The sequence below is a fragment of the Pseudomonas sp. PD9R genome (genome assembly GCF_019200975.1).
Classification (GTDB): Bacteria; Pseudomonadota; Gammaproteobacteria; order Pseudomonadales; family Pseudomonadaceae; genus Aquipseudomonas.
Genome location: NZ_JAHTMR010000005.1, coordinates 253,330 through 309,287 on the forward strand (window position 1 = coordinate 253,330; position 55,958 = coordinate 309,287).

General features: G+C 58.9%; 55 protein-coding genes, 1 pseudogene and 1 riboswitch (2 of these 57 only partly in view). Of the genes and pseudogenes, 28 read left to right on the forward strand and 28 right to left on the reverse strand.

Annotation, left to right across the window (positions count from 1 at the left end; translation table 11 throughout):
• The 5 genes from prfA to KUF73_RS13190 all read left to right on the forward strand — a co-directional run.
• A protein-coding gene (gene prfA / locus KUF73_RS13170) for a peptide chain release factor 1 (RefSeq protein ID WP_218438461.1) crosses the window boundary here: on the forward strand, positions 1–617 show its 3' portion. It extends 466 nt beyond the left edge of the window; only the last 617 of its 1,083 coding nucleotides appear in the window; its start codon lies beyond the left edge, outside the window; its stop codon occupies positions 615–617.
• On the forward strand, positions 618–1,448 hold the full coding sequence (prmC, locus tag KUF73_RS13175; protein WP_218438462.1) for a peptide chain release factor N(5)-glutamine methyltransferase: 831 nt from the start codon (positions 618–620) through the stop codon (positions 1,446–1,448).
• Complete coding sequence (locus tag KUF73_RS13180) at positions 1,442–2,197, forward strand: molybdopterin-synthase adenylyltransferase MoeB (RefSeq protein ID WP_218438463.1); 756 nt, start codon at positions 1,442–1,444, stop codon at positions 2,195–2,197. Before prmC ends, KUF73_RS13180 begins: the two co-directional genes overlap by 7 nt.
• Positions 2,190–2,981, forward strand: a complete 792-nt coding sequence (murI, locus tag KUF73_RS13185; protein WP_218438464.1) for a glutamate racemase — start codon at positions 2,190–2,192, stop codon at positions 2,979–2,981. Before KUF73_RS13180 ends, murI begins: the two co-directional genes overlap by 8 nt.
• 120 nt (positions 2,982–3,101) lie before the next feature.
• Positions 3,102–3,620, forward strand: a complete 519-nt coding sequence (locus KUF73_RS13190) for an acyloxyacyl hydrolase (protein WP_218438465.1) — start codon at positions 3,102–3,104, stop codon at positions 3,618–3,620.
• Positions 3,621–3,740: 120 nt separating this feature from the next.
• On the opposite strand, the gene KUF73_RS13195 is transcribed toward KUF73_RS13190, so the two are convergent.
• The 10 genes from KUF73_RS13195 to KUF73_RS13240 all read right to left on the reverse strand — a co-directional run bounded on the left by KUF73_RS13195 (position 3,741) and on the right by KUF73_RS13240 (position 13,275).
• Positions 3,741–4,046, reverse strand: coding sequence for a YkgJ family cysteine cluster protein (locus tag KUF73_RS13195; RefSeq protein WP_218438555.1), 306 nt, complete (start codon positions 4,044–4,046; stop codon positions 3,741–3,743).
• 98 nt (positions 4,047–4,144) lie between these two features.
• A complete protein-coding gene (locus KUF73_RS13200; protein ID WP_218438466.1) occupies positions 4,145–5,416 on the reverse strand; it encodes a cyclopropane-fatty-acyl-phospholipid synthase family protein in 1,272 nt (423 codons plus the stop codon).
• Entirely contained in the window at positions 5,403–6,218 is an 816-nt protein-coding gene (locus tag KUF73_RS13205) for a DUF1365 domain-containing protein (protein ID WP_218438467.1), read from the reverse strand. The genes KUF73_RS13200 and KUF73_RS13205 overlap by 14 nt, the downstream gene beginning before the upstream one ends.
• Positions 6,215–7,462 carry an NAD(P)/FAD-dependent oxidoreductase gene (locus KUF73_RS13210; protein WP_218438468.1) on the reverse strand — a complete coding sequence of 416 codons (1,248 nt, stop codon included), beginning with the start codon at positions 7,460–7,462 and terminating at the stop codon, positions 6,215–6,217. Before KUF73_RS13210 ends, KUF73_RS13205 begins: the two co-directional genes overlap by 4 nt.
• Complete coding sequence (locus KUF73_RS13215; RefSeq protein ID WP_218438469.1) at positions 7,459–8,241, reverse strand: SDR family oxidoreductase; 783 nt, start codon at positions 8,239–8,241, stop codon at positions 7,459–7,461. Before KUF73_RS13215 ends, KUF73_RS13210 begins: the two co-directional genes overlap by 4 nt.
• A complete protein-coding gene (locus tag KUF73_RS13220) occupies positions 8,238–8,660 on the reverse strand; it encodes a nuclear transport factor 2 family protein (RefSeq protein WP_218438470.1) in 423 nt (140 codons plus the stop codon). Before KUF73_RS13220 ends, KUF73_RS13215 begins: the two co-directional genes overlap by 4 nt.
• Positions 8,653–10,098, reverse strand: a complete 1,446-nt coding sequence (gene phrB, locus KUF73_RS13225; RefSeq protein WP_218438471.1) for a deoxyribodipyrimidine photo-lyase — start codon at positions 10,096–10,098, stop codon at positions 8,653–8,655. Before phrB ends, KUF73_RS13220 begins: the two co-directional genes overlap by 8 nt.
• 13 nt (positions 10,099–10,111) lie before the next feature.
• A complete protein-coding gene (locus KUF73_RS13230; protein WP_218438472.1) occupies positions 10,112–11,053 on the reverse strand; it encodes a MerR family transcriptional regulator in 942 nt (313 codons plus the stop codon).
• Positions 11,053–12,012 (reverse strand): DUF523 and DUF1722 domain-containing protein, encoded by a 960-nt coding sequence (locus KUF73_RS13235; protein WP_218438473.1) that lies wholly within the window; start codon positions 12,010–12,012, stop codon positions 11,053–11,055. The genes KUF73_RS13230 and KUF73_RS13235 overlap by 1 nt, the downstream gene beginning before the upstream one ends.
• Positions 12,013–12,288: 276 nt before the next feature.
• Positions 12,289–13,275 carry an NAD(P)/FAD-dependent oxidoreductase gene (locus KUF73_RS13240; RefSeq protein WP_218438474.1) on the reverse strand — a complete coding sequence of 329 codons (987 nt, stop codon included), beginning with the start codon at positions 13,273–13,275 and terminating at the stop codon, positions 12,289–12,291.
• A gap of 198 nt (positions 13,276–13,473) precedes the next feature.
• Here KUF73_RS13240 and KUF73_RS13245 point away from each other — a divergent pair, with 198 nt between their 5' ends.
• Together KUF73_RS13245 and hemH are read left to right on the forward strand one after the other, a co-directional pair.
• A complete protein-coding gene (locus KUF73_RS13245; RefSeq protein WP_218438475.1) occupies positions 13,474–14,376 on the forward strand; it encodes a TIGR01777 family oxidoreductase in 903 nt (300 codons plus the stop codon).
• 13 nt (positions 14,377–14,389) lie between these two features.
• A complete protein-coding gene (gene hemH / locus KUF73_RS13250) occupies positions 14,390–15,415 on the forward strand; it encodes a ferrochelatase (RefSeq protein WP_218438476.1) in 1,026 nt (341 codons plus the stop codon).
• Between the two features lie 105 nt (positions 15,416–15,520).
• Here the strand turns inward: hemH and KUF73_RS13255 are convergent, their stop codons facing one another.
• The gene (locus KUF73_RS13255; RefSeq protein ID WP_217873473.1) at positions 15,521–16,795 is read right to left on the reverse strand and encodes a uracil-xanthine permease family protein; all 1,275 of its coding nucleotides are present in this window, start codon (positions 16,793–16,795) and stop codon (positions 15,521–15,523) included.
• 2 nt (positions 16,796–16,797) lie between these two features.
• Positions 16,798–17,436: a uracil phosphoribosyltransferase gene (gene upp / locus KUF73_RS13260; protein ID WP_218438477.1), complete on the reverse strand. Its 639-nt coding sequence runs from the start codon at positions 17,434–17,436 to the stop codon at positions 16,798–16,800.
• Between the two features lie 176 nt (positions 17,437–17,612).
• Between upp and KUF73_RS13265 the strand changes: the two genes are divergently transcribed.
• The 4 genes from KUF73_RS13265 to KUF73_RS13280 all read left to right on the forward strand — a co-directional run bounded on the left by KUF73_RS13265 (position 17,613) and on the right by KUF73_RS13280 (position 19,627).
• Positions 17,613–18,170, forward strand: a complete 558-nt coding sequence (locus tag KUF73_RS13265) for a hypoxanthine-guanine phosphoribosyltransferase (RefSeq protein ID WP_008045996.1) — start codon at positions 17,613–17,615, stop codon at positions 18,168–18,170.
• A 3-nt stretch (positions 18,171–18,173) separates the two neighbouring features.
• The gene (locus KUF73_RS13270; protein WP_218438478.1) at positions 18,174–18,647 is read left to right on the forward strand and encodes a WbuC family cupin fold metalloprotein; all 474 of its coding nucleotides are present in this window, start codon (positions 18,174–18,176) and stop codon (positions 18,645–18,647) included.
• Positions 18,648–18,790: 143 nt separating this feature from the next.
• Entirely contained in the window at positions 18,791–19,276 is a 486-nt protein-coding gene (locus tag KUF73_RS13275) for a hypothetical protein (RefSeq protein ID WP_218438479.1), read from the forward strand.
• Positions 19,277–19,339: 63 nt separating this feature from the next.
• On the forward strand, positions 19,340–19,627 hold the full coding sequence (locus KUF73_RS13280; protein WP_218438480.1) for a PA4642 family protein: 288 nt from the start codon (positions 19,340–19,342) through the stop codon (positions 19,625–19,627).
• 154 nt (positions 19,628–19,781) lie between these two features.
• On the opposite strand, the gene mqo is transcribed toward KUF73_RS13280, so the two are convergent.
• Positions 19,782–21,290: a malate dehydrogenase (quinone) gene (gene mqo / locus KUF73_RS13285; protein WP_218438481.1), complete on the reverse strand. Its 1,509-nt coding sequence runs from the start codon at positions 21,288–21,290 to the stop codon at positions 19,782–19,784.
• 739 nt (positions 21,291–22,029) lie between these two features.
• Positions 22,030–22,263 (reverse strand): hypothetical protein, encoded by a 234-nt coding sequence (locus KUF73_RS13290; RefSeq protein WP_218438482.1) that lies wholly within the window; start codon positions 22,261–22,263, stop codon positions 22,030–22,032.
• Positions 22,264–22,467: 204 nt separating this feature from the next.
• Between KUF73_RS13290 and KUF73_RS13295 the strand changes: the two genes are divergently transcribed.
• Positions 22,468–23,052: a YajG family lipoprotein gene (locus KUF73_RS13295; protein WP_218438483.1), complete on the forward strand. Its 585-nt coding sequence runs from the start codon at positions 22,468–22,470 to the stop codon at positions 23,050–23,052.
• 175 nt (positions 23,053–23,227) lie between these two features.
• On the opposite strand, the gene KUF73_RS13300 is transcribed toward KUF73_RS13295, so the two are convergent.
• The gene (locus tag KUF73_RS13300; RefSeq protein WP_218438556.1) at positions 23,228–23,434 is read right to left on the reverse strand and encodes a hypothetical protein; all 207 of its coding nucleotides are present in this window, start codon (positions 23,432–23,434) and stop codon (positions 23,228–23,230) included.
• Positions 23,435–23,628: 194 nt separating this feature from the next.
• Here KUF73_RS13300 and KUF73_RS13305 point away from each other — a divergent pair, with 194 nt between their 5' ends.
• Positions 23,629–23,913, forward strand: coding sequence for a hypothetical protein (locus KUF73_RS13305; protein WP_218438484.1), 285 nt, complete (start codon positions 23,629–23,631; stop codon positions 23,911–23,913).
• A 148-nt stretch (positions 23,914–24,061) separates the two neighbouring features.
• Here KUF73_RS13305 and KUF73_RS13310 read toward each other — a convergent pair whose 3' ends face one another.
• Positions 24,062–25,228 (reverse strand): 1-acyl-sn-glycerol-3-phosphate acyltransferase, encoded by a 1,167-nt coding sequence (locus tag KUF73_RS13310; protein ID WP_218438485.1) that lies wholly within the window; start codon positions 25,226–25,228, stop codon positions 24,062–24,064.
• Between the two features lie 139 nt (positions 25,229–25,367).
• Between KUF73_RS13310 and KUF73_RS13315 the strand changes: the two genes are divergently transcribed.
• Genes KUF73_RS13315 through KUF73_RS13325 form a run of 3 tightly spaced genes read left to right on the forward strand, consistent with a single transcriptional unit; the run spans position 25,368 to position 26,479 of the window.
• Complete coding sequence (locus tag KUF73_RS13315) at positions 25,368–25,550, forward strand: CPXCG motif-containing cysteine-rich protein (protein ID WP_218438486.1); 183 nt, start codon at positions 25,368–25,370, stop codon at positions 25,548–25,550.
• Positions 25,551–25,559: 9 nt separating this feature from the next.
• Positions 25,560–25,820: a putative signal transducing protein gene (locus KUF73_RS13320; RefSeq protein WP_218438487.1), complete on the forward strand. Its 261-nt coding sequence runs from the start codon at positions 25,560–25,562 to the stop codon at positions 25,818–25,820.
• Positions 25,821–25,855: 35 nt separating this feature from the next.
• Entirely contained in the window at positions 25,856–26,479 is a 624-nt protein-coding gene (locus KUF73_RS13325; protein ID WP_218438488.1) for an SOS response-associated peptidase, read from the forward strand.
• A 62-nt stretch (positions 26,480–26,541) separates the two neighbouring features.
• Here KUF73_RS13325 and KUF73_RS31710 read toward each other — a convergent pair whose 3' ends face one another.
• Entirely contained in the window at positions 26,542–27,384 is an 843-nt protein-coding gene (locus tag KUF73_RS31710) for a methyl-accepting chemotaxis protein (protein WP_371135469.1), read from the reverse strand.
• Positions 27,385–27,399: 15 nt separating this feature from the next.
• Positions 27,400–28,743, reverse strand: a pseudogene (locus KUF73_RS31715) (HAMP domain-containing protein); the annotation flags it as partial.
• 213 nt (positions 28,744–28,956) lie between these two features.
• On the opposite strand from KUF73_RS31715, the gene KUF73_RS13335 reads away from it, so the two are divergent.
• Entirely contained in the window at positions 28,957–29,775 is an 819-nt protein-coding gene (locus KUF73_RS13335) for a M48 family metallopeptidase (protein ID WP_218438490.1), read from the forward strand.
• Positions 29,776–29,896: 121 nt separating this feature from the next.
• Here KUF73_RS13335 and KUF73_RS13340 read toward each other — a convergent pair whose 3' ends face one another.
• The 3 genes from KUF73_RS13340 to KUF73_RS13350 all read right to left on the reverse strand — a co-directional run bounded on the left by KUF73_RS13340 (position 29,897) and on the right by KUF73_RS13350 (position 32,743).
• Positions 29,897–30,481: a TMEM165/GDT1 family protein gene (locus KUF73_RS13340; protein WP_218438491.1), complete on the reverse strand. Its 585-nt coding sequence runs from the start codon at positions 30,479–30,481 to the stop codon at positions 29,897–29,899.
• 89 nt (positions 30,482–30,570) lie between these two features.
• A riboswitch (yybP-ykoY riboswitch) is annotated at positions 30,571–30,693 on the reverse strand.
• Positions 30,694–30,745: 52 nt separating this feature from the next.
• Positions 30,746–31,744 carry a class I SAM-dependent methyltransferase gene (locus KUF73_RS13345; protein WP_218438492.1) on the reverse strand — a complete coding sequence of 333 codons (999 nt, stop codon included), beginning with the start codon at positions 31,742–31,744 and terminating at the stop codon, positions 30,746–30,748.
• A 33-nt stretch (positions 31,745–31,777) separates the two neighbouring features.
• The gene (locus KUF73_RS13350) at positions 31,778–32,743 is read right to left on the reverse strand and encodes a 2-hydroxyacid dehydrogenase (protein WP_218438493.1); all 966 of its coding nucleotides are present in this window, start codon (positions 32,741–32,743) and stop codon (positions 31,778–31,780) included.
• 91 nt (positions 32,744–32,834) lie between these two features.
• Here KUF73_RS13350 and KUF73_RS13355 point away from each other — a divergent pair, with 91 nt between their 5' ends.
• From KUF73_RS13355 to KUF73_RS13385, 7 genes are all read left to right on the forward strand, one after another.
• Entirely contained in the window at positions 32,835–33,464 is a 630-nt protein-coding gene (locus KUF73_RS13355) for a LysE family translocator (protein ID WP_218438494.1), read from the forward strand.
• 296 nt (positions 33,465–33,760) lie between these two features.
• Positions 33,761–35,443: a fatty acid--CoA ligase gene (locus KUF73_RS13360; RefSeq protein ID WP_218438495.1), complete on the forward strand. Its 1,683-nt coding sequence runs from the start codon at positions 33,761–33,763 to the stop codon at positions 35,441–35,443.
• A 337-nt stretch (positions 35,444–35,780) separates the two neighbouring features.
• On the forward strand, positions 35,781–37,667 hold the full coding sequence (locus tag KUF73_RS13365; RefSeq protein ID WP_218438496.1) for a DUF1302 domain-containing protein: 1,887 nt from the start codon (positions 35,781–35,783) through the stop codon (positions 37,665–37,667).
• Between the two features lie 28 nt (positions 37,668–37,695).
• Entirely contained in the window at positions 37,696–39,060 is a 1,365-nt protein-coding gene (locus KUF73_RS13370; RefSeq protein ID WP_218438497.1) for a DUF1329 domain-containing protein, read from the forward strand.
• 309 nt (positions 39,061–39,369) lie between these two features.
• Complete coding sequence (locus KUF73_RS13375; RefSeq protein ID WP_218438498.1) at positions 39,370–42,108, forward strand: LuxR C-terminal-related transcriptional regulator; 2,739 nt, start codon at positions 39,370–39,372, stop codon at positions 42,106–42,108.
• Between the two features lie 89 nt (positions 42,109–42,197).
• Positions 42,198–42,839, forward strand: a complete 642-nt coding sequence (locus tag KUF73_RS13380) for an MBL fold metallo-hydrolase (RefSeq protein WP_096509133.1) — start codon at positions 42,198–42,200, stop codon at positions 42,837–42,839.
• A 116-nt stretch (positions 42,840–42,955) separates the two neighbouring features.
• Positions 42,956–43,666 (forward strand): OmpA family protein, encoded by a 711-nt coding sequence (locus KUF73_RS13385; protein ID WP_218438499.1) that lies wholly within the window; start codon positions 42,956–42,958, stop codon positions 43,664–43,666.
• A gap of 264 nt (positions 43,667–43,930) precedes the next feature.
• Here the strand turns inward: KUF73_RS13385 and KUF73_RS13390 are convergent, their stop codons facing one another.
• Positions 43,931–44,365 (reverse strand): YhcB family protein, encoded by a 435-nt coding sequence (locus tag KUF73_RS13390; RefSeq protein ID WP_218438500.1) that lies wholly within the window; start codon positions 44,363–44,365, stop codon positions 43,931–43,933.
• Between the two features lie 144 nt (positions 44,366–44,509).
• Between KUF73_RS13390 and KUF73_RS13395 the strand changes: the two genes are divergently transcribed.
• The 3 genes from KUF73_RS13395 (at position 44,510) to zapE (ending at position 47,704) form a co-directional block, all read left to right on the forward strand.
• A complete protein-coding gene (locus KUF73_RS13395) occupies positions 44,510–45,139 on the forward strand; it encodes an alpha/beta hydrolase (protein ID WP_218438557.1) in 630 nt (209 codons plus the stop codon).
• Positions 45,140–45,163: 24 nt separating this feature from the next.
• Positions 45,164–46,519 (forward strand): tryptophan--tRNA ligase, encoded by a 1,356-nt coding sequence (locus KUF73_RS13400; protein ID WP_218438501.1) that lies wholly within the window; start codon positions 45,164–45,166, stop codon positions 46,517–46,519.
• A gap of 90 nt (positions 46,520–46,609) precedes the next feature.
• Positions 46,610–47,704 (forward strand): cell division protein ZapE, encoded by a 1,095-nt coding sequence (gene zapE / locus KUF73_RS13405; protein WP_218438502.1) that lies wholly within the window; start codon positions 46,610–46,612, stop codon positions 47,702–47,704.
• 117 nt (positions 47,705–47,821) lie between these two features.
• Here the strand turns inward: zapE and KUF73_RS13410 are convergent, their stop codons facing one another.
• From KUF73_RS13410 to KUF73_RS13430, 5 genes are all read right to left on the reverse strand, one after another.
• A complete protein-coding gene (locus KUF73_RS13410; RefSeq protein WP_218438503.1) occupies positions 47,822–48,859 on the reverse strand; it encodes an asparaginase in 1,038 nt (345 codons plus the stop codon).
• Between the two features lie 78 nt (positions 48,860–48,937).
• Positions 48,938–50,140, reverse strand: coding sequence for a hypothetical protein (locus KUF73_RS13415; RefSeq protein WP_218438504.1), 1,203 nt, complete (start codon positions 50,138–50,140; stop codon positions 48,938–48,940).
• An 18-nt stretch (positions 50,141–50,158) separates the two neighbouring features.
• The gene (locus KUF73_RS13420; RefSeq protein WP_218438505.1) at positions 50,159–51,046 is read right to left on the reverse strand and encodes a nitrilase family protein; all 888 of its coding nucleotides are present in this window, start codon (positions 51,044–51,046) and stop codon (positions 50,159–50,161) included.
• A gap of 204 nt (positions 51,047–51,250) precedes the next feature.
• Positions 51,251–53,197, reverse strand: a complete 1,947-nt coding sequence (locus KUF73_RS13425; RefSeq protein WP_218438506.1) for an FAD-dependent oxidoreductase — start codon at positions 53,195–53,197, stop codon at positions 51,251–51,253.
• A gap of 235 nt (positions 53,198–53,432) precedes the next feature.
• Positions 53,433–54,353 carry a GlxA family transcriptional regulator gene (locus tag KUF73_RS13430; RefSeq protein ID WP_218438558.1) on the reverse strand — a complete coding sequence of 307 codons (921 nt, stop codon included), beginning with the start codon at positions 54,351–54,353 and terminating at the stop codon, positions 53,433–53,435.
• 220 nt (positions 54,354–54,573) lie between these two features.
• Here KUF73_RS13430 and KUF73_RS13435 point away from each other — a divergent pair, with 220 nt between their 5' ends.
• Positions 54,574–55,710 carry an acyl-CoA dehydrogenase family protein gene (locus KUF73_RS13435; RefSeq protein WP_218438507.1) on the forward strand — a complete coding sequence of 379 codons (1,137 nt, stop codon included), beginning with the start codon at positions 54,574–54,576 and terminating at the stop codon, positions 55,708–55,710.
• Positions 55,711–55,819: 109 nt separating this feature from the next.
• On the opposite strand, the gene KUF73_RS13440 is transcribed toward KUF73_RS13435, so the two are convergent.
• Positions 55,820–55,958, reverse strand: partial view of an NADP(H)-dependent aldo-keto reductase gene (locus KUF73_RS13440; RefSeq protein ID WP_218438508.1) — the final stretch only. 902 nt of this gene lie beyond the right edge of the window; the window shows 139 of its 1,041 coding nt (coding positions 903–1,041); its start codon lies beyond the right edge, outside the window; it ends in the stop codon at positions 55,820–55,822.

A 55,958-nucleotide genomic window follows, 5' to 3' on the forward strand; every position in this document is an offset into this window, starting at 1 on the left:
GCGAACACGGCGGCTATAAAGAAGTCATTGCCCGGGTTGAAGGCGATAACGTGTACGGCAAGCTGAAATTCGAATCCGGTGCCCACCGTGTACAGCGGGTTCCGGCGACCGAATCCCAAGGGCGCATTCACACCTCGGCCTGCACCGTGGCGGTATTGCCCGAGCCGGATGAACAAGAAGCGATCGAGATCAACCCGGCGGATCTGCGGGTCGATACTTACCGCTCTTCCGGTGCCGGTGGCCAGCACGTCAACAAGACCGACTCGGCGATCCGCATCACGCACTTGCCGTCCGGTATCGTTGTCGAGTGTCAGGAAGAGCGTTCGCAGCACAAGAACCGTGCGCGGGCGATGTCCTGGCTGTCGGCCAAGCTCAACGACCAGCAGACCAGCGCCGCCGCCAATGCCATCGCCAGCGAGCGTAAATTGCTGGTGGGCTCGGGTGATCGCTCTGAGCGTATTCGCACCTACAACTTTGCCCAGGGCCGGGTCACGGACCATCGGGTCAACCTGACGCTGTATTCCCTCGACGAAATCCTCGCCGGTGGCGTCGATGCGGTGATTGAACCGTTACTGGCCGAATATCAGGCCGATCAACTGGCAGCGATAGGTGAGTAAATGACGATCATTGCCAGTTTGTTGCGCGCCGCTGAATTGCCCGACTCGCCCACCGCGCGTCTGGATGCCGAATTGTTGCTGGCGGCCGCGTTGGGCAAGTCCCGCAGCTTCCTGCACACCTGGCCGGAACGTATTGTTCCCAGCGAGGCGGCGTTGACCTTTGCCGAGTACTTGCAGCGTCGTCGCAGCGGTGAGCCGGTGGCTTACATTCTGGGGCAGCAGGGTTTCTGGAAGCTGGATCTGGAAGTCGCGCCGCACACGCTGATTCCGCGCCCGGACACCGAGTTGCTGGTGGAGGCGGCTCTGGAACTGTTGCCGGCCACACCCGCCACCGTCCTCGACCTTGGCACCGGCACCGGTGCAATTGCCCTGGCCCTGGCCAGCGAACGCCCGGCGTGGAAGGTCACCGCCGTCGACCGCGTGCTGGAGGCCGTGGCCCTGGCCGAACGCAATCGCCAGCGCCTGCACCTGAACAACGCCACAGTGCTGAGCAGCCATTGGTTCAGCGCTCTGGAAGGTCAGCGTTTCCAACTGATCATCAGCAACCCGCCCTACATTGCGTCGTCCGATCCGCATTTGGTGGAAGGCGATGTGCGCTTCGAGCCGGCCAGCGCATTGGTGGCGGGTGTCGACGGCCTCGACGATCTGCGCTTGATCGTGGCCCAGGCGCCGGATCATCTGGAGGCGGGTGGCTGGCTGATGCTCGAACACGGTTACGATCAAGCCGAGGCCGTGCGTGATTTGTTGCTGACCCGCGGCTTTGAAGACGTCCACAGCCGCACCGATCTGGGCGGTCATCAACGCATCAGTCTGGGGCGCCTGCCATGCTGAATGATCAGGAATTGCTGCGCTACAGCCGGCAAATTCTGTTGCAGCACATCGACATCGACGGGCAATTGCGCTTGAAAGAAAGTCGCGTGCTGATCGTCGGGCTTGGTGGTCTCGGCGCGCCGGTGGCGCTGTACCTCGCTGCCGCAGGCATCGGCGAGTTGCATCTGGCGGACTTTGATACGGTCGACCTGACCAACCTGCAACGCCAGATCATTCATGACACCGACAGTGTCGGCATGAGCAAAGTCGATTCGGCGATCAAACGCCTGAGCGCGATCAACCCCGAGATTCAACTGGTCGCCCATCGCAATGCGCTGGATGAAGACTCTTTGGCCGCCGCCGTGGCGGGGGTGGATCTGGTACTCGACTGTTCCGACAATTTCTCAACTCGCGAAGCCGTCAACGCCGCTTGCGTGGCCGCCGCCAAACCTTTGGTCAGCGGCGCGGCCATTCGCCTCGAAGGGCAATTGTCGGTGTTCGACCCGCGTCGGCCGGAGAGCCCGTGCTACCACTGTTTATACGGGCATGGCAGCGAGGCTGAATTGACCTGCAGCGAAGCGGGTGTGGTCGGTCCGCTGGTGGGGTTGGTCGGCAGCCTGCAAGCACTCGAAGCGCTAAAGCTGCTGGCAGGTTTCGGTGAGCCGCTGGTGGGGCGCCTGTTGTTGATCGATGCCTTGGGCTCGCGCTTTCGAGAGTTGCGAGTCAAGCGTGATCCGGGTTGTAGCGTTTGCGGGCCGAAGCATGCGTGAAGCGCCAATTGGCGTGTTCGACTCCGGCGTCGGTGGGCTTTCGGTGCTGGCCGAGATCCAGCAGTTATTGCCCAACGAGTCTCTGCTGTATGTTGCCGATTGCGGCAATATTCCCTACGGCGAGAAAACGCCGGAATTTATCCAGCAGCGTTGCAGTGTCATGGCCAGGTTTTTTCAACAGCAGGGCGCCAAAGCCCTGGTGCTGGCCTGCAACACCGCCACCGTCGCGGGCGTTGCCGATCTGCGACGCGACTACCCCACGTGGCCCATCGTCGGCATGGAGCCCGCGGTCAAACCGGCCGCTGCCGCGACCCGCAGTGGCGTGGTTGGAGTGCTGGCTACGACCGGCACGTTGCAGAGCGCCAAGTTCGCCGCGTTGCTCGACCGTTTCGCCACCGATGTGCAAGTGATCACCCAGCCTTGTCCCGGGTTGGTGGAATTGATTGAAAACGGTGATCTGCACAGCCCCGTCCTGCGTCAATTACTTGAGCGCTACGTCCAGCCGCTGCTCGCAGCAGGCGCGGACACCATCATTCTCGGCTGCACCCATTACCCTTTCCTCAAGCCACTGCTCAAGCAGATGATCCCCGACGACATCAGCCTGATCGACACCGGCGCCGCTGTTGCACGACAACTTCAACGTCTTTTGGCCGAGCGTGATTTGCTCGCCGATGGTCCTGCGCGTGCGGCGCAATTCTGGACCAGCGCCGATCCCCTGCATTTCAGAAATATATTGCCGATACTGTGGAATAACGCTGGCGTTGTGCAAAGCTTCAAAGGGTAAGCAGGTCTCGGGGGCATACGAAAAATCGGGGTGAACTTCTGATAAATCGCCGACTTCTATAGCAGTGAGTGTCGAGCAACAAAAAAACCAAACGAAATCGTTCGGAAAAGGAAGTTTCTAATGAAGCGACTGTTCTGCTTGGCTGCGATTGCGGCCGCACTGATGGGGCACAGTTTTACCGCGCAGGCGGCAGGCGTAGAGTTCAGCGTCGGCCAGACCAGCGATTCGACCATGACGTATCGATTGGGTATGCAATTCGATTGGGACAAGAGTTGGTGGCAGACCGATGTCGGCCGCCTGACTGGTTACTGGAGCGGCGCTTACACCTATTGGGAAGGTGACGAGGCGTCCAGCAATAACAGCCTCTCTTTTTCGCCCGTGTTTGTTTACGAGTTTTCCGGCCAGAACGTCAAACCTTACGTCGAAGCAGGAGTGGGTGTGGCGGTGTTCTCGCATACTCAAGTTGAAGACAACCACCTCGGCACAGCCTTTCAGTTTGAAGACCGCCTCGGTTTTGGTCTGCGCTTTGCTGGCGGACATGAAGTCGGGATTCGAGCGACACACTATTCAAACGCCGGCATCAGCAACCCGAACGACGGTATAGAAAGCTACGCGCTGCATTACACGATGCCGTTGTAAGCACATCACTCTGTGGGAGCGAGCCTGCTCGCGATTGCGGTCTGACATTCAATATTGAGTTGGCAGATATACCGCCATCGCGAGCTGGCTCGCTCCCACAGTGGGCAAATTGATTCACTTTCAGCGATACGCCGTCGAAATCCCCTGGCGCTCTTCGATGCACTCCGGCGCACCCATCTCGAACTCTCGGCAAATCAGCGGGCGTTTTTCGTAGATGGTGCACATCATCGTGTTGCGATCCAGCGCGGCGCACCAGCCGTCATCCAGCCGCAGCATGACTTCCCCGCCCCAGTCATCGGTGTCGATAAACCGCTCGGGCACGCCGGTGTCGGTGATCAGCATCACTTCGAGCTGGCAGCAGCAGGCTGCGCAAGTCGAGCAGGTGACCACTGGCTCGGCGATTTGTGTATGGGGAATGGTTTTCATGGCGCGCAGTGTAAGGCAGTCGCTCGGCACTGTGTGAAAGCTCTGACGGACGCTCATGTGACGCCAGGTTTCAGCCGGGTAGATGACCCGTGCTGCGTTCAGGCATCGAAACGGCCGAGCAGCGGCGCGGTGATCGCCGAGGGTTTTGCCAACAGCAACTGCGCGGTGCCAATGGTGCGCTCCAGGAAACCACCCTCGCAGTAACACAGGTAGAACTCCCACAACCGCAGGAAATAGTCGTCGTAGCCCAATTCACTCAAGCGGCCATGGGCTCGGCGAAAATTCTCGTGCCACAGGCGCAAGGTTCGCGCGTAGTGCAGGCCAAAATCTTCCATGTGCAGCAAGTTCATATCGGTGTCACGGCTGACGATCTCCAGCATCTTCTGCACACAGGGCAGGGCACCGCCCGGGAAGATGTAGCGCTGAATAAAATCGACGCTGTCCTTGGCCTGTTCGTAGCGCTGCTCGCGGATGGTGATTGCCTGCAACAACATCAGGCCGTTGCTCTTGAGCAGGTGTGCACACTGCTTGAAGTAGGTCGGCAGGAAGCGGTGGCCGACGGCCTCGATCATCTCGATCGACACCAGTTTGTCGTATTGGCCGGTGAGGTCGCGGTAGTCCTTGAGCAACAAGGTGATCTGGTCTTGCAGGCCGAGGTCGATGATCCTTCGTGCGGTAAACGCGTACTGTTCTTTGGACAACGTGGTGGTCGTGACTTGGCAGCCGTAACGCTGCGCCGCATACAGCGCCATGCTGCCCCAACCGGTGCCGATTTCCAGCAGGTGATCCGTCGGCTTCAGGGCCAGCTTCTGGCAGATCCGCTCCAGTTTATTCAGCTGCGCCTGTTCCAGGCTGTCCTCGTCGGTCAAAAACTGCGCCGCCGAATACATCATGGTCGGATCGAGAAATTGTTCGAAGAGGTCGTTGCCCAGGTCGTAGTGGGCGGCGATGTTTTTCTGTGAGCCCTTGCGCGTGTTGCGGTTCAGCCAGTGCAGCGCTTGAACCAGAGGCCGACCCAGTTTCGCCAGGCCGCCTTCCATGCCGTCGAGTACGTCCAGGTTGCTGACGAACACCCTGACCACCGAGGTCAGGTCCGGTGAACTCCAGTAACCCTGGATGAACCCTTCCCCCGCGCCTATCGAACCGTTGCTTGCGACCAGCCCCCAGGCGGCGGCATCGAGGATATGAATTTCCCCCAGCAATCGACTGCCGGCGCTGCCGAAGACGTGGCGTTCACCGTCTTCAATCAGCACCAATTGCCCATGTTTGAGCTGCGCCAGTTGACGCAACACGCCACGCCGCAGGAGCGATCCAGTCAGGCCGTGGGGGCTGAACAGGTTGCCTTTGACCGTGACGCTAGAGGATTTCATGGCGGCGATCCTTGGTCAGGACGGTGGCGGTTTGAAAGCTGCCGTCGGCGTCACGATGAGCAAACAACGGCACGCGCTTGAGCAGCAGGCGCAGGGCTTGCCAATAGATCGCCAGCGCGGTTTTTGCGGTCATCCACGGAAAGCGTCGCAAGTAACGGTGCAGACTGGCGCGATCCAGGGCTTCACGTTTGAGCGTGAGCGTGGCGTCGAACAGTTTCTCCTCGCCTTGCCAGTCGGCCATATGCACGCCAAGTTTTTTGGCGACCGGGCTGAAACTCATGCGGTACTGGATGTCGCGCGGGATAAAGGGCGACACATGAAAGGCTTTTGGCACGCTGAAATGTTGATGGAAATCCAGCAGGTCTTGCGGGGCCTTGGCCGGCAACACGTAGTGATAGCGCTCGCGCCACGGCGTGTTGCTGACTTCGCAGACAATCGCCGCCAGTTGCCCGTCCGCTTCATGGCAATAGAAAAAACTCACCGGGTTGAACGACAAACCCCAGCTGCGCGGTTGGGTCAGCAGACAAACCGAGCCTTGCGGTGCATGCCCGATGGCCTCGCTGACCTGTTGGCGAACCGCGTCGATCAGGCGCATGCCGTTGCCGGTATGGGCTTTGAGGTAATCGCTTTCACGAAACGAAAACGGCGCAAAGCGGCCGAACCCCGCCAGTCGCGACAAGCTGAAGACGGTGTCCTGTTCGTCGAGATCGAGGTACAGAAGGCCAACCCGATAGCGAAACTGGTGGCGGCGCGGGGCGAAGCGCCGATGGGCGATCCAGCCGCTATACAGGGCGCTGTTCACAGGGATTCTCCGAACGCATGGGCAACCCGCAGTGCGCTGACCACACCGTCTTCGTGAAAACCGTTCGCCCAATAGGCACCGCAATAATAGGTGTGTTGTGCGCCCTCCAGTTCCTCCCGGCGCGCTTGCGCGGCCACCGCTGCCAGGCTGAATTGCGGATGAGCGTAGGTGTATTTGGCGAGCACTTTGAACGGACTGATGACGGCGCTCTGGTTGAGGCTCACGCAGAATGTGGTATCGCTCTGAATGCCTTGCAGGATGTTCATGTCATAGGTGACGGCGGCGTGTGTATGGCCCGAGCCGCTGAGGCGAAAGTTCCAGCTGGCCCAGGCGAGTTTTCGCTCAGGCAGCAGGCGCGTATCGGTGTGCAGTACCACCTCATTGTCGGCATAGGGCAGCGCGCCGAGGATCGATTGTTCGGCCTCGCTCGGTGTGGCCAACAGTTTCAGCGCCTGATCGCTGTGACAGGCGAACACCACTTTGTCGAAGCGCTCGCTACCGTCGCGGCTGTGGATAAGTACGCCGTCCACATCGCGCTCGACCCGCGTGACGGCGCAGTTGAGACGAATTTTTTCGCGAAAGCTGGCCGTCAACGGGTCGATGTAAGCGCTAGAGCCGCCCTCGATGACCTGCCATTGCGGTCGATGGTTGACGGACAGCAGGCCGTGATTCTTGAAAAACCTGACAAACAATTGCAGCGGGAAGGCCAGCATGTCCGCCATCGGCATCGACCAGATCGCGGCACCCATCGGCACGATGTAATGCAGGATGAAACGCTCGCCGTAGCCGCCGGCCTGCAAGTAATCATCCAGCGTGGTGTCGGCTTTGATCCGTTGTTCTTCCAGGTCGCGCAGGGCTTCTTTATTGAAGCGCAGGATGTCCCGCAGCATGCCCCAGAACCCCGGGGAAAGCAGGTTGCATCGCTGGGCGAACAGGCTGTTGAGATTATTGCCGTTGTACTCCAGGCCGGAGTCCGGGTCGGTGATCGAGAAACTCATTTCGGTGGGTTTGAAACCCACGCCGAGCTGCCCCAGCAAGCGAATGAAGTTCGGGTATGTCCAGTCATTGAACACGATAAAACCGGTGTCCACCGCGTAGCTGCGGCCATCAACCGTGACGTCCACGGTGTGGGTATGGCCGCCGACCCAGTCGCTGGCCTCGAACAGGGTGATCTCGTGACTGCGATTGAGCAGATAGGCGCAGGTCAGTCCCGAAATACCGCTGCCGATGATGGCAATGTTCACGGCTGGTCCTTGATGGGCGGATTGCTGCGCACCATACGCTTGCCGATCGCCAGTTTTATCCGGTCGGGTAATTTCGACATTGGCCAGAGGGCCGCCATGAACATCCCTGGAAACGCGATTTCCAGCGGCCGATCCTTGAGCTTGGCGAAGATGTGTCGCGCGGCTTTATCTGCAGGCCAGCTCATGGGCATAGGGAAGTCGTTTTTCGCCGTCAGCGGCGTGTCGACGAATCCCGGGCTGACCACGGTGACTTCAATACCTTCCGGTGCCAGATCGATGCGCAACGACTCGAACAGATAGCGCATTCCAGCTTTCGAGGCGCCATAGGCTTCCGCTCGGGGCAGCGGCAGGTATGTGACCGAACTGGCCACGCCCACCAGATGCGGGGCAATACCCGCCCGCAGCAGCGGTAAAGCGGCTTCGATGCAATAGCTGCTGGCCAGCAAATTGGTGCGTACCACGTGCTCGATGATCGAGGCATCGAACTGCTTTGCATCCACGTATTCGCAGGTGCCGGCGTTCAGAATGACCGTGTCCAGCGACCCCCAAGCCTCGGCGATCTGTTCGCCGATTTCACGCACGGTCTGGCTGTTGGTCAAGTCGCCGGCCACCACCAGCACTTGCCCCGGATAACGCTGAGACAAGACTTTCAGCGGTGCCAACGTACGTGAACTGACGGCCAGGTGGGCGCCGGTCTTGAGGATTTCTTCGGCCAACGCAGCGCCAATACCACTGCTGGCGCCGGTCAGCCAATACCTTCGTGGCGTTGTAAAGCTCATCCCATTCTCCTTTTCAGCCAGGCAATCGCTCGGCCCAACACAGGTAGATGTTCGTAAAGCAGTGCCCCGGCATCGAAGTAATCCCGGTGGCAATAAACTTTGTCGCGCCAGCGCAAATGTGAGCAGCCGTCGACCCGAATCAGCCGGCCACCTGCCAGGCGCGGATGACGGTAGCTCATGACCCAGCGCAAGTAACCTTCGCCTTCGCCGATCTGGTCAAAGCCATGAAAATCGAAGCGCAGTTCACTGACATTGGCGTACAGCTCGGCGAAGTAAGTGCGCAGGTGGCCAAGGCCTTGTACGTCGTGCAGCGGATCAGTGAAGCGCACGTCTGGGGTGTAGAGCTCGTCGAGGCGTTGCAGATTGTCTTTGTCCAATGCTGAAAACTGCCGGGCAAATTGCCGCAAGAAACTACTCATGGTCGTCTCCGGCACTTTGCCGCGACGGCAGGTTCTTGAACGCAGCCAGCGCCCGTTCGCGAGACATACCGAGATTGACGATTGGCACTGGATAATGGGCAACGCTGAACAGACCACCGAGTTGTGCCGGGTTGTGCACTTCTTTTTTGTTCAACCCGGCCAGCTGCGGCAACCAATGCTTGATGAACAACCCTTCGGCGTCGAATTTTTCCGACTGGCTCAGGGGGTTGAAGATCCGGAAGTACGGTGCCGAGTCGGTGCCGGTGGATGAACTCCATTGCCAGCCGCCGTTGTTCGCCGCCAGGTCGCCATCGATCAGGTGACGCATGAAAAAGCGTTCGCCTTCACGCCAGTCGATCAACAGGTTTTTGGTCAGAAACATCGCCACAACCATGCGCAGGCGGTTGTGCATCCAGCCGGTTTCCAGCAGTTGGCGCATGGCGGCGTCGATGATTGGCAGGCCGGTGCGTGCTTCTTGCCACGCGGTCAGTTCTTCGGGAGCGTCGCGCCAGGCCAGCGCTTCAGTTTCCGGCCGGAAAGCACGGTGCCGGGAAACCCGTGGATAACCCACCAGAATGTGTTTGTAGAACTCGCGCCACAGCAGTTCATTGATCCAGGTGACGGCACCGACCTTGCCGCTTTCGAACTCGCCCTGATTGCTTTGCAGCGCGGCGTGCAAGCACTGGCGGGGGGAAATCACGCCGGCGGCAAGGTAGGCCGAGAGTTGGCTGGTGCCGGGTTTCGCCGGGAAGTCCCGCTCGCTTTGGTAATAGTCGATTTGAGTGTCGGCGAAGGTGTCAAGGCGGCGACGGGCTTCGGCCTCGCCGGCCGGCCACAATGCACGCAAACTTTCGGTTGGCGTTGCGAATCCTTCGATACGGGTCGGAATCGTATCGCTGGCAATGTTCAGCGGTGCTTGCGCCATTGGCGTACTGACAAGGCTGGGCAGCGACCGGTGCAGGCGCTCGTAGCAGACTTTGCGGAACTGACTGAAGACCTGGAAGTAAGTGCCGGTTTTGGTCAGTACGCTGCCAGGCTTGAACAGTAATTGATCGAGGTAACGCCGCACTTCAATGCCTTCTGCATTCAGGGTCTCGACCACCGCGGCGTCCCTACGGGATTCATTGATGCCGTATTCCTCATTGAGGTACACCGCATCGATCTGCAACTGCTGGCATACATCCAGCAAGACCGCCGGCGCGTCATCCCAGCGAGGGGCGTTGCGGATTAGCAGGGGAATGTTCAATTGGGCCAACGCCAGGCTCAACTCGCGCAGGTTGCGCAGCCAGAAGTCCACTTTGCATGGCGCGTCGTCATGTTCCAGCCATTGCTCCGGGCTCAACAGGTAGACCGCCACCGTCGGGCCCCGCGCTGCGGCGGCCGAGAGGGCGGTGTTGTCATGTAGGCGCAAGTCGCTGCGCAGCCAGATCAATTGCATGATGTTCTTCACTTTAAATAAGCCCGCGCTGAGCCAGGACCTGATGGGCCGCCAACGGATTTTCGGCCAGGTACAAATCAGCGATCTCTGAAGTTCTTACGGACAACTCGGCTTGGTGGATGCATACCGTTGGTCCGACGATCATTTTTGGGCAACTGACGCCGTTCAAAAGTTTCGGCAGCTGCGAAAGGTTTATGGCTTTGCTGGAATACAGCAGTACGCCGCGGGGTTGCAGATAATCGACCGCCAACGCCAGTTCACCGGCCGGGAGTGGCCAGTCGAACACTTCCACCGGGCAATCGGCGCTACTGATCAGCCACGCGGTCAGCCACAGATGAGGTTCCAGTGGCAGGTTCGAATGATTGATCAACAGCAGCGGCGCGGTGTGTAGCTGACGGTTGTTATGGTAGATGCGCGCACCGAATTTACTGCGCAGCCAGGAGTAAAAAAATACCCGTTCCATCTGCGCGCCGAACTGGCCTTGCCAGCGCTGCTCCAGTTCTGTGAGCAAGGGCATCAGCAATTGCTCGCACAAGGTCCGTGGCGGATACAGAGCCATCGCCTGGTTAACGGTGTCGTCCAGTGTGCGTTCGGTCAGTTGCATGACCGCTTGCAGCAAGGTCTGGCGCAGCAACTGCCAATCATTTTCCACGGATTCGCTGAAGGCCTGCGGAGTGTCGAGCAGTTGCTTGACCTGGCTGACGGCAACGCCGCGATTGAGCCAGGTGAGGATGGTCAGGATGCGTTGCACATGTTCGGCCGAGAACAGTCGATGCCCTTTAGGCGTCCGTTGCGGCACGATCAGGCCATAGCGCCGCTCCCAGGCGCGCAAGGTGATGGCGTTGACGCCGGTCTGTCGCGCCACTTCGCGGATCGGCAGCCAACCCTCGTCCAGGGCCTTTTTGAAGTCGGTGCCCAGGTCTTCGCTGGCACTGGAGTCGAGTGCGTTTTTCATCAGAGCGCATTTCGCAGGCTGAGGTTTTCCGGGTGCGGTTGCAGGTAAACCTGCTGCGCAATATACGGGTCCGGGTGCTGGCGAAAGTGATGCTTGAGCAGAGTCAAGGGCACCACCAACGGCACGATGCCGTGGCGGTACTGGCCAATAACGTGCTGCATCTCCTGCTTGTCCTCGGCACTGATCGCCTGTTTCAGGTAGCCGCTGATGTGCTGCAAGACGTTGGTGTGGGTGCGCCGTGTCGCGCACTTTTTCAGGGCGGCCATCAGCTCGCTGAAATAGCGTGGGCCAAGCTCTTTTGGATCGGTGCGGCCCATATTGCCCAGCAGGTTACCGAGGGTTTTGTACTGCACCGGGTTGTGGGCCATCAGCAGGTATTTGTAACGCGAGTGAAATTCCGTGAGCGAGCGGCGGGTCAGGCCTTCCTGCAACAGCTGCTGCCAGGCGCTGTAGGCGAACACGCGGGTGAGAAAGTTTTCGCGCAGCACCGGGTCGTTGAGGCGACCGTCTTCTTCTACAGGCAAGTTTGGGTGCAGTGCGCAAAATGCCCGGGCGTAGATACCCTGGCCACCACCGTCCACCGGTGTGCCGTTGGCGTGGTAGACCTTGACCCGCTCCAGGCCGCAGGACGGGGATTTCTGCATGAAAATGTAGCCGCAGATATCGTCCAGTTCCGCCGCCATCGTCCGGCCGTAATCGGCCAGCGGCTGGGTGACGTTGATCTCGCGGTCGATCGTGCCAACGGCTTCGGGGTGATTCGGATCACCTACCAGCCGAATTGGCTCGCGGGGAATGCCCAGGCCGATCGCCACTTCCGGGCAGACCGTCACGAAGTCGAAATAGTCGGTGAGGATCTGGCTGCACAGTCGCGACGCCTTATGCCCGCCGTTGTAGCGCACCTCGGCTCCCATCAGGCAGGCGCTGATGGCGATTTTCGGTTTGGCAGGGGACAGGAGCATTGGCGCACCTCGAAATCTAAACCTGTACAGATCGTTAAATTTGTACAACTTAAGTTCATAATAGATTCAAAGGTGTACAAGTCAAATTTTTTGTACAGGTTTTTGTAGCGGCCCTGTAGCTGCCGAAGGCTGCGATCTTTTGATTTTGCCTTTTAAAAGCAAGATCAAAAGATCGCAGCCTTCGGCAGCTCCTACATTCGGTGGTGTGTGGCGCGAGATTTTACGGGTGGGCTGCTGTCCATTTCGACAGCAGCAACTTGCTCGGGTCGATGCGATTCACTGCAGGTGTTCATGCAGGCGGCGGGCGGCTTCCTGGCCGCTGAGCCAGGCACCTTCAACACGCCCGGACAGGCACCAGTCGCCGCAGGCATACAGGCCCAGATCGGCATCGGCCAGCGTGCCCCATTCATGACTGCTGGCGGGGCGGGCGTAGAGCCAGCGGTGGGCGAGGCTGAAAGTCGGCGCGGGCATGGAATCGTGCAGCAGCTCGGCGAAGGCACCGTGCAATTGCTCGATCACCGCTTCTTTGGGCAGGTCGATATGTTGGCGGCTCCAGGCACTGGTGGCGTGCAGGACCCAGGTGTCGAGGGTGTTGTCGCGCCCCGGTTTGCTGCGGTTGCGCGCCAGCCAGTCTAGCGGGCTGTCTTGCACGAAGCAGCCTTCCATAGGCGTATCCAGTGGCGTTTCGAACGCCAGCGCGACGGCCCAGGTCGGGTCCATTTTCACCCCGGCGGCGGCACCGGCGAGCTTCGGCGCGGAGGCCAGCAACGCAGTTGCCTGCGGCGCCGGCGTGGCGACCACCACATGACTGAACGGCCCATGGGTGAAGCCCTCGGCGTCTTGCAGATGCCAATGCTCTTCGCCGCGATAGACCTCGGTGATCCGGCAGGCGAAATGCACTTCGAGATCGCCGAGCAGGGCGCGGGTGATGGCGCTCATGCGTGGCGTGCCGACCCACCGGGTCTGTTCGTCCGGTGACAGATTAAGCTGGCCGCCCTGGAAGGTGTACAGCTGCGGCGTCCATTCGGCGACCCAGCCATTGGCTTGCCAACGTTGGACCTCGGTGACGAAACGGCGATCGCGGGCGGTGAAATATTGCGCGCCCATGTCCAGGGCGCCCGCATCGCTGCGCTTGCTCGACATGCGTCCGCCACTGCCGCGGCTTTTATCGAAAAGTTGCACGACGTGCCCTGCATCTGTCAGGGCTTGTGCGGCTGAGAGCCCGGCTATGCCGGTGCCGATGATTGCGATAGGTACAGTCATAAGGGCCTCGTTTACCTTTCTGTACAGACTACGCCGGGGTTGAAACCTGTACAATATTGTTTTTTGGTATAACTTTTAGCGTTCTTGTTCTGACAGCTTGGCCTATTGTTAAACACAGAGCCTGCCCGATACCAAAAGATCCCTTACTTATAAAAATAGACTAGTGATCAGGGTAAAACGCCACGCGAGGAAGAAGTCATGCACATATTGCTGACCGGCGGTACTGGTTTGATAGGACGTCAGCTCTGTCGACAGTGGATGAGTCAGGGTCATCGCTTGACGGTCTGGAGTCGCAAGCCTGAAAAAGTCACGAAAATCTGTGGCGCTCAAGTGCGTGGCGTTGCCCGACTCGAAGACCTTGGCGACGCTCCGGTCGATGCCATTGTTAACCTCGCTGGCGCCCCGATTGCCGACCGCCCGTGGACCCACAAGCGCAAAGCCTTGCTGTGGAGCAGCCGCATCACACTGACTGAAACCTTGCTGACCTGGCTCGAAAACCGCGAGCAGAAACCGCAGGTATTCATCTCCGGTTCCGCAGTCGGTTGGTACGGCGATGGCGGTGAGCGCGAACTCACCGAGGATTCGCCGCCGGTCAACGAAGATTTCGCCAGCCAGTTGTGCATCGCCTGGGAAGAAACCGCGCAGCGCGCCGAGGCCTTGGGTATTCGGGTGATTCTTATCCGGACCGGGTTGGTGCTGTCGGCGGAGGGCGGCTTTTTGTCGCGGCTGTTATTGCCGTTCAAATTGGGTCTGGGCGGCCCGATTGGCAATGGTCGGCAGTGGATGCCGTGGATTCATATCAACGACCAAATCGCCCTGATTGACTTTCTTCTGCATCGCAATGACGCCAGCGGTCCATATAATGCCTGCGCACCGAAGCCGGTGCGTAATCGCGAATTTGCCAAAACGTTGGCCAGCGTGCTGCATCGCCCGGCGTTCATGCCGATGCCGGCCTTGGCGCTGAAGGTCGGCCTGGGCGAGTTGTCATTGTTGTTGCTGGGTGGCCAGCGTGCGACGCCGGAGCGCTTGCTCCAGGCGGGTTTCACTTTCCAGTTCACTGATTTGCGCGCGGCTCTGGACGATCTGTCCAGCCGCCTTTGATATAGGACGTTGCATGACGGATCACGCGTTGCTTCTGGTCAATCTGGGCTCCCCAGCCTCCACTTCGGTGGCGGATGTGCGCAGCTACCTCAATCAGTTTCTGATGGACCCTTATGTGATCGACCTGCCATGGCCGGTTCGGCGCCTGTTGGTGTCGCTGATCCTGATCAAGCGCCCGGAACAGTCGGCCCATGCCTATGCGTCGATCTGGTGGGAGGAGGGCTCGCCGCTGGTGGTGCTCAGCCGTCGCCTGCAACAGGCCATGATTTCCCAGTGGCATCACGGCCCGGTCGAGTTGGCGATGCGCTATGGCGAACCGTCCATTGAGACATCGCTGCTGCGTCTGGCGGCGGCGGGGCACAAGCGCATCACCCTGGCGCCGCTTTATCCACAGTTCGCCGACAGCACCACTACCACCGTGATCGAAGAGGCCAAGCGTGTGTTGCGCGAGAAAAAACTCGACGTGCAACTGTCGATTCTCCAGCCGTTTTACAATCAGCCGGAATACCTGGATGCCTTAGTCGCCAGTGCCAAGCCTTATTTGCAGCAGGATTACGATCACTTGCTGTTGAGTTTCCACGGTTTACCCGAACGGCATCTGACCAAGCTTGATCCGACCGGCCAGCATTGCTTCAAGAATGAGGATTGCTGCAAGAACGCTTCACCCTCCGTCCTTGCGACGTGTTACCGCGCTCAATGCCTGCGCAGCGCATCCGAGTTCGCCAAACGCATGGGCCTGCCGGACGGCAAGTGGTCGGTGTCGTTTCAGTCACGTCTGGGCCGTGCCAAATGGATTGAGCCCTACACCGAAGCGCGCCTCGATGAACTGGCCAAGAGTGGGGTGAAGAAGATCCTGGTGATGTGCCCGGCCTTTGTTGCCGATTGCATCGAGACCCTGGAAGAGATCGGTGATCGCGGGTTGGAGCAATTCCGAGAAGCAGGAGGGGAGGAGTTGGTGCTGGTGCCTTGCCTCAACGATGACCCGCAGTGGGCACGGGCGTTGAGTTCGTTGTGTGAAAGGGCGCCTCTGGCGCTTTAAAAGCTTCGCGGGCAAGCCTCGCTCCTACAGGGGTATGTCGTTCAATAGATCGACACAAGACTTGTAGGAGCGAGGCTTGCCCGCGAAGGCATTCTTGAAGCTGACTTAGAGCAGCGGCTCATCCGCCTTTTTGTGCTTCCAGCTGTCATTGCCCGGCAGGATCAGGTTCAGCGCAATCGCCACCACCGCGCACAGCGCAATGCCTTTGAGGCCGAAGTCATCAGGACCGGTGCCCGTCCCTACCAGCACACCGCCAATCCCGAACACCAGGGTCACCGACACAATCACCAGATTGCGCGCTTCGCCCAGATCGATCTTGTGGCGAATCAGCGTGTTCATGCCCACCGCCGCAATCGAACCGAACAACAGGCAGAGAATCCCGCCCATCACCGGCACCGGAATGCTTTGCAACAGCGCGCCGAATTTGCCGATGAACGCCAGGCTGATGGCGAAGATCGCCGCCCAGGTCATGATTTTCGGGTTGTAGTTCTTGGTCAGCATTACCGCGCCAGTCACTTCGGCGTAGGTGGTGTTGGGCGGGCCGCCGAACAGGCCGGCAGCGGTAGTGGCAATGCCATCGCCGAGCAGGGTGCGGTGCAGGCCGGGTTTTTTCAGGTAGTCGCGACCGGTCACGCTGCCGACGGCAATGACCCCGCCAATGTGCTCGATGGCCGGGGCCAGGGCGACGGGAACGATGAACAGAATCGCCTGCCAGTTGAATTCCGGCGCGGTGAAGTGCGGGATCGCGAACCACGGTGCGGCGGCAATCTTCGCCGTATCGACCACGCCGAAGTAGAACGCCATGCCAAAGCCCACCAGCACGCCGGAAATGATCGGCACCAGGCGGAAAATGCCTTTGCCGAACACCGCGACGATCAGGGTGGTCAGCAGCGCCGGCATCGAGATCAGCATCGCCGTCTGGTAATGAATCAGCTCAGAACCGTCGCCGGCCTTGCCCATCGCCATGTTGGCGGCAATCGGCGCCATGGCCAGGCCGATGGAGATGATCACCGGACCGATCACCACCGGTGGCAGCAGACGGTCGATGAAACCGGTGCCTTTGATCTTCACGGCCAGGCCGAGGAAGGTGTAGACGAAGCCGGCCGCCATCACGCCGCCCATGGTCGCGGCCAGGCCAAACTGGCCCTTGGCGAGAATGATCGGGGTGATAAATGCAAAACTCGATGCCAGGAATACGGGCACCTGACGCCCGGTGACGATCTGGAACAGAATAGTTCCCAGGCCGGCGGTAAACAGCGCCACGTTCGGATCGAGGCCGGTAATCAGCGGCATCAACACCAGGGCGCCGAAGGCCACGAACAGCATCTGTGCGCCAGACAGCACCGTGCGCCAGAGCGGATCGTTGAACTCTTGCTGCATGGTCACGCGTCCTTCTGCTTGGTGCCGAAGATCTTGTCACCGGCATCGCCCAGACCCGGGATGATGTAACCGTGTTCGTTGAGTTTTTCGTCGATCGAGGCGGTATAGATGGTCACGTCCGGGTGGGCCTTCTCTACGGCGGCGATGCCTTCCGGCGCGGCAACCAGCACCATGGCGCGGATATCGCGGCAACCGGCCTTTTTCAGCAGGTCGATGGTAGCGACCATGGAGCTGCCGGTGGCGAGCATCGGGTCGATGATCATCGCCAGGCGCTCGTTGATTTCCGGGACCAGTTTTTCCAGGTAAGTGTGGGCTTGCAGCGTCTGTTCGTTGCGGGCCACGCCCACCGCGCTGACTTTGGCGCCCGGGATCAGGCTGAGTACGCCTTCGAGCATGCCGATACCCGCGCGCAGGATCGGTACTACAGTGATTTTCTTGCCGGCGATTTTCTCGACCGACACCGTGCCGCACCAACCTTCGATATCGTAGGTTTCCAGCGGCAGGTCTTTGGTGGCTTCATAGGTCAGCAGGGCGCCGACTTCCTGAGCGAGCTCACGGAAATTCTTGGTGCTGATGTCTGCGCGGCGCATTAGGCCAAGTTTATGACGGATCAGCGGATGGCGGATCTCGAGGATGGGCATGGGAAAGGCTCCGGCGGCGGGCAAAAAAACCGGCCTAGATTAATCTATCCGAGGGTGTTGTCCTATAGACATACAGTACGTTAGTCCACAAACGCTTGATCTGGCCGTGCGGGATGCGTACCTTTGCCCGCTTTTCCGAATCCGTCCCTCCCTTTACCACCCCCTTGGAGAGCGCCATGTCCGCTGATCTCGAGCATATCCGTCAAATCATGCGAGAGGCTGACTGCCTGTACACCGAAGCTGAAGTCGAGGCGGCCATCGCCCGCGTCGGTGCGCAAATCAACGATCAACTGGCGGACAGCAATCCGGTGGTGTTCTGTGTGATGAACGGCGGGCTGATTTTCTCTGGCAAACTGCTCACCTACCTGCACTTCCCGCTGGAAGCGTCCTACCTGCACGCCACCCGCTATCGCAACGAAACCAGCGGCGGCGACCTGTTCTGGAAAGCCAAGCCTGAAGTGTCGTTCATCGACCGTGACGTGCTGATCATCGACGACATCCTCGACGAAGGTCACACCCTGGGCGCGATCATCGACTTCTGCAAACACGCCGGCGCACGTAAAGTGCACACCGCCGTGTTGATCGACAAGGACCACGACCGCAAGGCTCGCCCGGACCTGAAGGCTGATTTCGTCGGTCTGCCGTGCATCGACCGTTACATCTTCGGTTACGGCATGGACTACAAAGGCTACTGGCGCAACGCCAACGGGATTTTTGCCGTTAAAGGAATGTAAGACATGACCGCGCCGCGTTTTCTTGATCAGACCTTGTTCGCCGAGTTGGCCGAGAAAGCGGTGGCCAGCGCTCGTGGGCGTCAACATCACAATTTTCATGAGATGGAAGACGCTTGCCATCGCATGGCCGTGGGATTGCAGCCGTCTACGTACATCCCGCCTCACCGGCATTTGGGCGATAACAAGGCTGAAACCCTGTTGGTCCTCAAAGGACAGTTGGGCTTGTTGATTTTCGATGAGTCTGGTGCGGTGGTGAGCAAGCGTGTGCTGCGGGCCGGTGGCGACAGCATCGGTGTCGACCTGCCGACAGGTGTGTTCCATGGGCTGGTGGTGCTTGAAGCTGACAGCCTGATGTTCGAATGCAAGGCTGGGCCTTATCGCCCGGTCGGTGAAGGTGAACTGGCGCACTGGGCACCGCGCGAAGGTGAGCCGGGTGTTGCCGAGTATCACGCCTGGATGCGCGCGCAGTTCGATTAAGACTCAAGCAAGATCAAAAGATCGCAGCCTTCGGCAGCTCCTACACGGACTTTTGTAGCAGCTGCCGAAGGCTGCGATCTTTTGCTTTGCGAGGACCCATAAAACCCGTGCTAGAGTGCTCGGCCCCGATTCCGGAGCCTGTCATGAGCCTTTTGATCCGCAGCTGCGCCGCCTTGTTGCTGGCCCTCAGTCTGCCTTTGGCCGCCGCCCCGGCGCCGATGCACGCGCAATTTCTGCCGCCGGATGACTTGACCCTGCGTGAAGCAGAACCCGAGCAACAACAATTGTTGCAAGTCACCGAGTATTCGGTAGTGGTCGGCAGTCAGCGTCAGTCAACCCAGCAGCCGATCCCGGTCACTTCGCCATTGTTGATCCGCCTCAAGGGCAAATCCTTGAATAAAGGCGCAACAATCAGTCAGGTGCTGGTCAATTTCGATGGCGAAAGCAAAAGCCTGAAAAAACCGGTCTACGACGACAAGAGTAAAACCCTGACGCTTTTCTACCCGATGGCTCAGTACCGGGTGGTGATCGACTTGTTGCGCAATGACACGGTGTATTGCCAGTTCCTCAGTTACGCTAACGGCCATGTCTGGGGCGATCTGCACACAGGCAGCACTCGTTCGCGTTGAGTGCCAAGCCTGCGCGGGGGTAAACTGCCCGCCCCGTGAAATGTCTGCGAGCTGGAGTCGGCAATGCGTAAAGATAAGAAACAAGTGATTGGTGACGAGATCGGCGATGAGCAGATCAAGTTGTTCCTCGATTTCGAACCGGTCGACGCCACTTCGCCTTCGTTGCACAAGCTGATCAAGGCCTACCGTGGCCTGCGCATCGATGACTTCGAGCGTTTCCTGACGTTCTTCGTCGAAGCCGGTTTCGACGTGAACGGCAAGGATGAGCAGGGCAATGACTTCGTCGCACTGATCAAGGATCAGCGTAATGCGCCGGAATACATTGAGCTGATCGAGAAAGCTCGCGGTTAAGATCAAGATCAAGATCAAAAGATCGCAGCCTGCGGCAGCTCCTACACTGATCTATGTAGGAGCTGTCGAGTGAAACGAGGCTGCGATCTTTTAGACGGCGCAAAAAAAAACGCCCCGCTCTCAACGAGAGCGGGGCGTTTTTTGTGAGGCCGAATCAAGCGTAGCTTTCGGTCTCGTTACTGGCTTCAACCAGTTCCAGCGCGACGTTGTTCTGCGCGTTGATCTTGCGATACAGCGCAGCGTCGGTTTCCAGGACTTTTTCACGGGCCGGGAAGATTTCCGCCAGTTTGCCAGCCCACTCGCCTTTGGCTTTGCCCGGGAAGCATTTTTCGATCAGTTCCAGCATGATCGAGACGGTCACCGAAGCACCTGGCGAAGCACCGAGCAGGGCGGCAAGCGAGCCGTCCTTGGACGCGACCAGTTCGGTACCGAACTGCAGAACGCCGCCCTTTTTCGCGTCTTTCTTGATGATCTGCACCCGTTGGCCGGCCACTTCCAGGCGCCAGTCTTCGGCTTTCGCTTCCGGGTAGAAACGACGCAGGGAATCCAGGCGCTGTTCCATCGATTGCATCACTTCGCTGACCAGGTACTTGGTCAAGTCCATGTTGTTTTTCGCCACGGCCAGCATCGGGCCGATGTTGCCGGCGCGAACCGACATCGGCAGGTCCATGAAGGAGCCGTGCTTGAGGAACTTGGTGGTGAAACCGGCATACGGTCCGAACAGCAGGGATTTCTTGCCGTCGACGACGCGGGTGTCCAGGTGTGGCACGGACATCGGAGGCGAACCTACGGCGGCCTGGCTGTAGACCTTGGCCTGGTGGTGTTTGACCACTTCCGGGTTGTCGCAACGCAGCCACTGGCCACTGATCGGGAAGCCGCCGTAGCCTTTGCTCTCTTCGATGCCCGAAGCTTGCAGAAGCGGCAATGCCGCGCCGCCAGCGCCGAGGAAGACGAACTTGGCGTCGACTTCACGGGTGTTGCCGCTGTTGACGTCCTTGATGCTGACGGTCCAGCCGCCGTTATTACGCTTCAGGCCGGTCACACGCTTGCAGTACTTGACCTGGGCATCGGGTGCGCTGGTCAAGTGCTTGAGCAACTGGTTGGTCAGGGCGCCGAAGTTGACATCGGTGCCGTTGAGCACGCGAGTGGCCGCCAGGGTTTCGTCAGCGGCCCGGCCCGGCATCATCAATGGCATCCACTCGGCCATTTTGGCCTTGTCTTCGGTGTATTCCATGTCGGTGAAGGCGTGGTGCTTGCTCAGCACATTGAAGCGTTCCTTGAGGAAGGAAACGCCACTGTCGCCCTGCACGAAGCTCAGGTGTGGAACCGGGCTGATGAACGATTTGCACGAGCCGAACGTGCCTTTCTTGGTCAGGTACGACCAGAACTGCTTCGACACCTCGAACTGGGTGTTGATGTGCACGGCTTTCTTGATGTCGACTTTGCCATCGGCAGACTGCGGCGTGTAGTTCAGCTCGCACAGGCCTGCGTGGCCGGTGCCGGCGTTGTTCCACGGGTTGGAACTCTCCGCAGCACCGGAATCCATCAACTCGACGACTTCCAGCTTGATCGCGGGGTCGAGTTCTTTGAGCAATACCGCGAGGGTGGCACTCATGATGCCCGCCCCAACCAGTACTACGTCGACTGCTTCGTTATGCGCCATTTAACGCGTCTCCAAAATCTGCAGCACCAAATTGACGGCATGGCTGCCAGGAGTGACGGGGCGTGTCAGTAATGCCCCAGGTACCCATGGCAGGATCGCCATGTCCGAATCTTCGCAATTTTTTGCAACTTCGACGGACGCTACCTGCCGGGTCTAATCAGAGCCCTATGAACTCATTTCAACGTGCGGCTGGCAATTCGACTTATGGTCGATACATCCGTTTGTGCAACCAAATCCGTAGCGGACAGGCTTCAGGCTCCGGTGTTCGAGGAATACTCGGTCCTGTGTCGTTGGGCTGTTGTAGACGCTAATGGTGCATGTTCAGACGCAAAACTATTCATTTGCTCGCCACACTCTTGTGAAGTTGTGAAAACCCGTTTTTTTCACGCTCTTTTGAAGACGTGAACCTCAAAAAAGGGCTGTCCCAGCCTGGCACCGTACCCGGATGGATTGCCGCCAGGGAATACATGGCAGGCAAAACGGGCAAACAGCTCAGTGACCGAGCGTAATGACAGCTCTGCAGATTCGCGAAAAGTGGGTTTTTGCCAGAGGAACAGCAAGCGCGCCAGCTTCACACGATCTGTGTGGGCGGCTCTCTGTGGGCGGTGCGGGGTGCCAATACCGAGGCATTGACGATGCTGCGAGGCCCGATCAGGAGACGTCCTTATAATCGGGGGGAGATTGTATCTAAGAAACGCAGGGAATTGGTCGTGTTTAATGACTTTTATTAGGCGTCTGGTCAGGTGGTTAACAGTTGCTGCGCTCGTGAGCGGGGTGTGTGCTGCCTGACGCGGGCACTGGCAGGCAATGGTTGGTGCAGCCAGTTGAGGCGAATTTCTTCGATTTCGACCCAGCCATCGCCCATGGGCTGCAGGCTGCATTGCTTGAATGCCTGGCAATGGCCGTTGCTGTCGAGCAGGGCAAAGCTGCGGTGCAACGGACGTGGGGCAAACAATGAAATGAGAAAACGCATGGGTAAGTACCGTGTTGGGGACTGCTACGAAGATTGCCAGCGAGCAGTTACATGCAGGTGTATGAGGGGTGACAGATGTATGACAGGAACCGCGGTCTGAAGGGTTTGTCAGAGATTTCAGCAATCACTGCAAGACGCTAGTTAGCCACAGTGGCGCACCGCTATACTGCCGGCCTGTTTGTACCTGATTCTGGAGAGAAGAGCATGTTGCAACGCCTGTTGTTCGGTTTGATCACTGTGACCAGCTTGACGCTGGTCGGCTGCGCCCACAGCCCGCAACAACTGAGCCCGGAACCCAAGCTCACGGCTCAACTGGCACCGGTAGGCCACGGTCAGCCAGTGGTGGTGCGTGTGGTGGACGGCCGTCCGTCGCCAACCCTGGGCACCCGCGGTGGCCTGTACCCGGAAACCAGCGCGATTACTGTGCAGGGCGCGCAGATTCTGCCCAAGTTACAAGCTCAGGCTGAAGCGGCCGTACGCCTGCTGGGCTTTACCCCAACCGCCAATGCGATGAATGCACCGCAACTGACCGTGACCCTGGCCGAGCTGAAGTACCAGTCGCCTAAAGAAGGCATGTACGTGACAGAGGCGACCATTGGCGCGACGTTCCGCTCCGATGTGCAGAATGCCAACCGTCGCTACAGCGGTCGTTATGGCGCGTCCCTGGACCAGCGTTTCGGCATGGCTCCGAACCAGGAAACCAACACCAAGCTGGTCAGCGATGTGTTGAGCGATGCGCTGACCCGTCTGTTCAAGGACCCGACCGTGGGTCAGATCCTCGGCGAATAACTGTTCGCCAGATGTAAAAAAGCCCGGTGCCAGCAATGGCCCCGGGCTTTTTCATACCTTCACCGAATCTGTAGGAGCTGCCGCAGGCTGCGATCTTTTGATCTTGCTGTTGACCACAGAAGATCAAGATCAATAGATCTCAGCCTTCGGCAGCTCCTACACGGTATCTGCGGGGTCAGGCGGCTTGCGAATAAAAGTCCAGCACGCTGACACCGGTCAGCAGATCTGCTTCCGGCAAGTCTGCATGCTGATGGCCGCCGAGGGCGCAGTAGACCAGCCAGTGGCGGTCCTGCACGTTGAAGGCGAGGCTGCCGACGAGGGTTTGTTGTTCGTCGTTGTGATTGATGAGATAGAGGCGATCCTGGTTTTCAGCGTGCAGCATGACAAGGTCCGTGTCGGTTTCGAGGGGCGACAGACTGGCGCATTCAGATGACGGCGCTGTGACGCAGGACAGCCATTGGTCAATTGTGTCGTTATTTGTCGCAAAGGTGAGGGCAGACGCGGAGGCTTTCGGTAGAATCCGCGCCGCGGTCGTCGGTTCGGCGTCTGCCACGCCTGTTTTGCCCGAGGTTTGTAATGTCGCTGCATTTGATGACGCTGTTTACCGCCCATCCTGCCAAATTGATCAACCTGCTGGCCTTGCTCTTTGCATGCCCCGGCGGATGGCTGTTGCACGCGACCCGTCGCCGCGAACAGCGCGCGCTGGCCAATCTGGAGGTGCAGACCCAGAGCCGTCGTATCGATGAGCCTATGTTGATGCTCGATGGCGCAACCACGCGCATGAACCGGTTTTTCTACCGCTTCGGGTTTGCTTGCCTGGGGTTGGCGTTGCTGGTGTCGTGGATTAGCACGCGGGTTTAGGTTTTAAAGGCAAAAGATCGCAGCCTGCGACAACTCCTACATGGAGTCGACGTTCACCCTGTAGGAGCTGGCGCAGGCTGCGATCTTTTGATTTTGAGTCAAAAAAAAACGGCGCCTTTAGGCGCCGTTGTCGTATCTGCGAATTGCCTTACAGCGGCAATCCTGCCTTCACACGGTACTGATTTCGCACCGGCGTTGCATATTGCAGCACCAGAAACGGACGATGCTCTTCGGGGCAGGCGTCCAGGCGTTGCTGCCATTGTTCCTGAGCCTTGGCCAATTCATCGGCGGGGAACAACTCGGCAGCATTTGGCACCTGCAATAGCGGATCCGCGTCCTGCCACTGCGCATAGGCCAGGTAATGCACGGGGAACAAGCGGTAACCGCCCAGGATCTGCCGGTCCATTTCAACCGCCAATTGCTTGGTGTCATCGAACAGTTCGGTGATCGGCGCGGCAAAGTTCACATGCACCCGGCCCTTGTAGCCGGTGATGCCCTTGGCGATGCTCACGTCGTCCTCGCCTGGCGCCTTGGTGTAGGTGCCGGTGGTGGCGCGGGTGTAGAGTTCGCGAGCCTTGGCCTGGTCGCACGGGTCGTATTCATAGCTGATCGACACCGGGGTGAGGTTCAGTGAGCGAATGACTTCGCCGAATGGCTCGTCCTTGCGGCTCATGTGGAACATCTTGAGGATCGCCGACTCGGTACGGTCGTCGCCGTCCTTGGCGCGGCCCTCGGCCTGGGCGATCCAGATCGAGGCGCAATCGTTGCGGATCGAATGGTTGATGTACGCCGACAGCAGCTGGTACGCCGCCATTTTCTCGCGACGACCGGTGATCGAACGGTGCACGATGAAGCTCTTGTTCAGGCGCATCAGGTCGCTGACGAAAGGCTTTTGCAGCAGATTGTCGCCAATGGCGATGCGCGGCGTCGGCAGGCCGGCGTGGTACACGGCGTAGTTGACGAAGGCCGGGTCCATCACGATGTCGCGGTGGTTGGCGATAAACAGGTAGGCGCTGCCGGACTTGAACTGCTCGACGCCGGTGTACGTCACACCGTCCGTGGCCCGTTCAATGGTGTGGTCGACGTAAACTTCGACTTTGTCCTGCAAAGTCGCGACTGAATTGACGCCGGCGAACTCACGACGCAGCCGATGAGCTATAAGAGGTTTGAGTGCCCAGCCTAAAGCGCCGGCAAAACGCGGGAAGCGAAAGTGGGTGAGGATATCTAGAAACGCCTTGTCGCCGAGCAGCCGTGCCAGCACTGCTGGGACTTCACTGTCGTCGTAAGGTCGGATGGCATCGAATTCGCCCATCATGCTCTCTTGTTAGAAACGGCTAGGGTAAGTAAAGGTTTTGATCGAAAACCAGCGGGGTACGGTCTGAAAAAGTAGTCAGACAAAAATAGCCCTGCAAATAGACCGGCGATTATACGCACAAGTCACCTGGGAGACCGCGATGCTGGAACCCGCAGTTTACGAATGCCCGTATTGTGGTGAGGAAGTCGAGACTTCTCTGGATTTGTCCGGTGGGGACCAGACCTATATTGAAGATTGTCAGGTGTGCTGCCGGCCGATAACGTTCGTTTTGCAGGTCCACGATGAGGAATGGCATCTCGAAGTTTTCAGTGAAAACGATTGAGGGGCGACTATGCAGCGCATCTATGAACCGGAAAACCTGATGGAAGGCGAGTTGCTCAAAGGCATGCTTGCCAGCGAAGGCATCGAGGCGCATCTGGTCGGCCGTGATCTGGTGGGCGGCACGGGTGAGCTGCCGATCTTCGGCCTGCTGGGATTATCGGTGGATAACGACCAGGCCGAATACGCCCGGGCGCTGATCACCGCGTACAATGCCGCGCTGCCGCTGTCCGGCGATGAACCGGAGAGCTTTCCCGGCACGCTGGTCTGTTAGGCTGGTGTTCGTTTGATCAAGAGTTGTGCTGCCCCATGTGTGGACGTTATGCCCTGTTTCGCTGGAATTCCGCCTTCGCGGCCCTGCCAGGCTTTCCCGCCGATCAGCAGGCCCAGTGGAACATTTCCCCCAATGATTCGGTGTTGATGGTGCGTGCCGGCGAAGACGGTCAGCGCGAGCTGGCCCGCGCGCGCTGGGGCCTGACACCACCGTGGTTGACCGACCTGTCCCGCACACCGGCCCATGCCCGCGCCGAAACCGTGGCCGAACAGCCGATGTTTCGCCAGGCCCTGCGCGAACGCCGCTGCCTGTTGCCAGCCAATGGTTTCTACGAATGGCGCGGCACCACGCGCAAGCGTCCATATTGGTTGACGCCGGGGGAGGGCTCGTCGTTGTTCTTTGCGGCGATCTGGGAAGCCTATCCGGTGCAGGAACAGGTGTGGCTGAGCACGGCGGTGATTACCCAGCCGGCGGCCAGTCAGCGTCGGCCGTTGATTCTCGATGCGGCGGCGCAGGACATCTGGCTCAATCCCGAAACACCGTTGCATGCCTTGCAGGCGCTGCTCGCCAGCGAACCCGCTGCGTTGCGCGAACGGGTGCTGGCCAACATGGTGAATGATCCGAAGCTTAATGGGCCAGAGTGTCTGACCCCGGGTTGAGTGGCAGCGATCCCCTGTAGGCGCTGCCGCAGGCTGCGATCTTTAGATCTTGCTGCTAAATCCTAAACCTTGAACTGATTGATCAACCGCCGCTGCTGCTCGGCCAGTTTGGTCAGATCCGCACTGGCCGCGCTCGATTCATCCGCGCCACCCGCCACTTCGTTGGCCACTTGCCCGATGTTGATCACGTTACGGTTGATATCGTCGGCCACCGCACTTTGTTCCTCGGCGGCGCTGGCGATCTGGGTGTTCATGTCGTTGATCACTGACACCGCTTTGGTGATGGTTTCCAGTGCTTCTGCCGCTTTGGCCGCGTGCTGCACACTTTCGTCCGTGCGGTTCTGGCTGTCCTCCATCACCCGCACCACATCCCGCGTACCTTGTTGCAGCTGCTGGATCATGGTCTGGATTTCTTCGGTGGCTTTCTGCGTCTTCTGCGCCAGATTGCGCACTTCATCGGCCACTACCGCAAACCCGCGACCCTGCTCCCCGGCTCGTGCCGCTTCGATGGCGGCGTTCAGGGCCAGCAGGTTGGTCTGCTCAGCGATCCCACGAATGGCGGTAAGGATCGCGTTGATGTTTTCGCTGTCCTTGGCCAGGGTCTGCACCACGCCGACGGCGCGGCCGATTTCCACTGCAAGCGCGCCGATGGAGTTCGACGTGTCGCGCACGATTTGCATGCCCTGACTGGCGGCCTGATCCGCATGACTGGCGGCTTGTGCAGCCTGGGTCGCGTTTCGCGCCACGTCCTGGGCGGTGGCGGTCATTTCGTGCACCGCCGTGGCGACCTGATCGATCTCGGCCATCTGCTTGTGCACGCCGGTGTTGGTACGAATGGCGATGTCGGCAGTGTGTTCCGACGAGTCGCTGACGCTCTGCACCGAGGCCACTACCTGAGTAATCATCACCTGCAACTTGGCCAGGAAGGTGTTGAAGCCTTTGGCAATCGAGCCCAGTTCGTCGGCGCGGTCGCTGGTCAGGCGGCGAGTGAGGTCGCCTTCGCCCTGAGCGATATCGTCGAGCATGGCGACCATTTGCTTGAGTGGGCGGGCGATGCCGTGGCCCACCAGCCAGATCACCAGCAAGCCGATACCGGCAATCAGCAGGCCGACCATGGCCATGCCGAACGTGTCGGATTTGCGCTGGGTGTTCAGGTCAGCCTGAAGTTTTTGCAGGTCGGCCATTACGGCGTTCAGCGGCAGTTGCAGCATCAGGGTCCAGCGGGCGTCGGTCTGGCCGATGCCGAAAGGCAGGTACAGTTCGATCCGGCCCTGGGCCTTGTCGACGGTGTAGGTGACTTCGCCACGCTTGAGATTGGCCATGTTGGCAATCTGTTTGCTATCGAGGATATCGCTGACTTTTTCGCCGAATTTGCTCGGGTCTTTGGTGTAGGCAACGATCCGGCCATTGCCGCCGATCAGGGCCATCTCGCCCGCGCCGCTGTAGAGTTTCTGGTTGGCGCCCAGGAGCATTTCCTGAATGAAGTTCACCGACAGGTCGGCACCGACGATGCCCTGGAAGGTGCCATTAAGCATGATCGGTTCAATGAAGGAGGCGAGCATGACGATTTTGTCGCCGACCTTATAAGGTGCCGGATCGATCACGCAGGACTTTTTGGTTTCCTTCGAGCACAGGTAGTACTCGCTGGCGCGCACGCCGGTGGACAGGGTTTTCTGGTCGTCGACGTCCACCAGTTTATCCAGGCCGAGGCTGCCGTCCTCGTTGCGGAACCACCACGGCAGGAAGCGCCCGTTGCTGGCGTCGATACCGACCACTTTAGTGCCGACGTAAGCCGCATCGTTGTGATCCAGCGCGTCTTTTTCCCAGCCGATGTAGGTGCCGAGAATTTTAGGATTCTTGGCCACGTTTTCCTTGATCAGGCCGATCAACTGCTCACGGCTGAGGCTCAGCGCGGGCTGGCCGTCGGCCCCCGGCGTGCCAATCAGCGCGTTGACCCGCACCAGGCCGCCGGCAATCAGCAGCGGTGCTTCGAGTTCACGTTGAATCTGGCTGACCTGGGTCTGCGCCAGTGACGTCAGGCGTTGTTCGATCACTTGCTCGAATTGCGCCTGGGTCCGCTCCTGGACCATGTCTTGCGTCCGTGCACCGGAAAACAATGCGTACACGACCAAAGCCGCGACGACACTAAGAACAATGGCGCCGGCAAGGGCGGCCACGGAAAACTGGATTGACTTGAATTTCATGGGTGCTCCGCACGCAATAGGTCGTCTGCGGAGATGTATCGGCCCGGGGGGGATGGGCATGAGCGGAAGCGGGTGAATTGACTGTTTAGCAAAGCGCTATGTCGCAAATGAGCCGTTGCGGGTCGTTGCCGACCGTGGTGGCTTGGCCGGGTATATGCATTTTTTCCTACGGCGAAGAGAGCTTTATCCGAATTACGCGTCTTATGTCCTTTGTATCTGGCGCCGATACATTTCCACGCCTAGGATACGGGCATGTTTTCAAGGGGTTTTTTAATGAACAAGACATTGGTTTTGTGCGCGTTGAGCGCAGGTCTGCTACTGACCGGCTGTCAGTCGGTCAACACCACCAGCGGTGGGGCTGTGGGTGTTGAGCGCAAACAGTACATGTTCAGCATGTTGTCCTCGGAAGAGGTCAACCAGATGTACGCCCAGTCTTATCAAAAGACCGTGGGAGAAGCGACCAGTCAGGGTGTGCTGGACAAAACCAGCAGCGATGCCAAACGCGTCCAGGCGATTGCCGATCGGCTGATTGCCCAGGCGCCGAATTTTCGACCGGATTCGGCTCAGTGGAAGTGGGAAGTGAACCTGATCAAGAGCGATGAGCTCAATGCCAACTGCGGGCCAGGCGGCAAGATCATTTTCTACACCGGGCTGATCGACAAACTGCAACTTACCGACGATGAAATCGCGGCGGTCATGGGCCATGAAATCGCCCACGCCTTGCGTGAACATGGTCGTGAAGCAATGTCCAAGGCGTACGGCATTGAAATGGCCAAACAGGGCGCCGGGGCGCTGCTTGGCCTGGGTCAGGACAGCCTGGCTCTGGCCGATACCGTGGCCAACTACGGCATGACGTTGCCCAACAGTCGTGCCAATGAGAATGAAGCAGATCTGATCGGCCTCGAATTGGCCGCGCGCGCCGGTTACAACCCGAATGCGGCGATCACGCTGTGGAACAAAATGACCAAGGCTTCGGAAGGCTCGCCACCGGAATTCATGAGTACGCACCCGAACTCGTCCAGCCGAATTGCGTCGTTGCAGGCGGCGATTCCGAAAGTCATGCCGCTTTACGAACAGGCCAAGAAGTCCTGATCGTCATGCGTCGAAGCCGCTGACGCCTTCGCGGGCAAGCCGCGCTCCTACAGATCACCCATCCTGTAGGAGCGAGGCTTGCCCGCGAAGAACGATTACGCGGTTCTACTGACTAAAAACGTCAAACCCAGCCGCTGCTCTGCATCGCCTTGTACACCGCGACAACTGCCAGAATGAAGAACGCCGACGCTGCCAACCGGCGAATCAGCGTCAACGGCAATTTGTCCGCCGCAAAGTTACCCGCCAATACCACCGGCACGTTGGCAATCAACATCCCGAGTGTGGTGCCGATGATCACCAGCCACAGTTCCGGATATTGCGCGGCGAGCATCACGGTGGCGATTTGTGTCTTGTCGCCGATTTCCGCGAGGAAGAACGCAATCAGCGTGGTCAGAAACGGCCCGAACTTGCGGGCGGTGCTGGCTTCGTCGTCGTCCATTTTATCCGGCACCAGGGTCCACAAAGCGGTAGCAGTGAAGCTGGCCGCAAGGATCCAGTGCAGCAACGTATCCGAGAAGAAACTACCGACCCAGGCACCTACCGCACCGGCTGCAGCGTGGTTGGCCAGGGTCGCGGCGACGATGCCGGCGATGATCGGCCAGGGCTTGCGGAAACGGGCAGCGAGAATGAGCGCGAGCAGTTGCGTCTTGTCGCCGATTTCGGCCAAGGCAACGATTGCGGTGGGAACGAGAAGAGAATCCAGCATCAGGGTTTTCCTAAGGGGCGGGTCGACACGGCTATGACACGTACAGCCTTCCCGCCCCGGGTAAGGTGTTCGTGTCATAGGTCTTGTCAAACCCTGCGATCCGTCTGATGCGGACGCTTGGGTCGCATACGCCATGGTCTGAGGACCAAGTATGTTGACGTATGCCGGACGAGCATGGCGCTCGTGGGAGACTACTCCCCTAGGACGGAGCGGATTCTGCCTAGGCAAAATCCATTCGGCAAGCCTTCTTTTTCAAAAAAAGTGTTAGCCGCGTTTGGCCCGGTAGATTCTGAAACCCTGTCCTTCAGCCTTGATTGCGCACACGCCCAGATGCTCTTCGATCAGCGGTTGGTACTTCAGAAAGCTGTTGGCAACCAGGCGCAGTTCGCCGCCGTTTTTCAGATGTTTGGCTGCTTTTCGCAGCAAGTTTTCCGTGGCGTAGTAGTCGGTGTGAACCCCGACATGGAATGGCGGGTTGCTCAAAATTGCACTCAAACCCATGGGGGCTGCGTCGATCCCATCACCGGTCAGCACCTCGGCTTCCAGGCCGTTGGCAGCCAGAGTCAGTCGGCTACTGGCAGCAGCAAATGCATCAACGTCGAGCAAAGTGACCTGGTTGTGCGGGTAGCGACGTTTTACCGCAGCCCCCAACACCCCGGCGCCACAACCAAAGTCCAGCAAATGGCCGCTCGGCAGTTTGTCCAGATGCTCCAGCAACAGCGCGCTGCCGCGATCGAGTCGGCCATGGCTGAACACGCCCGGCAGGCTGATGACCTTGAGCGGGCCTTCGGCCAGCGGCAGTTCGTATTCTTCGGCCAGGCTTTCCAGCGATTTTGCCTGTGGTGCGTTGGCCACGGTCACTAGCCAGAGCTGGCAATGCCGTGCACTGTCGAGCTTGCGTGGCTTGCCGAACGGGTTCAGTTGCTTGGCTGCACCTTCGATGCCGCTGCGTTTTTCACCCACCAGATACACCTCGCGACCTTCGAGGCGCGAGGCCACGGCGTTGAGGATGTAATCGGTCAGGTCCTTGGACTTGGGTAGAAACACTACGGCGCTATCGAACTCGCGCTCCGGCACGTTCACGCCAAAATGGCTGCGCTCGGCAAAGCGTGCATCCAGCGCCGCCTGATCGCCTGCATGCCAGCACCATCCATGGGCGGCGGGCAGGCGGCCCAGCAAGTCGTCGGCGGGCAAACCGGCCAGCAGCACCGAACCCTGGAATAATTCAGCCTGACGAAGCAGTACTTCACTGCGCGGATCCATAACTGCTCCTGTGAAAAAAAGTGCCGCAGTTTATCAACTGACGACCCGCAGCGCCTTACCGCTGAAGTAGCCCTGGGCGTTTTCGGTGACTTGCCCCACGATTCGCTGCCGCGCTTCGCGGCTGCCCCAGGCATTGTGCGGCGTCACGATCAGCCGAGGGATGTCGTGGGCCAGCAAGGGATTGCCATGGGTCGGTGGTTCAACGCTCAGTACATCGGTGGCGGCACCGCCCAAATGGCCATTGCGCAGGGCATCGGCCAGCGCTTGTTCGTCGATCAGGCCGCCACGGGCCGTGTTGACTACGAAAGCGCCGGGTTTCATCGAGGCCAGCTCGCGGGCACCGATGAAGTGGCGGGTGTGTTCGTTGAGCGGGCAGTGCAGGGTCAGTGCGTCGATTTGCGGCAGCAGTTCTTCCAGCGGCAAACGATCCGGCCGGGCAGGACGCCCCGGAATCTGCCCCAGCAACACGCGCATGCCAAAGGCTTCGGCCAGGCGCGCCACCGCGCCGCCCAGTTCGCCATGACCGAGCAAGCCGAGGGTTTTGCCTTCCAGTTCGACAATCGGGTAATCCAGCAGGCAGAACTGCTTGGCCTGCTGCCAGCGACCTTCGCCGACCGCTTTCTGATAATCGGCCAGGCGTGTTGCCAGGTTGAGCAGCAACATGATCGTGTGCTGCGCCACCGACGGCGTGCCGTAGCCCTGGCAGTTGCACACGGTGATGCCGTGGGCGCGGGCGGCAGCGAGGTCGACGTTGTTGGTGCCGGTGGCAGTGATCAGGATCAGCTTCAGTTCGGGGCTGGCCGTCATGGCTGCGGCATCGATCAGGATTTTGTTGCTGATGGCGACGGTGGCACCCTTGAGATGGTCGATCACCTGATCCGGCAGTGTCTGGGCATACAACTGCAACTCGCCGAAACATTCGCGTAGCGGGCTGAGATCGAGGTCGCCCAGGTCTAGAGACGGATGGTCGAGGAAAACGGCGCGGCGAGTGTTCGTCATCAACTGTACCTTTTGTGCAATGAACTGAAGGCGTAATCTGCCGAGCCTACCAGATGAAACAAATTCTTACGCTTGGCCAAAAGGAGCCCCCATGTACTGGACCGAGTTCTTGACCGTTGCCCTGATTCACCTGCTGGCCGTAGCCAGCCCCGGCCCGGACTTTGCCGTGGTGGTGCGTGAGAGCGTGACCCACGGTCGTCGCGCCGGTACCTGGACGGCGCTGGGCGTCGGTACGGCGATTTTCCTGCACGTTGGCTATTCGTTGCTGGGTATCGGGTTGATCGTGTCGCAGTCAATCGTGCTGTTCAACGCCTTGAAATGGGCCGCCGCCGCTTATCTGCTGTACATCGGCTTCAAGGCGCTGCGTGCGCAACCGGCCAAACCGGTAGCGGACGATCTGCACAAGGAAGCCGGCGAGCGCACCGCGCGTGGTGCCTTCACTTCCGGTTTTGTAACCAATGGTCTCAACCCTAAAGCCACGCTGTTTTTCCTGTCGCTGTTCACCGTGGTGATCAATCCGCACACGCCGCTAACGGTTCAAGCCGGATACGGGGTTTACCTCGCCGTGGCGACGGCGACCTGGTTCTGCCTGGTGGCGATGCTGTTCAGCCAACAGCGCGTGCGTGCCGGTTTCGCCCGCATGGGCCACTGGTTCGACCGGACCATGGGTGCGGTACTGATCGCGATTGGCGTGAAGCTCGCCTTCACCGAAATGCACTGAAAAAACACCTATATCTCGCCTGGCACGGTCCCCTGTAGGCGCTGCCGAAGGCTGCGATCTTTTGATCTTTGGCGGTCTTGATACCGCTGAAAATCAAAAGATCGCAGCCTTCGGCAGCTCCTACAGGGTTCGTGCAATATCTTTGTTCCAGGGCGGATGTAAATTCCCTGTGTGCTGGCGCAACGCTAGCATTTATACGGCTCTGCAAATCATTCCTTTGGCTGATTTGGCTGGCGGTGAGGCGCACTACAGTGTGTACTTTCAGCCAAGACCGTGCAGTCAGAAAAGGGATTCTTATGTTGCAGACTCGCGTTATCCCCCCAGCCGAAGGCGCTTACCAGTATCCGCTGCTGATCAAACGGCTGTTGATGTCCGGCGCGCGTTACGAGAAAACCCGCGAGATCGTGTACCGCGACCAGTTGCGCTATAGCTATCCGACCCTGATCGAACGGGTCGCGCGGCTGGCCAACGTGCTGACGGCAGCCGGGGTCAAACCCGGGGACACCGTGGCGGTGATGGATTGGGACAGCCATCGCTATCTGGAGTGCATGTTTGCCATTCCGATGATCGGCGCGGTGATCCACACCATCAACGTGCGCCTGTCACCGGAACAGATCCTCTACACCATGAACCACGCCGTGGACCGCTTTGTGCTGGTCAACAGCGAGTTCGTCGGACTTTACAACGCAATCGCCGGGCACCTGACCACCGTCGAGAAAACCCTGCTGCTCACCGACCTGCCGGAGAAAACCGCAGACCTGCCGAACCTGATCGGCGAGTACGAGCAACTGCTGGCGGCCGCGAGCCCGCAGTATGATTTCCAGGACTTCGACGAAAATTCGGTCGCGACCACGTTCTACACCACCGGCACCACCGGTAATCCCAAGGGTGTGTATTTCACCCATCGGCAATTGGTGCTGCACACCATGGGCGTGTCGACCATCATGGGCGCGATCGACAGCGTGCGCCTGTTGGGCACCAGCGACGTCTATATGCCGATCACGCCGATGTTCCATGTGCACGCCTGGGGCTTGCCTTATGTGGCGACCATGCTCGGGCTCAAGCAGGTTTATCCCGGCCGCTACGACCCGGAGTATCTGGTGGAGTTGTGGCGCAAGGAAAAGGTCTCCTTTTCGCACTGCGTGCCGACCATCCTGCAAATGGTCCTGAACGCGAAGGGTGCGCAAGACACCGACTTCGGCGGCTGGAAAATCGTCATCGGCGGCAGTGCGCTCAATCGAGCCCTGTACGATGCGGCCAAGGCCAAGGGCATTCAATTGACCGCCGCCTATGGCATGTCGGAAACCGGGCCTTTGGTGTCGTGCGCACACCTCAACGACGAACTGATGGCCGGCACTGAAGACGAGCGCACGACTTATCGGATCAAGGCCGGCGTGCCGGGACCATTGGTGGAGGCGGCGATCGTCGACACCGACGGCAACTTCCTGCCCGCTGATGGCGAGACCCAGGGCGAGTTGGTGTTGCGGGCTCCGTGGCTAACGGAAGGATATTTCAACGAGCCACAGAAGGGCGCCGAGTTGTGGGCCGGGGGCTGGCTGCATACCGGCGATGTGGCGACTCTGGACAGCATGGGCGTGATCGATATTCGCGACCGGATCAAGGACGTGATCAAGACCGGAGGCGAGTGGATCTCTTCTCTCGACCTCGAGGACCTGATCAGTCGCCATGTGGCGGTACGCGAAGTAGCAGTGGTGGGTATCGCCGATCCGCAGTGGGGCGAGCGGCCGTTTGCCTTGCTGGTGGTACGCGAAGGCCATGTGATCGGGGCCAGGGAACTCAAGGAACACCTCAAGCCATTCGTGGAGCTGGGGCATCTGAGCAAGTGGGCCATCCCGAGCCAGATCGCCCTTGTTACTGAAATTCCCAAGACCAGTGTCGGCAAACTCGACAAGAAGCGAATCCGCGTCGACATCACCGAATGGCAGGCCAACAACAGTACCTTCCTCTCGACGCTTTAAGCGTCTTCTGGCGTGCCCCAAAGGGCACGCCAGCCCCACCAAGCAAGCGCTTGGCTTGTCAAATCAGAAATTTGAGCCATCCTTGCCGTGCCGACGGGTGTCGGTCTGGCGAAAGGACTGTTCCAGAGTGGCTGGCAGCTGCAAATCACACTTTAGAGGGATCAAGCACTACTACCTGCTGGCTATAGTCCGCTCAAGGATTTTTAAGAACGGAGCAAACGCACACACCGGGGCGATGCAATTTTGGAATGACTTTGGGATGCCTTGGCTCCTCGTCATCCACAACGTTTTTAGAAGTGCTCACTGCCATAACAATAATGCACATGGAGTAGCGTCGATGACATCAGTAAACCAGTTCTGGCGCCGGGCAAAACTGCCTCTGGCTGTCGGTCTTGCCTCTACGCTCGCCGGGCCAGCATTCGGCGTCAGTTTCAACGTTGGTGAAATCGAAGGTCAGTTCGATTCGTCCCTCTCCCTGGGTATGAGTGTGTCGACCCAGCAGCCAAACAAGAACCTGATTGGTGTCAACAACGGGGGGCATGGTCTGTCCCAGACATCCGATGACGGTCACTTGAACTTCAAGAGCGGGCAGGCCTTTTCGAAGATCTTCAAGGGCATCCATGACCTTGAACTGAAATATGGCGACACCGGCATATTCGTTCGGGGTAAATACTGGTACGACTTCGCACTCCAAAACGAAGACCTGGAATTCAAGAACGTCAGCAACGACGGTCGCAAGGAAGGCGCCAAATCCTCTGGCGGAGAAATCCTGGACGCCTTCATCTACCACAACTACTCCATTGCCGATGAGCCGGGTTCCGTGCGTCTGGGCAAGCAAGTTGTGAGCTGGGGTGAAAGTACCTTCATCGGCGGCGGCATCAACTCGATCAACCCGATCGACGTTTCCGCGTTCCGTCGTCCAGGTGCCGAGATCAAGGAAGGCCTGATCCCGGTCAACATGTTCTATTTGTCCCAAAGCCTTACCGAAAACCTGTCGGCCGAAGCCTTCTATCAGCTGGAATGGGACCAGACCGTCGTCGACAACTGCGGCACCTTCTTCTCTCAGCCTGACATCATCGCCGACGGCTGCGACAACAACTTGCGGGTGCTGAACAAGCGTTCGACCATCCCGGCCGCGGCCTTGCCTACGCTGACTCGACTGGGCGTCGATGTCGACAACGAAGGTGTGCTGGTGCGCCGTGGCGGCGACCGTGATGCACGGGACAGCGGTCAGTGGGGCGCGTCCTTCAAGTACATGTTCGACCCGCTGGACACCGAGTTCGGCGCCTACTTCATGAACTACCACAGCCGTGCGCCGATCTTCAGTGCCACCGGTGCTCCGGCGTCCACCTTCGCCGGGGTAAGGGCTTTGCCGGCGCAATTGCAAGCTTTGGCGCCACTGATCGTCGCGGGTAACTCGAACTACTTCGTCGAATATCCGGAAGACATTCGCCTCTACGGCTTGAGCTTCTCCACCACCCTGCCTACCGGTACGGCGTGGAGCGGTGAGGTCAGCTACCGTCCGAACGCGCCAGTGCAGCTCAACTCCACTGACATTCTGTTCGCCGGCGTACGTCCTTTGGGCGGCGCACTGACCAATGCTTCGCTGCTCTCCGCGCCACCTGGTCAGGATCTGCACGGCTATCGCCGTAAGGAAGTCACCCAGTTCCAAACCACCCTGACGCACTTCTTCGATCAGGTCATGGGCGCGAGCCGCCTTACCCTGGTGGGTGAGGTGGGTGTGACCCACGTCGGCGGCCTGGAAGACAGCTCCGACGTCCGTTATGGCCGAGATCCTGTCTTCGGTCCTGGCGAACTGCCTGCTACCGGTGGTCAAAATACCTGTGTGGCGCTCAACAGCAGCACCATCGCGGGTGCCGGTCCGGGTGCTGCCACCAACAACCGCAGCCGCAATTGCAACGACGATGGCTTCACTACAGCTACCTCGTGGGGTTATCGCGGTCGTGCCATCTGGGAATACAACGACGTATTCGCTGGTGTGAACCTCAAGCCGAACGTGGCCTGGTCCCATGACGTGGAAGGTTACTCGCCTGGCCCTGGCGGCAACTTCGAGGAAGGTCGCAAAGCAGTCAGCCTGGGTCTCGACGCCGAGTACCAGAACACCTACACCGCAAGCCTGGCGTACACCAACTTCTTCGACGGCAAGTACAGCACCGTGGATGACCGTGACTTCGTCGCGCTCAGCGTCGGCGTGAACTTCTAAGCACTGTATTTTCAGGACGAACACACATATGAAAATAACAAAGAGTCTGTTCCACGCCGGTGTTCTGGGGCTGTCGCTGCTGGCGACCGGCGTCATGGCGGCGGTACCTGCGGCCGAAGCGGACAAGCTGGGCAAGAGCCTCACCCCGATGGGAGCCGAGATGGCGGGTAACGCCGACGGTTCGATTCCGGCCTGGAAGCCATTGCCGAAGAACGCGGGCACTGTCGACAGCAAGGGTTTCCTGTCCAATCCGTACGCCAGTGAAAAGCCGCTGTTCACCATCACGGCGCAGAACGTTGATCAGTACAAGGACAAGCTCGCCCCGGGCCAGTACGCGATGTTCAAGCGCTACCCGGAAACCTTCAAGATGCCGGTTTACACGTCCCACCGTGGCGCTACCGTGCCGGATGACGTATTTGCGGCCATCAAGAAAAACGCCACCAACACCAACCTGGTGTCCGGCGGCAACGGTCTGGAAAACTTCGAAACCGCAGTACCGTTCCCGATTCCTAAAAGCGGTGTTGAAGTCATCTGGAACCACATCACCCGCTATCGCGGTGGCAGCGTAACCCGTCTGGTTACCCAGGCGACCCCGCAGCCAAACGGCTCGTTCAGCCTGGTGTACTTCCAGGACCAGTTCGTATTCCGCGACAAGATGAAGGATTACGACCCGAAAAACCCTGGCAACATCCTGTTCTACTTCAAACAGAAAGTGACCGCACCGGCACGTCTGGCCGGTGGTGTACTGCTGGTGCACGAAACCCTCGACCAGGTCAAAGAGCCACGTTCGGCGTGGGTCTACAACGCCGGTCAGCGTCGTGTGCGCCGAGCACCGCAAGTGTCCTATGACGGGCCGGGTACCGCAGCCGATGGCCTGCGTACCTCCGACAACCTGGACATGTACAACGGTGCACCGGATCGGTACGACTGGAAGCTCGAAGGCAAGAAAGAGATGTACATCGCCTCCGACGCCTACAAGCTTGACGATCCGAACCTGAAATACACCGACATCATCAAGGCCGGCCACATCAACCAGGACCTGGCTCGCTACGAGTTGCGTCGCGTCTGGCATGTGGTTGCAACCCTGAAAGAAGGTCAGCGCCACATCTACGCCAAGCGTGACTTCTACATTGACGAAGATACCTGGCAAGCCGCAGTGATCGACCATTACGACGGTCGTAACCAACTGTGGCGCGTCGCGGAAGCTCATGCCGAAAACTACTACGACAAGCAAGTGCCGTGGTACGCGCTGGAAGCCTTGTACGACCTGCAATCGGGCCGCTACCTGGCATTGGGCATGAAGAACGAAGAGAAATCGGCGTATGACTTCGGCTTCCAGGCAACCACCAGCGACTTCACCCCGGCGGCATTGCGTCAGGATGGTGTTCGTTAACCTGCACTGAACAGAGGCCGCATCCTCTAGAAACGCCCCGACTGGTTCGGGGCGTTTTTTTTCGTCAAAAAAGCGTCCCCTGTGTAGGAGCTGCCGCAGGCTGCGATCTTTTGATCTTGTTCTTTAAAAGCAAAGTCAAAAGATCGCAGCCTGCGGCAGCTCCTACATTGATCGCGTAAATCCGAAGGGAACATTGTTTCGTAGACTTTTTGTAGCCATTTGTAGCAATAACCTTCATTACCTCTTCGTTTACCGCTAGTCTGCGGACATCTGCAACGCCGCCATCCGCAATTCAAACAAGAGCCGGCCATGACTGATCTGTCCCCACTACCAGGTCCTGCAAGCGTTGTTGTCGCTACGCTGGACGGGCGTTTTTTCCGACCGCCATTGCCCGACGGCTATGTGCTGCGGCCTCGCTTGTGCGAGCGCCTGAGTGCGGGGCTCAATGGCCGGCTGTTGCTGGTCAGCGCACCGGCAGGCTTCGGTAAAAGTTCGTTGGCGGTGGAGTTCTGTCAGGCGCTGCCGGCTCATTGGCAAAGTCTTTGGCTGGGTCTGAGCCCGCGAGACAGCGATCCGGGTCGATTCCTCGAGCGGTTGCTCGAAGGCCTTCAAGATTATTTTCCGCAACTGGGCAGGCAGTCCCTGGGGTTGCTGAAAATGCGCCAGCGGCACCAGCCATTCGCTTTCGAAGAATGGCTGGATGGCTTGCTTGACGAGCTGGCCGTACACCTGTCGACGGCGACGCCGCTGTTACTCGTACTCGATGACTATCATTTGGCCCAAGGGCCGGTGCTTGATCGTTGCCTGCAGTTTTTCCTTAATCACCTGCCCGACGGTTTGCTGGTCATGGTCACCAGTCGTCAGCGTCCGGACTGGCATCTGGCGCGTTTGCGCTTGTCGCGACAACTGCTTGAGTTGCATGAACAGGACTTGCGCCTGACCCACGATGAAGCCTTGAGCCTGCTCGACCGGCACAGCAGTTCGTTACGCGGTGAGGCGCTCGAAAGTCTTATCCAGCGCAGCGAAGGCTGGGTGGCCGGGCTGCGTTTCTGGTTGCTGGCGGCTTCCGAAGCCGGCAGTCAGGGTGCATTGCCCCAGACACTCCACGGCGGTGAAGGCCTGATTCGCGATTATTTGCTTGAAGAAGTGATCGACTGCCTGCCCGCCGAAGTGCAGTCCTTTCTTTACGACACGGCGCCTCAGGAGCGTTTTTGCAGCGAATTGTGCGATGCGGTTCGCGATGCCCATGACAGCGCCGAGATACTGCGGTTTCTGGCGGCCCATCAAGTATTCCTGGTGCCGTTGGACGAACATGGTCACTGGTATCGATATCACCATCTGTTTTCCGATCTGTTGCGCACCCGGCCAACCGCGCAAACGATGGTGCCGGCCGCCAGCCTGCACTTGCGCGCGTGTCGCTGGTTCAACGCCCAGGGATTGCTCGACGAAGCGGTGGAACAGGCATTGCGTGCCGGGCATCTGGACGTTGCGGCGAACCTGGTGCAAAACCTCTCCGAAGAACAATTGCTGGCCGAACAGAACGTCGGCATGTTGCTGCGCTGGAAAATGGACTTGCCGGACAGCCTGCTGGTCAGCACACCGCGGCTGATCGTGCTCTACAGCTGGGCATTGGGACTGGCCTGTCAACTGGACGCCGCCGAGGAGCTGGCCAGCCATTTGAGCCGTTTCTTGCCGGCCCCGTCGGCCACTGCGCAGAAGTCGATGCTGGCGCAATGGCTGGCGTTGAGCGGGATCATCGCTCGCGGGCGCGGCAACCGCGAACTCACGTTGCTCTATTGCACCGAAGCGTTGGAGAGCCTCCCGTGCAAGCGTTACGGCCAACGTTTGATGTGCCTCTCGACCCTGTCCAACCTGGCCATTGCCGACGGCGACTTGTGGCGCGCGCGCGGGTTGAACCGGGACTCTCTGGAGTTGGCGCAACGGGTCGGCAATCCGTTGTTCGAAGCGCTGGCCCATTACGACCGCGCCCGAGTATTGCAAGCGCGGGGGGAAATCCTTCGTGCGCTGGATGAAGTCCGCAAAGGGTTGCAACGCTTGCAGGGGTTATCACCTCAACGGCTCTATGCAGTGCGCGCCCGATTGACTTTGTACGAAGGATTTCTGCTGGCGCTACGCCTGCAACCACAAGCAGCAAGGGGCCGTTTACAGGTCGGTTTGAACGAGGCGCGTGCCTGTCGCGACATCAGCGTACTGATCGGCCATTGCGTGATCGCCCGGCTTGAAGGCAGCAGTGGCGAGTTCGCCAAGGCCTTCGCCGAGCTCTCCGAAGCCGAACGGTTGATGCACATTTGGGATGTGCCGCCGATTTACTATCTGGCGATGATCACACTGGTCAAATGCGAACTCTGGCTGGCGCAAGGGCGCACCGATCTGGCCGAAGCCTGGCTGGCGCGCCTTGGGCAGACCTATAACGGCGAGCACCCGGCAGCACCCCCGGAATTTCACCCACAATTGCCGCTGCATATCGAACTGCAACAAGCCTTGCTGGAGGTTATTCAGGGCCAACCGATGCTGGCCGAAGGTCGGCTGAATGCGCTACTCGAACATGGCCAGCAAAGCGGTCGGCAGATGCTCAGTGCGATGGCGTTGACGCAAAAAGTCTCGTTACTACTGGGTTCCGGACGCGAACCCGAGGCACGTAAGGCGCTGAGCCAGGCACTGGACGCTTCCACCGGCGGCGTCCTGCAACCGTTTGACGGATTGTTGGCCGAGCACCCGGACTGGTTGCGCGGGCAACTGCAACTCTGTACGCCAACCACTGTTACCCAGGATCTTTCCGAAAGGCTGCCGGTTCTGGTGGCTCGCCCGGCGCTGGAACCCACGCCGGCGGCGGAACAGCTCAGCACGCGCGAGATGGCCGTTCTGCGTCTGATTGCCCAAGGTTGCTCGAACCAGGAAATCAGCGACCAGTTATTCATCTCCCTGCACACAGTCAAAACCCACGCCAGCCACATCAACAGCAAGCTGGGGGTTGAACGGCGTACGCAGGCAGTGGCGCGGGCCAAGGAGTTGGGAGTGTTGGGCTGAGGGTAAAACTTAAGTTACATATCGCGGTAAATAGCCGGGTGCCGATTTGTGCGAACATTGCCCATCCCCGTTTTATCGAGCAGGCCCCGATGTCCCAGCAACCCACCCTCATTCGCGAAACCTTCCCCGTCGGCCCTTTGCAGTGCAACTGCACGATCATCGGCGATCCGGTGACGAAAAAGGCAATCGTCGTCGACCCGGGTGGCAATCACGAACTGATCCTCGCACGGCTTGATGCCTTGGGCCTGAAGGTGGTCAGCATCATTCATACCCATGCGCACCTCGATCACTTCCTGGCCTCGGGTCAGTTGAAGGAGAAAACCGGCGCAACCCTGCACCTTCATAAAGAAGACCAGTTCCTTTGGGACAATCTGGAAATGCAATGCCAGATGTTCGGCGTTCCTTACACGCCGGTGCCATCACCGGATCGCTGGCTGGCAGACGATGAAGAACTGGCTTGCGGCTGCGGTGTAGCGCTGCACACGCCGGGGCATACGCCAGGTTCCATGAGCTTTTGGTTTTCCGAGGCTAAGCTGCTGATTGCCGGTGATACGCTGTTTCGTCGCGGAGTAGGGCGCACGGATTTGTGGGGGGGCGATCAGGCGACCATTGTGCGCTCGATCAAGCAGCGTCTGTATACCCTCGACGAAGAGGCCACCGTGGTAACCGGGCACGGTCCGGATACTCGCCTGGGCGATGAAATGCGTGAAAACCCGTTTGTCAGAGCCTGATTTTTCTCGTTATCCAAGGCGGGGCGGAATTTTTGCCCATCCAAATGATCCAACGCCCGCAAAGGCCCAGGCCTTGGTCCGTTGCACCACAGAATGCAAAAGAGTAGGAGCTTTACATGTTCACCACGCGTCGTTTGATTCTTGTCGCTACTGCTGTGGCCTTATTGTCTGGCTGTGCCACGCCTAACCCTTATGACGGTCAGAGTCAGGGGCAGGCTGATGGTGGCTCTCAAGGCATGAGCAAAACCGCGAAATACGGTGGCCTCGGCGCTCTGGCCGGTGCGCTGGCGGGTGCAGCCATTAACCACGACAACCGTGGTAAAGGCGCGCTGATTGGCGCTGCGGTCGTGGGCGCTTCTGCTGCCGGTTACGGCTACTACGCCGACCAGCAGGAGAAAAAACTGCGGGCCAGCATGGCCAATACCGGTGTTGAAGTGCAGCGTCAGGGCGACCAGATCAAGCTGATCATGCCGGGCAACATCACATTCGCTACCGATTCGGCGAACATCGCTCCAAGCTTCTACCAGCCGCTGAACAATCTCGCCGGCTCGCTGAAAGAGTTCAACCAGAACCAGATCGAAATCGTCGGCTACACCGACAGCACCGGCAGCCGCCAGCACAACATGGACCTGTCCCAGCGTCGTGCGCAGAGCGTGGCGACTTACCTGACGTCGCAATCTGTGGGCGGTGCCAACCTGACTGCCCGTGGCGCCGGCCCGGATAACCCGGTGGCCAGCAACGCAGACGTCAATGGCCGTGCACAGAACCGCCGTGTCGAGGTCAACCTCAAGGCGATTCCGGGTCAGCAGTATGGTGGTCAGCAATAAAGCACTGTTCAGCAATATCCGAAATAGTCTGACTGAACCCCAGGCGTAAAAAAGCCCGCCCGATCCTCAACAGATCGGGCGGTTTTTTTTGTGTTAACAGTTCGGGCCCCATCGCGAGCAGGCTCGCTCCCACAGGGGAACGCATTTCAAATGTGGGAGCGAGCTTGCTCGCGATGGGGCCCGACAGGCAAAGAAGAATTCAGAAATAAAATAGCCCCCGGACAATCACTCGTCCGAGGGCTTTTTGGTGTTACGCGAACCTGATTACTTCTTCAGGCCGTAATGCTCATCGAGCATGCCCGGCGAGTTCGGGGCTTTAGGCGCGTAATCGCGCGGCGGCTCCTGACTGCGCGGCGGCGTCAGGCGTTCACGTGGAGCCTGCGCCGCATCGGCGTGCAGGGAAGCCAGCAAGCGTTGGCGGGTCTGCTCGTCCAGGGCCAGGCGATTGGCACCCTCGGCGAGATGATCCTGCACTTCCTGGTAGCTCGCAGTCAGTTTCTTGACCAGTGTCGCGGTGCTGTTGAAGTGGGTGACCACCTCGTTCTGATAACTGTCGAAACGTTCCTGAATATCGTCCAGCTGACGTTGCGTGCTGCTAGGCGCGGCATTCGGCGCCAGGCGAGCGATCAGGAAACCAATGGCGACACCCACAACCAGGGCAAGAGTCGGCAACAACCAAACTAAGAGCGAGTGTTCCACGAGTCCTTCCTCTATAAACGGCTTTGCTTTACGTTAACGGCTCGAACCTGCGCTGTATACCGCGATTCACTCGCAATAGACAGCCACAGACAATTTGCTAGACGAGTCGACCCGATTCGAGGTCACGGAGTTCCTTCCTTGCTTATGCGTGAAACCCCTGTAGTGATTGATGGCCCGGTCGGGAAACTGGAAGCTCTTTACCTGGATAACGAGCAGCCGCGCGGCCTGGCACTGATCTGCCATCCGAACCCGGTGCAGGGCGGCACCATGCTCAACAAAGTGGTCTCGACCCTGCAACGCACCGCGCGCGATGCCGGTTTGATTACCTTGCGTTTCAATTACCGTGGCGTCGGTGCCAGCCAAGGCACACACGACATGGGCACCGGTGAAGTCGATGATGCCCAGGCTGTGGCCGATTGGTTCCGTGCCAAACACCCAGAATTACCATTGACCCTGTTCGGTTTTTCCTTCGGCGGATTTGTTGCAGCAAGTCTCGGCGGACGTCTGGAAGCCCAGGGCGAGCACCTCAAGCACCTGTTCATGGTCGCGCCAGCGGTCATGCGTTTGGGCGATCAGGATCAACTGCCGCAACACGGCGAACTGACCCTGATCCAGCCGGAAACCGACGAAGTGATCGATCCGCAGGTTGTTTACGATTGGTCCGACAAGCTCGAACGTCCCCATGAGCTGCTGAAAGTGGCAGAATGCGGACACTTTTTTCATGGCAAGCTGACCGATCTCAAGGATCTGATCCTGCCGCGTCTTTCGAACTGATTGCAGTCTGACAAGCGATTACCCATGACGACTCGTACCCGTATCCTCACCGGCATCACCACCACCGGCACGCCGCACCTGGGCAACTACGCCGGCGCCATCCGTCCGGCGATCGTCGCCAGCCGTGACAGCAATGCCGATTCGTTCTATTTCCTGGCCGACTATCACGCCCTGATCAAATGCGATGACCCGCTGCGCATCCAGCGCTCGCGTCTGGAAATCGCCGCGACCTGGCTGGCCGGTGGCCTGGATGTGGACCGCGTGACGTTTTACCGCCAATCCGACATTCCGGAAATTCCAGAGCTGACCTGGCTGCTGACCTGCGTCGCCGCCAAGGGCCTGCTCAACCGTGCTCACGCCTACAAGGCCTCGGTGGACAAGAACGTCGAGACCGGCGAAGACCCGGATGCGGGCATCACCATGGGCTTGTACAGCTATCCGGTGCTGATGGCCGCGGACATTCTGATGTTCAACGCGCACAAGGTGCCGGTCGGGCGTGACCAGATCCAGCACGTGGAAATGGCCCGCGACATCGGCCAGCGCTTCAACCACTTGTTCGGCCAGGGTAAAGAGTTCTTCACCATGCCCGAGGCGCTGATTGAAGAAAGCGTCGCTACGCTGCCAGGCCTCGACGGTCGAAAAATGTCGAAGAGCTACGACAACACCATCCCGTTGTTCAGCAGCGCCAAAGAGATGAAGGACGCGATTTCGCGGATCGTCACCGACTCCCGCGCGCCGGGCGAAGCCAAAGATCCGGACAACTCGCACCTGTTCACCCTGTTCCAGGCGTTCGCCACCCCGGCGCAGGCCGACGAGTTCCGCAGTGAGTTGCTGCAGGGCCTGGGTTGGGGCGAGGCGAAGAATCGTCTGTTCCAGTTGCTGGACAGCGAACTGGGCGAATCGCGCGAGCGTTATCACCACCTGATCGAGCGTCCGGCGGACCTGGAAGACATGCTGCAACACGGCGCAAAAAAGGCCCGTGCGGTCGCGACACCGTTCCTCAACGAACTGCGAGAAGCGGTGGGCCTGCGTTCTTTCGTTGCTCAAACGCAAGTGGCGGCCACCACCAAGAAGAAAGCTGCAAAAGCGGCGCGTTTTGTCAGCTTCCGCGAAGATGATGGCAGCTTCCGCTTCCGTCTGTTGGCGGCCGATGGCGAGCAACTATTGCTGTCGCGCAACTTTGCCGATGGCAAAACCGCTGGCCAGGTGGCCAAGCAACTGCAAGCGGGCCAGGCTCTGGACGTGCGCAGTGAGGACCTGAGCTTCAGCGTCTGGCTGGAAGGCGAGTGTGTCGGCGACAGCCCGGCTTTCGCTGACAGCGCCGCGCGCGATGCTGCGGTAGAGGCGTTGCGGATTGCTCTGACGCCAGTTCAGGAATAATCAACGGCTCGGCCCGACCAAGGGCTGATTGCCATTCCCACGGGCCATCGCTACAGTGGCGGCCCGTTTTTGTTGCCTTGCTAACGAATTATGACGCCCCTAGAACGATATCAAGCTGATCTGAAACGCCCGGAATTCTTCCATGACGCCGCGCAGGAAACGGCTGTGCGTCATTTGCAGCGCCTGTATGACGATCTGATCGCCGCCGATCAGAACAAACCGGGCCTACTGGGCAAACTGTTTGGCAAGAAGGCTCCGACCCCGGTCAAAGGCCTGTACTTTTGGGGCGGCGTAGGTCGCGGCAAGACTTACCTGGTCGACACCTTCTTCGAAGCGCTGCCGTTCAAGGAAAAGACCCGCACTCACTTCCACCGCTTCATGAAGCGCGTGCACGAAGAGATGAAGACCCTGGGCGGCGAGAAAAACCCGCTGACCATCATCGCCAAGCGTTTTTCCGATGAGTCGCGGATTATTTGCTTCGATGAGTTCTTCGTTTCCGACATCACCGACGCCATGATTCTCGGCACCCTGATGGAAGAGCTGTTCAAGAACGGCGTGACCTTGGTCGCGACCTCGAACATCGTGCCGGACGGCCTGTACAAGGACGGTCTGCAACGGGCGCGCTTCCTGCCGGCCATCGCGCTGATCAAGCAGAACACCGAGATCGTCAACGTCGACAGCGGCGTCGACTATCGCCTGCGTCACCTTGAGCAAGCGGAACTGTTCCACTTCCCGCTCGACGAAGCGTCCCACGAAAGCCTGCGCAAAAGCTTCCGCGCGCTGACGCCGGAATGCACGGCCGCCGTGGAAAACGATGACCTGATCATCGAAAACCGCAAAATCCGTGCGCTGCGCACCTGCGATGACGTGGCATGGTTCGAATTCCGCGAACTGTGCGACGGCCCGCGCAGCCAGAACGATTACATCGAACTGGGTAAGATCTTCCACGCCGTGCTGATCAGCGGTGTCGAGCAGATGAGCGTGACTACCGACGATATCGCCCGACGCTTCATCAACATGGTCGACGAGTTCTACGACCGTAACGTAAAGCTGATCATTTCTGCTGAAGTCGAGCTCAAAGATCTCTACACCGGCGGTCGCTTGAACTTCGAGTTCCAGCGTACCTTGAGTCGTCTGCTGGAAATGCAGTCTCACGAATTCCTGTCCCGGGCGCACAAGCCGTAAGGCGATTCGAAAACTCAAAAAGGCCTGCATTGCAGGCTTTTTTTGTACGCCAAAGATCCTCTGTAGGAGCGAGGCTTGCCCGCGAATGCCGCGCCGCGGTGTATCAGAAAGGCCGCGTCATCGTTCATCGCCAGCAAGCTGTGCTCCTACAGAAGAGCGTTGGTTTTGAAAACAGGTGTCGTTGTTCAGATAGCGCGCCAGCTCATCCTGCCGCTGGCAACCAAGCAGCAACCAAAGCAAAATCCGGGCTTTACGCGGGCACAGAAACCCAGCCATCACAGCTCCCTTGCCGATCAAATCCATCTCACTGCCAACAAACCCATAGGAAGCTCGCGCGGTGGCGCCAGAACCGGTGCGGGTCGCAATGATTACGGGGATTTTTTCGGCGATGTGTTCGACCACTTCAGCCCATTTCTGCGAAACGTGCCCGGCGCCGAAACCAGCGATCACCAAGCCGTCGTAGCCCAGCTTGAGGATGTTCTCCAGCAGTAGGGTGTCTGCCGAAAGCGAAGCCTCCAGCAAGGCGACTTTCTGCGTGGTGTGTTGTGGCAAAGGCAAGCACATCCGTTGTGTTGGCTGACGCAGATAACGAACAACGTCTTCGATCAGCAGACCGACGGGGCCGAATACTGGGGAGGAAAACGCCTGCAAGGCCAGCGAATCGGTTTTTCGCACGCTGCACGCTTGATGAATTTGCCCATTCATTACCACTTGAACGCCACGTCGACGGCTGTTGTCGGCCAGCGCGACGCGGCAAGCATCCAGCAGATTCGCCGGTCCATCGGCTCCAGCCTGTTGTGCCGAGCGCATGGCACCGGTCAAGACTAAAGGCTCGTCGCGGTCCCATAGGTAATCGAAAAACACCGCTGTTTCTTCCAGGGTGTCGGTGCCTTGGGTGATAACAACCCCGGCTGCACCTTGCTCTACCTGGTATTTCGCCCAGGAAAGGACGCTCAGCAAGACCTCGAAATTCAACGATGCGCTGGGCAACAGGCCGAGCGTTTCCACCGTCACCCGGGCCAGCGTTGTTACTTGCGGTACGCAGGCCAGCAAGGTTTCACCGCTGACCGTCGGGATAACGCCTTCGCCGGCATTCCTGGCTTGCATGCTCACCGTGCCGCCGAGCGCTGCGATGGCCAGTTTGGGCAGGTTCATGTCTTACCTCGCTTGCTTGAGTTGGAAAGTGGCTGTATCCGCTTTTGAGGCTGCGATACAGCCGAAAGGTTGACGGGCTCAGTCAGCGATCAGCCAGCCGATCAGTGGAAGAATCATCAACGTGCTGATGGCCATGGACAGGACATTCCCGATGTAAGCGTGCATGTCAGCCGGCATTCGCTTGGCCAGCGCGCACGCCAGCGGTGGCGCGATCAGCGCCCCCAGCAGCGCACTTGACGCAATGACCTGCCAGCCGCCGCCATAGGTCAACACGGCTGCCGGTACGACTGATACCAGTGGAACGTAGGTGGGATACCAGCCGAGTGATATCCATTGTCGACGCCAGATCACGACGCCGATGGCCGAGGTCAACGCCTGCGCACCGATCAGTTGAGGCAACAGACCCGAGCCGTAAACCGGGCTCATCGGGTTCAAGCTGTAAGCCAGCACTGCGCCCAACAGCAATCCAAGGCTGGCCAGTTCATTGCCAAAGAACGGTGCTTCCGAAAAGTCGGCGAGGATGCGGCGCAGGCTCCAGATCACACCGTAGTCAGGCGTTTTGGTGGTGGCGGGAGCCGGCGGTGGGTCGGATGGCTTCTCGGAGGCGGTTGACTTCACCAGGCTCGGCAGATGGCGGCAGAGTAAAAAAGCCAACACGCTGGCGACTGCCATCCCCGAGACATTGCCGATCACCACTGGCAAGCTCAATGGATTGCACACGTAATTGACGATCAACAAACACATTGGGGTGACGAGCACTGCGCCCATGAGTGCACCGTTGATCGTGACTTTCCAGCCACCGCCAAACATCAGCACCATTGCCGCTGGTAGCGAAACGAAAGCAGCAAACGTGGGCTGCCAACTGGTGGCGGTCACCGTCCAGCCCCAAAGCAGGTTGCTCAACAGCAGGCCAAGCAATGAACTGGTCACCAGCCACGGCCATAATCCAGTGCCATAGGAAATGGCAAAACCTTGCCAGGATTTTCCCGTCCGATTCGCCCAGTAGGCGAGGTAGGCGCCTGCCAACAACCCGATGGAAGCGAACTCGTGTTTGTAGAACGCCACTTCGCTGATGTCCCCCAATACCCAGCGCAACCAGGCGCTCGGCTCGGGTAGGCCGGATACCATGTCGCTGTAACCCGGCCAATGGGCTGACCAAAACGAACGATAGGTGAGTGAAAGCCAGATGATCAGCAGTATCGTGCCGATCAGCAGCACGATGACCGCCGTGTCAAAAGGCAATCGACGGGCAGGCCGGTTTTTGTCGGTTGTGATGTCCATGACGGATGCCTCCTTTTATCAGCGCGGGAGGCAGGGGTGTTGGGTGTAACCGAGCATTTGATCGAAGAGATCCGTTCGACGATCGCGATGCAGGTCGTTCAGATTGTTCCAGATGGGCGCGCTGCGGGAGCTGGTCAGGTCGATGTCGGCAAACAGAATTTCCTGCTGGTCTGCCGATGCCACTGGGCCAATCGGCCAGCCGTTGGTGCCGGCAATCAGTGAGCAGCCGAGGTAGCGAGCGCCACGCTCTTCGCCGATACGGCTCGCAGCCGCGATAAACACGTTGTTTACATGAGCTGCGGTCATCGTCAGGTACGACGCCATGCACTTGCCGGCATCGTCGAACAGCGGCGGCGGTGTCCAGACCCAGTTGTTCAGGCTGCAAATGATGTCGGCGCCTTGCTGGCTGAGGATGCGAGGTACTTCCGGGAACCAGATGTCCCAGCAGATCAACAATCCGATGCGGCCGATGGGCGTGTCAAACACCGGGAAACCCAGATCACCCGGGGTGAACCAGAGCTTCTCCAGGTTCCACAGATGGGCCTTGCGGTACTTGCCGATAAATCCGTCAGGCCCGAGCAAAACGCCGGTGTTGAAAAGCCGCATGCCGTCGCGTTCGGTCAAGCCGGCGACGAGGTAGACCTTGTGCTTGCGGGCGAAGTCCATCCAGCTCTGCACGCTTGGCCCTTCGGGAACCGACTCCGAATGGTCGAAGGCATCCTGCCGGTTATTGAAGAAATAGCCTGTACAGGAAAGCTCCGGCAGCACGATGAGGTTGGCTCCGCCGTACACCGCCTCCAGCGCCAGTTCAAGGCTCCGACACAGATTGCCCTCTCGATTCTCCATGCCGACTTGTGGATCGAATTGCACGACTGCTACACGAACAGGGCTTGTTGGCTCACTCATTCCGATAACCTCTTTTTATTGTTATTCACGCCGTTTAATGGCGTGTTTATAAGAGTTGAAACGGAGGGGGGTGTAAGTCAGCGGCTTCCGTTTAGGTTGTAGTCCTTATCCCAAGATGCATGCGCGTGGTGTTTAAAGGGGATGCCCGAAGGGGCGGGAAAGGTAGAGCCGATGCAGGTCGTGCATGGCTCTGGGGCGGGGGGATCAGGCTTTGACCTGGTAGTGCGGGTAGTTGCTCATGGAGAAGCCGCCGTTGAACGTCGCGGCGGTTTTGTTGCAAATGTGAATGACGGCATCAACGGCTCCGCGAAAACAGGGTTCCGTCCAGCCGGCATCCACCGAAAATGATTCACCGGACAAATACAGCCCAGAAACATGGGCGAAATCCCGGTTGTATTTCATCAGGCTGACGGCGTCGTAGTAGGTGCCGGGTCGGTACAGCTTCGCACAGCCCAAGGCGTTTTTGTCGGTGACCCAGCGTTGGACCACGGCTTGATCAATTCCGATGTAAGGCGAAATTTTCTCTTGAATGTTGGCGGAGTTCAGCAGGATGCGGTCCAGCTCTTCGGCGCACTTGATCACCAGTTCTTTGTCGGTGAAGGAGGCAAGCTTGGTGGCGTCATCCTCCCAGGTGTAACTCAGGAGAATGCAGTCATAGCTGTAGTGATCGTTGTAGCGGTAGGTGTAGACGTCGTGGATAAAGCTGTCAGTAACGATGGCTTGCGGGATGTTGCTGTTTTTCGAGAGGAATGACTTTTTCAGCGGTGCATAGACCTTGCAGCTGGTTTCCCAGTGCGCGGTTTTATAGGCATTGATCGTCTCGAAGGGCAGCATTTCCTGAGTGAAGTTTTCAAGCTTGATTCGCGTCTCGATCAGCCAGGAAGGCAGAGTCATGATGACCGAATCGAAGTCATCGAAGTGCTCTTGGGTGTGCTCGGGCTGGCTGTGTTTCCAGTTGAAATAGACGCGGATTTTCTGGTTGGTCAGCTTTTTAAGTTGGGTGACGGATGAATCGGTGAGCAGGCCGTTACTCCGCTCACGGCAGTGTTCGTAGACGGATTTTCCGGTTTCGTCGGTTTTCATGAACAGCAGGCATTCATCCAGTGCGGCCAGTCCGATATAGCGGGGCTTGTCGAAACTCAGACCCGTTGAGTCAAAAACGGCTTCGCTGTGCAGGTGAGGCGAGTCCAGCGGATTGCCATTAGCGTCCACCCGGCCATGGATCAGTTGCAACTGGCTGCTGAAGCCGAAAATGGCGGTACGCAAAGGATAGAGGCAGCAGACGTCGTAAAAAGCGCCCCAACTGCCATCACCGATGCCGATGGCATAGAAAATCGCGGACTCATCCGCGGACATTCCCATCCCTCCAAAATCCCCGGGCGAGAGCTCATCCCAAGCGTCCAGCACCGGCATGCTTACCAGGTCGCGAAACGAAACGCGCTCGTACTTCTCGACCATGGCGGCCCACATGGTTTCCCATTCCTGGCTGGCGTAAACCTCTGCGACGTGTCGGGTCATGCGGTCGGCAAAGGCTTTCCATTTGGCATACACCTTTTGCAGTGCTTCACCGGGCGGTGGGGTCAGGCCGTCAGTATTTTTCCAGATCAACATCTGCGGCGTTGGTCCGCCGCCCATGCTGCCTTCGCGAAGATAGATGCCGGTCGAGCTGACCCATTGGCTTCCGGGGTTGGCAAAGTCGGAAAATGCCAGGTCAAACGCCTTGGCGTAGTAAGCCATCAGCGAACGGCCTTCGGTCGGCGGTTCGTCTGTACGGTTGAAGAAAGGCATGCGCATGGCGCCCATTTCAAATGGTGTATGACTTTGCGTGGAGTGTGGGCTGCCAGGTACGGTCAGGTGTCTGCCGCCGATGCGCCTGGATTGTTCGATGAGGGTTATCTGGGTAAAGCCGCACCGATAAAGCTCTCTGGCAGCCGTCAGCCCGGTGACGCCGGTGCCAATGATGCAGATTCGATGTTGCGGGTCGGTGGCCTTGGCGATGCCGTTTTCTTGCTCGACCAGTGCTCGGTAGTCGAAGCACAGGTCGGGTGGACTGGGGAAACGAGCGGCCCATTTGTTTTGAGTCGAGCGCTTCTTGCGAGTGGCCTCTTTGGCGACCAATGAAGGGTAGTTGTAGCTTGATCCGATAGTCACTGTTGATCTTCCCTGAAAGTCCTGGTGGTGTTTTCAGGGAATAGGTTGGGTGTTTCAGTGGCCGGCGTACATGAGCCAGTTCCGGTTCACCAGGGCTCCATATTCTTTTTTTATTGTGGGAAAAAGAAACCTGTAGGAGCGAGGCTTGCCCGCGATTGCCGCGTCGCGATGTATCAGATAGACCGCGCCATCGTTCATCGCCAGCAAGCTCTGCTCCTACAGGTCGTGCGAGGTTTCAAGCGGCCTGTTGGAACTGCTGCCGATACTGGTTCGGTGACAGCTCGGTGTGCTGGCGGAACAGTCGTGCGAAGAAGCTCGCATCGTCGTAGCCGACTTCATAGCTGATGGTCTTGATGCTCTTGCGGCTGCCGGACAGCAGGCCCTTGGCGGTTTCGATGCGCAGGCGTTGCAAGTAATGCAGGGGCTTGTCGCCGGTGGCGGTCTGGAAGCGGCGCATGAAGTTGCGGATGCTCATGCCATGTTCGCGAGCGACGTCTTCAAAGCGAAATTTGTCGGCGTAGTGCTCTTCGAGCCAGTGCTGGATCTGCAGGATGATCACGTCTTGATGCAGCTTCTGCCCACCGAAGCCGATACGTCCTGGCGAATAGCTGCGTTGCACTTCGTAGAGGATGTCTCGTGCCACAGCCTGCGACACATTGGCACCGCAGAACCGCTCGATCAGGTAGATGTACAGATCGCATGCCGAGGTGGTGCCGCCTGCGCAATACAGGTTGTCAGCGTCCGTCAGGTGTTTGTCTTGATTGAGCTGGACCCGCGGGAAGCGCTCGGCAAACGCGTTGAAAAAACGCCAGTAAGTGGTCGCTTCCTTGCCGTCGAGCAACCCGGCTTCGGCCAGCCAGAACACGCCTGTGGCTTCGCCGCATAGCACAGCACCGCGCGCATGTTGCTGGCGCAGCCACGGCATCACTTGCGGATAACGCAGGCTCAGGGTTTCGAAGTCGTCCCAGAAGGCGGGGATCACGATGATATCGGCGTTTTCCAGCCCGCCGTCCACCGGCATGATCACATCGCTGAAACTGTTTACCGGTTTGCCATCGGGGCTGACCAGCCGGGTCTCGAACGCCGGTGTCAGGCCGTGACCCAGTTGTTTGCCGTAGCGCAGGCTGGCTAAGTGGAAGAAATCCTTGGCTTGCATGAGGGTTGAAGCGAAGACCCCGTCAATGGCCAGAATGCAGACGCGTCGCAGGGACGTGGAGGCTTGGTTAGACATAATTCAACTTTATTCTTATAGGGGAAAGTGGTCACCAGACGGCTGGATCGTCTTATTTTTTGTCGGATGTGTCCAGTGTCCTGTATCGGATGCGGGGCTTAGTCTCTGAAGGTCAATCCCCTCTAAAAATATCAACAGGTGCCGCATGATCCCTAGAACCTTGTTCAGTTCCGAGCACGAACTTTTTCGTGACAGCGTGCGAACGTTCCTCGAAAAAGAGGCGGTGCCGTTCCATGGACAATGGGAGAAACAGGGCTATATCGACCGTCAACTGTGGAACAAGGCAGGGGAGGCGGGCATGTTGTGTTCGCACCTGCCGGAAGAGTACGGCGGTCTGGGGGCGGACTTTCTCTACAGCGCGGTGGTGATTGAAGAGATCGGGCGCCTCGGCCTGACCGGAATCGGTTTTTCCCTGCATTCGGACATTGTGGCGCCTTACATCCTGCATTACGGCAGTGAAGAGTTGAAACACAAATACCTGCCGAAACTGGTCTCCGGAGAACTGGTGACTGCCATTGCCATGACCGAGCCGGGCGCGGGCTCCGACCTGCAAGGCGTGAAGACCACGGCGGTACTGGATGGCGATGAGTATGTGATCAACGGTTCCAAGACCTTTATCACCAATGGCTTTCTCGCCGATCTGGTGATCGTGGTTGCCAAGACCGATCCCAAGGCCGGCGCGAAGGGCACCAGCCTGTTTCTGGTGGAGGCCGACACGCCAGGCTTCGACAAGGGCCAGCGCCTGGAAAAAGTCGGCATGAAGGCTCAGGACACCTCGGAATTGTTCTTTCAGGACGTCCGGGTGCCCAAGGAAAACCTGTTAGGTCAGGCCGGGATGGGTTTCGCGTATTTGATGCAGGAGTTGCCGCAGGAGCGTCTCACCGTCGCCATCGGCGGCCTGGCATCAGCCGAAGCGGCGCTGCAATGGACGCTGGATTACACCCGTGAACGCAAGGCGTTCGGCAAGGCGATTGCAGACTTCCAGAACACCCGTTTCAAACTGGCGGAGATGGCGACTGAAATTCAAATCGGTCGGGTCTTTGTCGATCGCTGCCTGGAGCTGCACCTGCAAGGCAAGCTCGATGTACCGACGGCGGCGATGGCCAAATACTGGGGCACGGACCTGCAATGCAAGGTCCTCGACGAGTGCGTGCAGTTGCATGGCGGTTACGGCTTCATGTGGGAATACCCGATCGCCCGGGCGTGGGCGGATGCGCGGGTGCAGCGGATCTATGCGGGGACCAATGAAATCATGAAGGAGATTATTGCGCGGGCGCTTTGATTTTTTTGTGATGGTTGAAAAGATCGCAGCCTGCGACAGCGCCTACAGGGTGTACGTCAACCCATGCAGGCGCTGCCGCAGGCTGCGATCTTTTTGCAATCAGCGCAATTTATGGTGCCGGGTTCGGGTGGTCCTTGTGAATCGCCTCAATCCCTTCCAGCACTTCCTCCGACAGTTTCAAATCAAAACTGGCAATGTTGCTTTCCAGTTGTTCCAGGGTGGTAGCGCCGATGATGTTGCTGGTCACG

Bases quoted from the DNA above. Each gene is read 5' to 3' on its own strand.
- KUF73_RS13215 (WP_218438469.1), bottom strand. From the start codon at position 8,241: ATGAGCTTTACAACGCCACGAAGGTATTGGCTGACCGGCGCCAGCAGT.
- KUF73_RS13430 (WP_218438558.1), bottom strand. From the start codon at position 54,353: ATGCAAGCCAAGGATTTCTTCCACTTAGCCAGCCTGCGCTACGGCAAA.
- KUF73_RS13240 (WP_218438474.1), bottom strand. From the start codon at position 13,275: ATGACTGTACCTATCGCAATCATCGGCACCGGCATAGCCGGGCTCTCA.
- KUF73_RS13385 (WP_218438499.1), top strand. From the start codon at position 42,956: ATGTTCACCACGCGTCGTTTGATTCTTGTCGCTACTGCTGTGGCCTTA.
- KUF73_RS31710 (WP_371135469.1), bottom strand. From the start codon at position 27,384: ATGATTACTCAGGTAGTGGCCTCGGTGCAGAGCGTCAGCGACTCGTCG.
- KUF73_RS13395 (WP_218438557.1), top strand. From the start codon at position 44,510: ATGCGTGAAACCCCTGTAGTGATTGATGGCCCGGTCGGGAAACTGGAA.
- KUF73_RS13305 (WP_218438484.1), top strand. From the start codon at position 23,629: ATGTCGCTGCATTTGATGACGCTGTTTACCGCCCATCCTGCCAAATTG.
- KUF73_RS13220 (WP_218438470.1), bottom strand. From the start codon at position 8,660: ATGAGTAGTTTCTTGCGGCAATTTGCCCGGCAGTTTTCAGCATTGGAC.
- KUF73_RS13415 (WP_218438504.1), bottom strand. From the start codon at position 50,140: ATGGACATCACAACCGACAAAAACCGGCCTGCCCGTCGATTGCCTTTT.
- hemH (WP_218438476.1), top strand. From the start codon at position 14,390: ATGACGGATCACGCGTTGCTTCTGGTCAATCTGGGCTCCCCAGCCTCC.
- phrB (WP_218438471.1), bottom strand. From the start codon at position 10,098: ATGCAATTGATCTGGCTGCGCAGCGACTTGCGCCTACATGACAACACC.
- KUF73_RS13380 (WP_096509133.1), top strand. From the start codon at position 42,198: ATGTCCCAGCAACCCACCCTCATTCGCGAAACCTTCCCCGTCGGCCCT.
- KUF73_RS13195 (WP_218438555.1), bottom strand. From the start codon at position 4,046: ATGAAAACCATTCCCCATACACAAATCGCCGAGCCAGTGGTCACCTGC.
- KUF73_RS13400 (WP_218438501.1), top strand. From the start codon at position 45,164: ATGACGACTCGTACCCGTATCCTCACCGGCATCACCACCACCGGCACG.
- KUF73_RS13435 (WP_218438507.1), top strand. From the start codon at position 54,574: ATGATCCCTAGAACCTTGTTCAGTTCCGAGCACGAACTTTTTCGTGAC.
- KUF73_RS13320 (WP_218438487.1), top strand. From the start codon at position 25,560: ATGCAGCGCATCTATGAACCGGAAAACCTGATGGAAGGCGAGTTGCTC.
- KUF73_RS13190 (WP_218438465.1), top strand. From the start codon at position 3,102: ATGAAGCGACTGTTCTGCTTGGCTGCGATTGCGGCCGCACTGATGGGG.
- zapE (WP_218438502.1), top strand. From the start codon at position 46,610: ATGACGCCCCTAGAACGATATCAAGCTGATCTGAAACGCCCGGAATTC.
- KUF73_RS13365 (WP_218438496.1), top strand. From the start codon at position 35,781: ATGACATCAGTAAACCAGTTCTGGCGCCGGGCAAAACTGCCTCTGGCT.
- KUF73_RS13265 (WP_008045996.1), top strand. From the start codon at position 17,613: ATGTCCGCTGATCTCGAGCATATCCGTCAAATCATGCGAGAGGCTGAC.
- KUF73_RS13300 (WP_218438556.1), bottom strand. From the start codon at position 23,434: ATGCTGCACGCTGAAAACCAGGATCGCCTCTATCTCATCAATCACAAC.
- KUF73_RS13200 (WP_218438466.1), bottom strand. From the start codon at position 5,416: ATGAAATCCTCTAGCGTCACGGTCAAAGGCAACCTGTTCAGCCCCCAC.
- KUF73_RS13350 (WP_218438493.1), bottom strand. From the start codon at position 32,743: ATGACGAACACTCGCCGCGCCGTTTTCCTCGACCATCCGTCTCTAGAC.
- KUF73_RS13340 (WP_218438491.1), bottom strand. From the start codon at position 30,481: ATGCTGGATTCTCTTCTCGTTCCCACCGCAATCGTTGCCTTGGCCGAA.
- murI (WP_218438464.1), top strand. From the start codon at position 2,190: ATGCGTGAAGCGCCAATTGGCGTGTTCGACTCCGGCGTCGGTGGGCTT.
- KUF73_RS13230 (WP_218438472.1), bottom strand. From the start codon at position 11,053: ATGAAAAACGCACTCGACTCCAGTGCCAGCGAAGACCTGGGCACCGAC.
- KUF73_RS13275 (WP_218438479.1), top strand. From the start codon at position 18,791: ATGAGCCTTTTGATCCGCAGCTGCGCCGCCTTGTTGCTGGCCCTCAGT.
- KUF73_RS13410 (WP_218438503.1), bottom strand. From the start codon at position 48,859: ATGAACCTGCCCAAACTGGCCATCGCAGCGCTCGGCGGCACGGTGAGC.
- upp (WP_218438477.1), bottom strand. From the start codon at position 17,436: ATGCCCATCCTCGAGATCCGCCATCCGCTGATCCGTCATAAACTTGGC.
- KUF73_RS13420 (WP_218438505.1), bottom strand. From the start codon at position 51,046: ATGAGTGAGCCAACAAGCCCTGTTCGTGTAGCAGTCGTGCAATTCGAT.
- KUF73_RS13375 (WP_218438498.1), top strand. From the start codon at position 39,370: ATGACTGATCTGTCCCCACTACCAGGTCCTGCAAGCGTTGTTGTCGCT.
- KUF73_RS13310 (WP_218438485.1), bottom strand. From the start codon at position 25,228: ATGATGGGCGAATTCGATGCCATCCGACCTTACGACGACAGTGAAGTC.
- mqo (WP_218438481.1), bottom strand. From the start codon at position 21,290: ATGGCGCATAACGAAGCAGTCGACGTAGTACTGGTTGGGGCGGGCATC.
- KUF73_RS13280 (WP_218438480.1), top strand. From the start codon at position 19,340: ATGCGTAAAGATAAGAAACAAGTGATTGGTGACGAGATCGGCGATGAG.
- KUF73_RS13370 (WP_218438497.1), top strand. From the start codon at position 37,696: ATGAAAATAACAAAGAGTCTGTTCCACGCCGGTGTTCTGGGGCTGTCG.
- KUF73_RS13355 (WP_218438494.1), top strand. From the start codon at position 32,835: ATGTACTGGACCGAGTTCTTGACCGTTGCCCTGATTCACCTGCTGGCC.
- prmC (WP_218438462.1), top strand. From the start codon at position 618: ATGACGATCATTGCCAGTTTGTTGCGCGCCGCTGAATTGCCCGACTCG.
- KUF73_RS13180 (WP_218438463.1), top strand. From the start codon at position 1,442: ATGCTGAATGATCAGGAATTGCTGCGCTACAGCCGGCAAATTCTGTTG.
- KUF73_RS13345 (WP_218438492.1), bottom strand. From the start codon at position 31,744: ATGGATCCGCGCAGTGAAGTACTGCTTCGTCAGGCTGAATTATTCCAG.
- KUF73_RS13335 (WP_218438490.1), top strand. From the start codon at position 28,957: ATGAACAAGACATTGGTTTTGTGCGCGTTGAGCGCAGGTCTGCTACTG.
- KUF73_RS13295 (WP_218438483.1), top strand. From the start codon at position 22,468: ATGTTGCAACGCCTGTTGTTCGGTTTGATCACTGTGACCAGCTTGACG.
- KUF73_RS13315 (WP_218438486.1), top strand. From the start codon at position 25,368: ATGCTGGAACCCGCAGTTTACGAATGCCCGTATTGTGGTGAGGAAGTC.
- KUF73_RS13325 (WP_218438488.1), top strand. From the start codon at position 25,856: ATGTGTGGACGTTATGCCCTGTTTCGCTGGAATTCCGCCTTCGCGGCC.
- KUF73_RS13360 (WP_218438495.1), top strand. From the start codon at position 33,761: ATGTTGCAGACTCGCGTTATCCCCCCAGCCGAAGGCGCTTACCAGTAT.
- KUF73_RS13235 (WP_218438473.1), bottom strand. From the start codon at position 12,012: ATGCTCCTGTCCCCTGCCAAACCGAAAATCGCCATCAGCGCCTGCCTG.
- KUF73_RS13270 (WP_218438478.1), top strand. From the start codon at position 18,174: ATGACCGCGCCGCGTTTTCTTGATCAGACCTTGTTCGCCGAGTTGGCC.
- KUF73_RS13255 (WP_217873473.1), bottom strand. From the start codon at position 16,795: ATGCAGCAAGAGTTCAACGATCCGCTCTGGCGCACGGTGCTGTCTGGC.
- KUF73_RS13290 (WP_218438482.1), bottom strand. From the start codon at position 22,263: ATGCGTTTTCTCATTTCATTGTTTGCCCCACGTCCGTTGCACCGCAGC.
- KUF73_RS13245 (WP_218438475.1), top strand. From the start codon at position 13,474: ATGCACATATTGCTGACCGGCGGTACTGGTTTGATAGGACGTCAGCTC.